The organism is Labrenzia sp. 5N (assembly GCF_012395805.1).
GTDB lineage: Bacteria > Pseudomonadota > Alphaproteobacteria > Rhizobiales > Stappiaceae > Roseibium > Roseibium algicola.
The window spans coordinates 170873-227575 of the sequence record NZ_JAAZTM010000016.1 but is presented as its reverse complement, the minus strand read 5'-3'; the positions used below and the strand labels follow the sequence as shown (position 1 = coordinate 227575).

The 56703-nt window shown below is 59.4% G+C and carries 55 protein-coding genes and 1 other RNA gene (2 of these 56 only partly in view); 29 read left to right on the top strand and 27 right to left on the bottom strand.

The window, feature by feature from the left end; genetic code table 11:
* From gatA to mdoH, 5 genes are all read left to right on the top strand, one after another.
* Nucleotides 1–266, top strand: the 3' portion of a protein-coding gene (gene gatA / locus HEP89_RS16885) for an Asp-tRNA(Asn)/Glu-tRNA(Gln) amidotransferase subunit GatA (protein ID WP_168692570.1). It extends 1219 nt beyond the left edge of the window; the window shows 266 of its 1485 coding nt (coding positions 1220–1485); its start codon lies off the left edge, out of view; it ends in the stop codon at nt 264–266.
* Between the two features lie 444 nt (nt 267–710).
* Nucleotides 711–1820, top strand: a complete 1110-nt coding sequence (locus HEP89_RS16880) for an NAD(P)/FAD-dependent oxidoreductase (protein WP_168692569.1) — start codon at nt 711–713, stop codon at nt 1818–1820.
* Between the two features lie 199 nt (nt 1821–2019).
* Entirely contained in the window at nt 2020–3612 is a 1593-nt protein-coding gene (locus HEP89_RS16875; protein WP_286201055.1) for a glucan biosynthesis protein, read from the top strand.
* A complete protein-coding gene (locus HEP89_RS16870) occupies nt 3609–3977 on the top strand; it encodes a hypothetical protein (protein WP_077292386.1) in 369 nt (122 codons plus the stop codon). Before HEP89_RS16875 ends, HEP89_RS16870 begins: the two co-directional genes overlap by 4 nt.
* 1 nt (nt 3978) lies before the next feature.
* The gene (mdoH, locus tag HEP89_RS16865; protein ID WP_077292385.1) at nt 3979–5733 is read left to right on the top strand and encodes a glucans biosynthesis glucosyltransferase MdoH; all 1755 of its coding nucleotides are present in this window, start codon (nt 3979–3981) and stop codon (nt 5731–5733) included.
* Between the two features lie 99 nt (nt 5734–5832).
* Here mdoH and HEP89_RS16860 read toward each other — a convergent pair whose 3' ends face one another.
* The 4 genes from HEP89_RS16860 to HEP89_RS16845 form a co-directional block, all read right to left on the bottom strand.
* Nucleotides 5833–6183: a ribbon-helix-helix domain-containing protein gene (locus tag HEP89_RS16860; protein WP_023000563.1), complete on the bottom strand. Its 351-nt coding sequence runs from the start codon at nt 6181–6183 to the stop codon at nt 5833–5835.
* 235 nt (nt 6184–6418) lie between these two features.
* Complete coding sequence (locus HEP89_RS16855; RefSeq protein WP_075283535.1) at nt 6419–7012, bottom strand: DJ-1/PfpI family protein; 594 nt, start codon at nt 7010–7012, stop codon at nt 6419–6421.
* 425 nt (nt 7013–7437) lie between these two features.
* Nucleotides 7438–8208 carry a class II aldolase/adducin family protein gene (locus HEP89_RS16850; RefSeq protein WP_168692568.1) on the bottom strand — a complete coding sequence of 257 codons (771 nt, stop codon included), beginning with the start codon at nt 8206–8208 and terminating at the stop codon, nt 7438–7440.
* Nucleotides 8205–9335 (bottom strand): TauD/TfdA family dioxygenase, encoded by a 1131-nt coding sequence (locus HEP89_RS16845; RefSeq protein WP_168692567.1) that lies wholly within the window; start codon nt 9333–9335, stop codon nt 8205–8207. Before HEP89_RS16845 ends, HEP89_RS16850 begins: the two co-directional genes overlap by 4 nt.
* Nucleotides 9336–9502: 167 nt before the next feature.
* Between HEP89_RS16845 and HEP89_RS16840 the strand changes: the two genes are divergently transcribed.
* Nucleotides 9503–10402: a LysR substrate-binding domain-containing protein gene (locus tag HEP89_RS16840; RefSeq protein WP_075283538.1), complete on the top strand. Its 900-nt coding sequence runs from the start codon at nt 9503–9505 to the stop codon at nt 10400–10402.
* A 10-nt stretch (nt 10403–10412) separates the two neighbouring features.
* Here the strand turns inward: HEP89_RS16840 and HEP89_RS16835 are convergent, their stop codons facing one another.
* Together HEP89_RS16835 and HEP89_RS16830 are read right to left on the bottom strand one after the other, a co-directional pair.
* On the bottom strand, nt 10413–11540 hold the full coding sequence (locus HEP89_RS16835) for a transporter substrate-binding domain-containing protein (RefSeq protein ID WP_209014741.1): 1128 nt from the start codon (nt 11538–11540) through the stop codon (nt 10413–10415).
* Nucleotides 11541–11682: 142 nt separating this feature from the next.
* On the bottom strand, nt 11683–12123 hold the full coding sequence (locus HEP89_RS16830) for a L,D-transpeptidase (RefSeq protein ID WP_168692566.1): 441 nt from the start codon (nt 12121–12123) through the stop codon (nt 11683–11685).
* Between the two features lie 270 nt (nt 12124–12393).
* Between HEP89_RS16830 and HEP89_RS16825 the strand changes: the two genes are divergently transcribed.
* The 3 genes from HEP89_RS16825 (at nt 12394) to HEP89_RS16815 (ending at nt 15669) form a co-directional block, all read left to right on the top strand.
* On the top strand, nt 12394–13044 hold the full coding sequence (locus HEP89_RS16825) for a TetR/AcrR family transcriptional regulator (RefSeq protein ID WP_055655398.1): 651 nt from the start codon (nt 12394–12396) through the stop codon (nt 13042–13044).
* A 98-nt stretch (nt 13045–13142) separates the two neighbouring features.
* Entirely contained in the window at nt 13143–14162 is a 1020-nt protein-coding gene (gene ilvC / locus HEP89_RS16820) for a ketol-acid reductoisomerase (protein ID WP_006935853.1), read from the top strand.
* Between the two features lie 319 nt (nt 14163–14481).
* Nucleotides 14482–15669, top strand: coding sequence for a GGDEF domain-containing protein (locus HEP89_RS16815; RefSeq protein ID WP_168692565.1), 1188 nt, complete (start codon nt 14482–14484; stop codon nt 15667–15669).
* Here the strand turns inward: HEP89_RS16815 and HEP89_RS16810 are convergent.
* Genes HEP89_RS16810 through HEP89_RS16795 form a run of 4 tightly spaced genes read right to left on the bottom strand, consistent with a single transcriptional unit; the run spans nt 15660 to nt 18764 of the window.
* Nucleotides 15660–16547: a D-alanyl-D-alanine carboxypeptidase family protein gene (locus HEP89_RS16810; RefSeq protein WP_168692564.1), complete on the bottom strand. Its 888-nt coding sequence runs from the start codon at nt 16545–16547 to the stop codon at nt 15660–15662. The two genes, HEP89_RS16815 and HEP89_RS16810, sit on opposite strands and share 10 nt — an antisense overlap.
* Nucleotides 16548–16583: 36 nt before the next feature.
* Nucleotides 16584–17345 (bottom strand): ABC transporter permease, encoded by a 762-nt coding sequence (locus HEP89_RS16805; protein WP_023000553.1) that lies wholly within the window; start codon nt 17343–17345, stop codon nt 16584–16586.
* The gene (locus HEP89_RS16800; RefSeq protein WP_168692563.1) at nt 17342–17833 is read right to left on the bottom strand and encodes a GNAT family N-acetyltransferase; all 492 of its coding nucleotides are present in this window, start codon (nt 17831–17833) and stop codon (nt 17342–17344) included. Before HEP89_RS16800 ends, HEP89_RS16805 begins: the two co-directional genes overlap by 4 nt.
* A 7-nt stretch (nt 17834–17840) precedes the next feature.
* Nucleotides 17841–18764, bottom strand: coding sequence for an ABC transporter ATP-binding protein (locus HEP89_RS16795; protein WP_168692562.1), 924 nt, complete (start codon nt 18762–18764; stop codon nt 17841–17843).
* Between the two features lie 245 nt (nt 18765–19009).
* Here HEP89_RS16795 and HEP89_RS16790 point away from each other — a divergent pair, with 245 nt between their 5' ends.
* From HEP89_RS16790 to HEP89_RS16780, 3 genes are all read left to right on the top strand, one after another.
* Nucleotides 19010–19912, top strand: coding sequence for a pirin family protein (locus HEP89_RS16790; protein WP_023000550.1), 903 nt, complete (start codon nt 19010–19012; stop codon nt 19910–19912).
* Between the two features lie 80 nt (nt 19913–19992).
* On the top strand, nt 19993–21144 hold the full coding sequence (locus HEP89_RS16785) for a GNAT family N-acetyltransferase (protein ID WP_168692561.1): 1152 nt from the start codon (nt 19993–19995) through the stop codon (nt 21142–21144).
* A gap of 227 nt (nt 21145–21371) precedes the next feature.
* The gene (locus HEP89_RS16780) at nt 21372–22283 is read left to right on the top strand and encodes a PhzF family phenazine biosynthesis protein (protein ID WP_023000548.1); all 912 of its coding nucleotides are present in this window, start codon (nt 21372–21374) and stop codon (nt 22281–22283) included.
* A gap of 24 nt (nt 22284–22307) precedes the next feature.
* On the opposite strand, the gene HEP89_RS16775 is transcribed toward HEP89_RS16780, so the two are convergent.
* Entirely contained in the window at nt 22308–23204 is an 897-nt protein-coding gene (locus HEP89_RS16775) for an AraC family transcriptional regulator (RefSeq protein ID WP_168692560.1), read from the bottom strand.
* Between the two features lie 175 nt (nt 23205–23379).
* On the opposite strand from HEP89_RS16775, the gene HEP89_RS16770 reads away from it, so the two are divergent.
* Complete coding sequence (locus tag HEP89_RS16770; RefSeq protein ID WP_077293517.1) at nt 23380–24144, top strand: SDR family oxidoreductase; 765 nt, start codon at nt 23380–23382, stop codon at nt 24142–24144.
* Nucleotides 24145–24200: 56 nt separating this feature from the next.
* On the opposite strand, the gene HEP89_RS16765 is transcribed toward HEP89_RS16770, so the two are convergent.
* Nucleotides 24201–24458 carry a glutathione binding-like protein gene (locus HEP89_RS16765; protein WP_077292375.1) on the bottom strand — a complete coding sequence of 86 codons (258 nt, stop codon included), beginning with the start codon at nt 24456–24458 and terminating at the stop codon, nt 24201–24203.
* A 416-nt stretch (nt 24459–24874) separates the two neighbouring features.
* Between HEP89_RS16765 and HEP89_RS16760 the strand changes: the two genes are divergently transcribed.
* The 5 genes from HEP89_RS16760 (at nt 24875) to HEP89_RS16740 (ending at nt 31586) form a co-directional block, all read left to right on the top strand.
* Nucleotides 24875–25378 (top strand): molybdopterin-dependent oxidoreductase, encoded by a 504-nt coding sequence (locus tag HEP89_RS16760; RefSeq protein ID WP_168692559.1) that lies wholly within the window; start codon nt 24875–24877, stop codon nt 25376–25378.
* Nucleotides 25375–27696: an ATP-binding protein gene (locus HEP89_RS16755; protein WP_168692558.1), complete on the top strand. Its 2322-nt coding sequence runs from the start codon at nt 25375–25377 to the stop codon at nt 27694–27696. The genes HEP89_RS16760 and HEP89_RS16755 overlap by 4 nt, the downstream gene beginning before the upstream one ends.
* A complete protein-coding gene (locus HEP89_RS16750; RefSeq protein ID WP_077292372.1) occupies nt 27693–28781 on the top strand; it encodes an HD domain-containing phosphohydrolase in 1089 nt (362 codons plus the stop codon). The genes HEP89_RS16755 and HEP89_RS16750 overlap by 4 nt, the downstream gene beginning before the upstream one ends.
* A gap of 566 nt (nt 28782–29347) precedes the next feature.
* Entirely contained in the window at nt 29348–30904 is a 1557-nt protein-coding gene (locus HEP89_RS16745; RefSeq protein ID WP_023000539.1) for a 2-isopropylmalate synthase, read from the top strand.
* Nucleotides 30905–31040: 136 nt separating this feature from the next.
* Complete coding sequence (locus tag HEP89_RS16740; protein WP_286201054.1) at nt 31041–31586, top strand: adenylate kinase; 546 nt, start codon at nt 31041–31043, stop codon at nt 31584–31586.
* Between the two features lie 86 nt (nt 31587–31672).
* On the opposite strand, the gene HEP89_RS16735 is transcribed toward HEP89_RS16740, so the two are convergent.
* Nucleotides 31673–32089: a hypothetical protein gene (locus tag HEP89_RS16735; protein ID WP_023000537.1), complete on the bottom strand. Its 417-nt coding sequence runs from the start codon at nt 32087–32089 to the stop codon at nt 31673–31675.
* Between the two features lie 119 nt (nt 32090–32208).
* Here HEP89_RS16735 and HEP89_RS16730 point away from each other — a divergent pair, with 119 nt between their 5' ends.
* Nucleotides 32209–32787, top strand: coding sequence for a TetR/AcrR family transcriptional regulator (locus HEP89_RS16730; protein ID WP_168692557.1), 579 nt, complete (start codon nt 32209–32211; stop codon nt 32785–32787).
* Nucleotides 32788–32809: 22 nt separating this feature from the next.
* Here HEP89_RS16730 and HEP89_RS16725 read toward each other — a convergent pair whose 3' ends face one another.
* The 3 genes from HEP89_RS16725 to miaA form a co-directional block, all read right to left on the bottom strand.
* The gene (locus HEP89_RS16725) at nt 32810–33355 is read right to left on the bottom strand and encodes a GNAT family N-acetyltransferase (RefSeq protein ID WP_168692556.1); all 546 of its coding nucleotides are present in this window, start codon (nt 33353–33355) and stop codon (nt 32810–32812) included.
* 80 nt (nt 33356–33435) lie between these two features.
* Nucleotides 33436–33975: a GNAT family N-acetyltransferase gene (locus tag HEP89_RS16720; RefSeq protein ID WP_023000534.1), complete on the bottom strand. Its 540-nt coding sequence runs from the start codon at nt 33973–33975 to the stop codon at nt 33436–33438.
* Nucleotides 33976–34185: 210 nt separating this feature from the next.
* Entirely contained in the window at nt 34186–35139 is a 954-nt protein-coding gene (gene miaA / locus HEP89_RS16715) for a tRNA (adenosine(37)-N6)-dimethylallyltransferase MiaA (RefSeq protein ID WP_168692731.1), read from the bottom strand.
* Between miaA and serB the strand changes: the two genes are divergently transcribed.
* Nucleotides 35138–36028, top strand: coding sequence for a phosphoserine phosphatase SerB (gene serB, locus HEP89_RS16710; protein WP_168692555.1), 891 nt, complete (start codon nt 35138–35140; stop codon nt 36026–36028). The genes miaA and serB overlap by 2 nt on opposite strands.
* Before the next feature lie 461 nt (nt 36029–36489).
* On the opposite strand, the gene HEP89_RS16705 is transcribed toward serB, so the two are convergent.
* The 6 genes from HEP89_RS16705 to HEP89_RS16680 all read right to left on the bottom strand — a co-directional run bounded on the left by HEP89_RS16705 (nt 36490) and on the right by HEP89_RS16680 (nt 41668).
* Nucleotides 36490–37977 carry a DegQ family serine endoprotease gene (locus HEP89_RS16705; protein WP_168692554.1) on the bottom strand — a complete coding sequence of 496 codons (1488 nt, stop codon included), beginning with the start codon at nt 37975–37977 and terminating at the stop codon, nt 36490–36492.
* A 131-nt stretch (nt 37978–38108) separates the two neighbouring features.
* Complete coding sequence (locus HEP89_RS16700; protein WP_023000530.1) at nt 38109–38294, bottom strand: DUF2065 domain-containing protein; 186 nt, start codon at nt 38292–38294, stop codon at nt 38109–38111.
* On the bottom strand, nt 38291–39226 hold the full coding sequence (locus tag HEP89_RS16695; RefSeq protein WP_023000529.1) for a protease modulator HflC: 936 nt from the start codon (nt 39224–39226) through the stop codon (nt 38291–38293). Before HEP89_RS16695 ends, HEP89_RS16700 begins: the two co-directional genes overlap by 4 nt.
* Nucleotides 39227–39228: 2 nt before the next feature.
* Nucleotides 39229–40422 carry an FtsH protease activity modulator HflK gene (gene hflK / locus HEP89_RS16690; protein WP_168692553.1) on the bottom strand — a complete coding sequence of 398 codons (1194 nt, stop codon included), beginning with the start codon at nt 40420–40422 and terminating at the stop codon, nt 39229–39231.
* 232 nt (nt 40423–40654) lie between these two features.
* Nucleotides 40655–41128: a GNAT family N-acetyltransferase gene (locus tag HEP89_RS16685; RefSeq protein ID WP_168692552.1), complete on the bottom strand. Its 474-nt coding sequence runs from the start codon at nt 41126–41128 to the stop codon at nt 40655–40657.
* 21 nt (nt 41129–41149) lie between these two features.
* Entirely contained in the window at nt 41150–41668 is a 519-nt protein-coding gene (locus HEP89_RS16680) for a dihydrofolate reductase (protein WP_168692551.1), read from the bottom strand.
* A 150-nt stretch (nt 41669–41818) separates the two neighbouring features.
* On the opposite strand from HEP89_RS16680, the gene HEP89_RS16675 reads away from it, so the two are divergent.
* The 3 genes from HEP89_RS16675 to HEP89_RS16665 all read left to right on the top strand — a co-directional run bounded on the left by HEP89_RS16675 (nt 41819) and on the right by HEP89_RS16665 (nt 44339).
* Nucleotides 41819–42193, top strand: a complete 375-nt coding sequence (locus HEP89_RS16675; protein WP_168692550.1) for a TfoX/Sxy family protein — start codon at nt 41819–41821, stop codon at nt 42191–42193.
* A complete protein-coding gene (locus HEP89_RS16670) occupies nt 42190–42873 on the top strand; it encodes a DUF2461 domain-containing protein (protein WP_168692549.1) in 684 nt (227 codons plus the stop codon). Before HEP89_RS16675 ends, HEP89_RS16670 begins: the two co-directional genes overlap by 4 nt.
* A gap of 107 nt (nt 42874–42980) precedes the next feature.
* The gene (locus HEP89_RS16665; protein WP_168692548.1) at nt 42981–44339 is read left to right on the top strand and encodes a GH1 family beta-glucosidase; all 1359 of its coding nucleotides are present in this window, start codon (nt 42981–42983) and stop codon (nt 44337–44339) included.
* Nucleotides 44340–44560: 221 nt separating this feature from the next.
* Here HEP89_RS16665 and HEP89_RS16660 read toward each other — a convergent pair whose 3' ends face one another.
* Nucleotides 44561–45631, bottom strand: a complete 1071-nt coding sequence (locus tag HEP89_RS16660; protein WP_168692547.1) for a serine hydrolase — start codon at nt 45629–45631, stop codon at nt 44561–44563.
* Between the two features lie 162 nt (nt 45632–45793).
* On the opposite strand from HEP89_RS16660, the gene HEP89_RS16655 reads away from it, so the two are divergent.
* Nucleotides 45794–47179 (top strand): multicopper oxidase family protein, encoded by a 1386-nt coding sequence (locus HEP89_RS16655; RefSeq protein WP_209014740.1) that lies wholly within the window; start codon nt 45794–45796, stop codon nt 47177–47179.
* Nucleotides 47180–47191: 12 nt separating this feature from the next.
* Here the strand turns inward: HEP89_RS16655 and HEP89_RS16650 are convergent, their stop codons facing one another.
* Nucleotides 47192–47986: a thymidylate synthase gene (locus tag HEP89_RS16650; RefSeq protein ID WP_023000520.1), complete on the bottom strand. Its 795-nt coding sequence runs from the start codon at nt 47984–47986 to the stop codon at nt 47192–47194.
* A gap of 156 nt (nt 47987–48142) precedes the next feature.
* Here HEP89_RS16650 and ssrA point away from each other — a divergent pair.
* The 4 genes from ssrA to HEP89_RS16630 all read left to right on the top strand — a co-directional run bounded on the left by ssrA (nt 48143) and on the right by HEP89_RS16630 (nt 49798).
* Nucleotides 48143–48512: a transfer-messenger RNA gene (gene ssrA / locus HEP89_RS16645) on the top strand.
* A 174-nt stretch (nt 48513–48686) separates the two neighbouring features.
* Nucleotides 48687–49262, top strand: a complete 576-nt coding sequence (locus HEP89_RS16640; protein WP_023000519.1) for an SspB family protein — start codon at nt 48687–48689, stop codon at nt 49260–49262.
* A gap of 17 nt (nt 49263–49279) precedes the next feature.
* The gene (locus tag HEP89_RS16635; protein WP_168692545.1) at nt 49280–49558 is read left to right on the top strand and encodes a DUF4169 family protein; all 279 of its coding nucleotides are present in this window, start codon (nt 49280–49282) and stop codon (nt 49556–49558) included.
* A 6-nt stretch (nt 49559–49564) separates the two neighbouring features.
* A complete protein-coding gene (locus HEP89_RS16630) occupies nt 49565–49798 on the top strand; it encodes a ribbon-helix-helix domain-containing protein (protein WP_152506015.1) in 234 nt (77 codons plus the stop codon).
* Between the two features lie 340 nt (nt 49799–50138).
* Here HEP89_RS16630 and HEP89_RS16625 read toward each other — a convergent pair whose 3' ends face one another.
* Both HEP89_RS16625 and HEP89_RS16620 read right to left on the bottom strand, forming a co-directional pair.
* Entirely contained in the window at nt 50139–53987 is a 3849-nt protein-coding gene (locus HEP89_RS16625) for an AsmA-like C-terminal region-containing protein (RefSeq protein ID WP_168692544.1), read from the bottom strand.
* Nucleotides 53988–54168: 181 nt separating this feature from the next.
* Nucleotides 54169–55593: an FAD-linked oxidase C-terminal domain-containing protein gene (locus HEP89_RS16620; protein WP_023000515.1), complete on the bottom strand. Its 1425-nt coding sequence runs from the start codon at nt 55591–55593 to the stop codon at nt 54169–54171.
* Between the two features lie 169 nt (nt 55594–55762).
* Here HEP89_RS16620 and HEP89_RS16615 point away from each other — a divergent pair, with 169 nt between their 5' ends.
* Nucleotides 55763–56215, top strand: a complete 453-nt coding sequence (locus tag HEP89_RS16615; protein WP_197923246.1) for a thioesterase family protein — start codon at nt 55763–55765, stop codon at nt 56213–56215.
* Between the two features lie 75 nt (nt 56216–56290).
* Here HEP89_RS16615 and HEP89_RS16610 read toward each other — a convergent pair whose 3' ends face one another.
* A protein-coding gene (locus tag HEP89_RS16610) for a chloride channel protein (protein WP_168692543.1) crosses the window boundary here: on the bottom strand, nt 56291–56703 show its end. The gene runs 1402 nt beyond the window's last position; 413 of the gene's 1815 nt are visible here — the last part of the coding sequence; its start codon lies beyond the right edge, outside the window; its stop codon occupies nt 56291–56293.

Here is a 56703-nt window from a genome sequence, read left to right as displayed (position 1 = left end):
CGGCAACCCCTTCGGCAGCCTTCGGCGTTGCCGACCAGGACCTTCATTCCGACCCGGTGAAAATGTACCTCAACGACATCTTCACCGTGACCGTCAACATGGCCGGCCTTCCGGGCATTTCCGTCCCTGCCGGCCTCGACAACAATGGCCTGCCGCTCGGTCTTCAGCTGATCGGCAAACCCTTTGAGGAAAGCACCCTGTTCCAGGTCGGTCAGGTCATCGAAGATGCCGCCGGCTCGTTCTCGCCGGAAGCCTGGTGGAGCTGATCCCGTTTGTTGATATGCGCCCCGGACCGTTCATCGGCCCGGGGCTGCACACCCGATTTTCTCCGGTCCGTCCAGCCTGACCATAACATTGCCGTCGCTTTGAGCCGGCAGTCCCCTCAAGAGCATGTTCCTGGCGTGAACTGGGTTGGAGCAAACATCCCTCCACCGTCATGCCATGGCTCAGACGTGGCATTGAAGCCGCGCCCTTTCATCGTTATTCGCTGATGCTTGCGGCTCCTCATACGAACGGGACGGATTGCCGGGTCGAGCCTGGCAATAACGGAGCGTGGATTATGGGTTTCAATCCAAGGCAGAGCGAAGTTCGTTGATTTGACTTCCAGGCCCGTGTGTCCATCCGCAATTCCAGCATCGACGTCTGGAGCAAGCCGTGGCATGACGGGCTGACAAGGAAAAGAACGCGCAACCAGGATTGCCGGCAACACCATGCATGACATTGAAACCCTCGTTATCGGTGCCGGTGCCGTTGGACTTGCGATTGCGCGTGAACTGGCGCTGACCGGTCGCGAGGTCATGGTGCTGGAACAGCACGGCCTGATCGGATCGGAAACCAGCGCCCGCAATTCGGAAGTCATCCACGCGGGCATCTACTATCCCACGGGCAGCCTGAAGGCTCGGTTTTGTGTGGAGGGCAAAGAACGGCTTTACCGGTTTTGTGCCGAGAATGGCGTCGGTTTCGAGCAGATTGGAAAACTGATCGTTGCGTCCAATAACGATCAGTTGGAGCAACTGCAGTCAATCCGTCGCAAAGCGGCGGAAAACGGCGTTACAGATCTCGTATTCCTGGACCAGGACAGCCTGAACGAAGCCGAACCGGAGCTTGCCTGCACCGGCGCACTGCATTCCCCCTCCACAGGCATCGTCGACAGTCACGGTTTCATGCTGGCTCTACAGGGTGAGCTCGAGGCAAACCGCGGTCAGGTTGTGCTGAACACGAGAGTTGCGCGCCTCGAGCGCCTGGCTGATGGCGGTTACCGAGTGCATGCGGAAACGGAGGGAACGGAAACCTATGCCCTCACCTGCAAGGAGTTGATCCTGTCCGCAGGCCACGGCGCACCTGCCCTGGCGGCCGGGCTTGAGGGTGCCAATCCACCGGCCGCCTACCTCGCAAAAGGCAGTTATTTCAAGCTTCAGGGCAAGGCTCCTTTTTCCAAGCTCATCTACCCCGTGCCGGAACCCGGCGGGCTCGGTGTTCACCTGACACTCGACCTGCAGCACCAGGCACGCTTCGGTCCGGATGTCGAATGGGTGGAGGTTGCCGACTACAAGGTGGATCCCGCCCGGGGCGACAGGTTCTATGCCGCCATCCGCAGCTACTGGCCCGGCCTGCCGGACGATGCACTTTTGCCAGACTATTCCGGCATCCGGCCCAAGATCGCCGGTCCGGGTGAACCCGCGGCCGATTTCCGAATTGACGGGCCGTCAGATCATGGCCTTGCGGGCCTGGTCACGCTCTACGGAATCGAATCCCCCGGCCTCACATCGGCTATAGCAATCGGAAGTTACGTTTCCCAGCTGGTTACAATCGGTCTCTGAGCGGAACTTTTTTCAAAAAAATATGAAACCAACCGGCTGTTTGGACGTTTGAAAGTCGAACGAACAAGCGTACGATGTTGCATTGCACAGGAATGCCATTTTTTGGACCGGTTTTCTCCATAAAATTGCTGCAGTGCGCGTGCTCATTCAAAAGTGAACCAAAAAGAACACTTTAATTTCAACAAGGTGGCCAATCGTCGTGATCAATCGGCGCACGTTTTTATCGGCAACGGCCCTGGCGGCCGGTGCTCTGGCAGGCGCGGACATCCGCACTGCACTCGCAGCAGAGAATACCGCACCTGCACAAACAGGCGGAGCCTTTGCGGCAGGCGAAGAGTTTAACTTTTCCGCGCTCGTCGAGCGCATGAAAGAAAAGGCCGGGAACGCATTTGCGCCCGATGTACCGGCTCTTCCCGAAATCCTCGCCAATCTCGATTATGACCAGCATCGTGCAATCCGGTTCAATCCCGAAAAGTCCGTCTGGAAGGACACCGGCAGCAACTATCAGCTTCAGGCGTTCCACCCGGGCTGGCTCTACAAGGAGCCGGTGGAACTTTATGAGATCGTCGACGGCAATATCAGCGAACTGCACTTCACCGGCGCGGATTTTGAATATCGCGAGCCGCTGGATCCGGAAAAATTCAAGGATGTGGATCTGCCGGGCATCGCCGGCTTCCGCCTGCACCATCCGCTGAACACTCCGGAATATTTCGACGAGTTGGTGGTGTTCCTGGGGGCAAGCTATTTCCGTGCGCTCGGCAAGGGCAACGTCTACGGCCTGTCCGCACGCGGACTTGCGATCGATACGGCCATCGCCGGACCGGAAGAGTTTCCACGTTTCACGAAGTTCTATCTGGAGCGGCCGACGGACGGCGCTGCCGAAATGCGGCTCTATGCCGAACTGGAGAGCGAGCGCGTTGCCGGTGCCTACCAGTTCACGATCAAGCCGGGCATCAACACGGTTGTGGAAGTGGATGCGCACATTTTCCTGCGCGACGATGTCGAACGCCTCGGAATTGCGCCACTGACTTCGATGTATCTGTTCGGCGAGAACGACCGCACCAACTTCGACGACTATCGCCCGGAAGTTCATGACAATGACGGTCTCTTGATCCTGCGCCAGAATGGCCAGCGTCTGTGGCGGCCGGCCCGCAATCCGGAAAAGCTTGCTCTGTCCTTCTTCAAAGAGGAGAACCCGGCAGGCTTTGGCCTGTTGCAGCGCGACCGGAATTTCGATCATTACCAGGACACGGAAGCCAAGTATCAGCGCCGTCCGTCGCTGTGGATCGAGCCGATCAACGACTGGGGCAACGGCCAGGTCATGCTGGCGGAAATCCCGGCCGAAAAAGAGATCTACGACAACCTCGTTGCTTGCTGGGTGCCGGAAAACGGCGCCAAGGCAGGCTCCGAACATCGCTTTGCCTATCGGATGATCTGGGGCCGTGAACCGGAACCGGGAACCGAGCTGGCACAGGTAATCGCGACCAGCACAGGGCATGGTGGCACGGCTGCCTCAGATCCGGACCCGAAACTGCGCAAGTTCGTCGTGGAATTTGCCGGCGGAAATCTGGGTGACATGGGGGCGGGAGCTCCTCTGACACCGAGACTGACCCTGCAGAACGGCAAGGTGGAGCATCAGTTCGTCCAGCGGCTGGAAAGCGGCAGCTGGCGTGCCGTGCTCGATATCGCACGGGACGACGAGGAAATACCGGTCGAGTTCATTCTCGCCCTGCAACTCGACGGGACCGATGTAACGGAAACCTGGATGTATCAGTGGAGTGGGAACAGATGACATCGCATGTTAGTATCGATCAGACGACCAGTCCGACCCTTTTTGCCGACAGTAAGCTGCTTGAAGAAATCAGGACTGTCCTGAAGCGGCCTGACCTTGGCGACGACGTCCTCTTGTCCGTTCTGTCCGGTTCTGCCGCCACGCGCCGTGGTATCGACCATTGTGCCTGCACGCCGCAAGACCGGGCAGCCTTCATCAGGACATTGCCGGTGCCTGCACCCCGTCACGGGCTGGAAATGCCCCATCACGACCTCAACCCGCCACTGGCCGTGCGCTTTGCCCCGCTTGTCGCCCTGTGGCAACGGGCTGTGCAGCCACTTGCTCCGCAGTTGAAGCGCGTTCCGGTTCCAGCCAAGGACCGCTGACATGAAGAAGGCCAGCTCCGAAGCCTGGTCGACGGCCTTCCGGCGGCTGGCCATGGCAGTGATCGCCCTGTGCCTGACCACGGGCGCTTCGTACATGTTTGCCATTGTTGTCCAGTCGGACGGTTTCGACTGGCTGGACATCGTCCGCATCGCGCTGATGGCGGTAGCAAGCTTCTGGCTGGCCTGGGGCGGATGTATCGCACTCTTCGGCATCCTGTTTCCGCCTGAGGAAAGGGCAACGGCAGAAGCTCTGCCCGAAGGTCGCACCGCCGTTCTGCTGCCGATCTACAACGAAGCAACCGGTCCGGTGTTCGCCCGCCTGGAAGCCATCATGAAATCGGTTGCCGCCCTGCCCGCGGCGGACCGATTCGATTTCTTCGTCCTGTCCGACACCACCAAGTCGGATGTCGGCGAGGAAGAACAGCGTGCCTATGAGCGACTGCTTGTTCGCCAGAACGCCGGCGGACGCCTGTTCTATCGGCGGCGCGAACAGAACATTGGCCGCAAGGCAGGCAACATTGCCGACTTCCTGACCACATCAGGCGGTGCCTACGACTACATGCTGGTGCTTGATGCCGACAGCCTGATGGATGGCAAGACCATCCTGGAAATGGTCCGGCGCATGGAAGCCGATCCGCGCCTGGGGCTGCTGCAGTCGCTGCCGCAGATCATCGGGCTTTCCACCCTGTTCGGACGCCTCCTGCAGTTCGCGACCGGTCTCTACGGGCCTTACTTCGCGCGCGGCCTTGCCGCCGTTCAGGGCGAGGAAGGCACCTTCTGGGGACACAATGCGCTGATCCGCACCCGCGCATTTGCAGCTGCCTGCGGCATGGCTCCGCTTACCGGCAAACCGCCCTTTGGTGGCCATATCCTCAGCCATGATACCGTTGAAGCTGCGCTCCTGGCGCGCGACGGCTGGAAGGTACGTCTCGACCCGGACCTGACGGGCTCCTACGAGGAAGCCCCCGCCAACATGGTCGACTACGCCAAGCGTGACCGGCGCTGGTGCCAGGGCAATCTGCAGCACAGCCGCATTCTGGCGGCCCCACGCTTCCGCTTCTGGAGCAGGATTTCGATCCTGCAAGGCGTCTTTGCCTACCTGGCCTCGCCGATCTGGTGCATCTTCCTGCTGGCAAGCCTTGCGGCTCCGCTGGTCGCTCCGCCCCCGGTCTACTTCGACGGTCATTCGCCGTTCCCGGTCTTTCCGCATCCGGAAACGACCACGGCGCTCGCCCTGCTGTTCGGTCTGGTGGCTTTGTTGATCCTGCCCAAGCTGCTGCTTGTTGCCCGGGCGCTCTTTGGCGGCAACTCGGCGGACTTCGGCGGTCCGGTGCGGCTTCTGATCAGCTTTCTCCTTGAAATCCTGCTGACCTCGATCCTTGCACCTATCCACATGATGTTCCACTGCCGCTCGGTGTTTCAGGTGCTGACGGGCGCTGACAGCGGCTGGCCGACAGCCGATCGGGACGACGGTTCGCTGCCGATCACCGCGGCGTTTTCCGCCACCTGGTGGATGAGCATTGCAGGTGCCGGCGCAATCGCCTTCTCGCACACCTATGCGCCGGAGATGTTCTACTGGCTGCTGCCTGTTGCCCTGCCACTGGTTGTCGCTCCGCTCCTGGTCTGGATGACCGCGTCGGTGCTGCTGGGCAAGGTCACGAAGAAACTGGGGCTCTTCCAGGTCCCGACCGAGGCAGGCCCGGTTGCGGTCGCCGAAGACATGCGTCTGGCGCTTTCGCAAAAAGCGGCCGCCTGACACGGCGCTGTTTCACCAGCACATGATCAGTCATCCCGGCAGCGTGGTGCATGACCGGGATGACCAGGGAAAGCTCATGCACTCATTCCAGCGCATGTCTCAATGAATACGGCCGGTTTCGGCTTCCAGAATGCCGTCCGCATCCAAACCCGCGATGGGCAGGCGCTTGTCGGTCGGCACATCGCCAGACAGCTGCAAGGCCAGGTACCGGCCGCAGCAAACGCGCAGGAAGCTCGTGAAATTTCCGAGATCATGTCCCGCGTCGATGCTCTCGTGGTGAAGCTTGGTGATCAGTTGCACCACATTCATGCCGTCCCGTCCGGCGATCTCGTCCAGAACCTTCCAGAAGAAGGTTTCCAGCCGCACCGATGTCACCATGCCGTCAATGCGCAGCGACTTTGTCGTGCTTTCCCAAAGCGTGGAATCTGCCTCGATGAAGAGCTTGCACATGATGTTTCCTTCGTGACGGACTGGCGAGCTGAAATCGTGGAGCTGTCTCGGTATATCAACGCCCGTTATTTGAACTCAGCCTAGTCCGCTTCCCGCGTGCGGGAAAGAGGTCAGGTAGCGTGTAAGTGGCGGGCCCGGGACTTGTCGCCCCCTTCGGGGCACCACTCTTGCTTTTTCTCGGACCAGGCAAACGGAGATGATGGTGCGGGCAATTTGTTGGCCCGCACCGTTTGCCTCAGGCAGCCAGGGAACCCTCGGCCGCACCGCTTAGAACCGCATGGAACTGCGACAGCCATGCCGGATGCGCCGGCCATGCAGGGGCGGTAACAAGGTTGCCGTCGGTCACGGCGCCGTCGATTGCGATCTCGGCATAGGTGGCGCCTGCAAGCTCCACTTCCGGACGGCAGGCCGGATAAGCCGAGACGGTGCGGCCCTCGATCACCTTGGCAGCAGTCAGGATCTGAGCGCCGTGACAGATTGCGGCAACGGGCTTGGCCGCGTCCATGAAATGCTTCACGGCATCGATGACAGCCGCATCAAGACGCAGATATTCCGGAGCCCGTCCACCCGGGATTACCAGGGCATCGTAACCGACAACGTCGACATCGGCGAAGGTCGCGTTCAGCGTGAAGTTATGGCCGCGCTTTTCCGAATAGGTCTGGTCGCCTTCGAAATCGTGGATACAGGTGGCGACCGTCTCGCCGGCCTTCTTGCCGGGGCATACCGCATCGACCGTGTAACCCATGGCAAGCAACGTCTGAAACGGCACCATGGTCTCATAATCTTCGGTGAAATCGCCCGTGATCATCAGGATCTTCTTCGCGCTCATGCTCTGTCCTCCAGCTTGGCAAATTGCGATGGAGAAAGGCTAGCAGCCGGCGGGTTTGAACGGGTATTAGGTCGCTACTACAGCTTAGATTTCTGCAGTTTTGGGAGTTTTTCGCAGGAATATTTGCCCGCCCGTCATTCAAGACAAGTGAGGCGGAAGCCGAACGCCGGTCCGATCTCTGACCTATTTTGCGACAAAGGTGCTCCTGCTCAAGATTGAATGATGATCAATGATCAGAAGCTCGCTGAAGCTCACACTGACATCTGATTTCCAGCTCACGCGATGCCGCTATGTGCCTTGCGAAAAGGCCCCGGATCTGCGCTGCGCTTGTCCGGGGCGACACCAAGAAGGATTGCCATGCTTTGCCCAAATGCATTTCGCCTCCCCGCATTGGAGAGGCGAAGGCAAGTCGGCATCGATGGAACTCAGTCGCGGTAATCCGGCTCGCTCCGGTCAAGATCACGCTTCCAATAGTCGAAATGGGCATAGCCCATGCCGACATAGGGCTCCCATTCGGCAGCCGTCTTGGCGGCCAGGTTGTCCGACATGATAGCCAGCGGCTGACCGGTCCCATAGGCTTTCAATAGCGTTTCAGCAGCCCGTTCGAACAAATAGAGATGCTCGAAGGCTTCAGCGACAGTGACGGCGGAAATCGACACCCCGTGATTGCCCATTACAAGAACCGGCTTATCGCCGAGTGTTTCGGCAATCCGCCTGCCCTCCTCCGCCTCGTCAGCCATGCCGCCGAAGCCGAGATCAACCGCAACCTTGCCGAAGAAACGGGCGGTGTTCAGGTCGATCGGTTTCATCGACGGATCCTGTAGCGTCGCCAGCGCGGTCGCATTGGGCGGGTGACAGTGGAACAGCACTCGCGCCTTGGGATTTTCCCGGTGAACCGTGCCGTGGATGCACCAGGCGGATGGGTCCGGGGCATTTTCGCCCGCCATCACGGCGTCATCATTGGCATCGAGCAGCAACAGGTCGCTGGCCCTGATTTCCCCGAAATGTCGCCATTTGGGGTTCATCAGGAATTTCGAACCATCTTCGGAAACCGCGGCACTGAAATGATTGCCGACGGATTCGCTCCAGCCGAATTTTACCGCCAGACGAAAGGCAGCTGCGAGGTCTTCCCGCAGGGCCTGTTCGCTTTGCCGGTCCGGGTCAGCCCCGAAGCGTACATCCGTAACGACACTCATTTGAAACGTCCTTCCCCGGACAGGATCCGGTAAGCGGAGCGCAGCTCGCCCCTGTCGGTATAGCAACCACGCAGGTGCCGATTGCCGCTGGTTGCCGAATAGGCAGCCCGACCGTGCACGATGCGGTGATTGTCGAAGACAATACATTCGCCCGCATTCAGACGGAACCGCATCAGGTATTTGTCGTCCCGCATCATCCGTCCGAAGCGGCAGAAGGCCGGGTAGTAACGGTCGAGTTCATGCTGCGGCATATCGAAGATATCGGCATGGTGCTGGCTGATCGTGACACCCGAAATATTGCCGTGCTCATCCAGCTCGATTACCCGCTGGCGGGACCGCATGTCGAACGTGTCATGCTCGCAGAAATAAGGCACATCCACGGTGATCAGAAGTTCGAAGTCTTCCGGATAGGCCTTGCGGAAGTCTTCGGCGACAGCCAGTCCGTCCACAAAGATGCTGTTGCCGCCCTCGACCGAATTGGCCCGGCAATGCAGGAACTGCACGCCCGGTGCAAGATCTTCGTCCGGCAAATCCGTGTGAAGCGGCAGGGCCTTGGCAGTGAAGGCAAGGTTGGTCGGCTTGATGTGGGTTTTTACTTCAAACGTCAGGCCGAAGTAGCTCGGACGCACATAGCCGATCAGGCCGGCCGTGTCGGTGAGCGCTTCATCCGTATCCGGCAAGCCGGTCAAGAGCGCGACACCATCCGTCAGCATCGCCTTGGCCCAGTCGCGCCGACGCGCGGTGTCGTTGGTAACCTCGTCATAGGAAAAACGGGCCATCTTCGGATAGTGGTCAGCGTACCAGGGCACTCTTTGAAGGTTGGCGATATCGGGGCGCTTTTCGCCATTGGAATAGGCATTGAGCAGGGACAGCGGCAGCCGGGAGACGTCGTTTGTGCCGGCCCAGGCGATTTCCAGATCGCCTCCCACGATGGCGGCGGAGGCTGCTTTTGGCGCTTCGTCCAGGGCAAAGATGTCGTTGACGCGTTCGCGGGTTTCCGGGTCGAAGGAACTCGGGCAATTGTCGCGCAGCCAGTAGTAATTGAAATAGGCGGTTTGCCCGTTGCTCAGCGGCACATCGAGTCCTTTTTCCTGCAGCAACACACCCGCATCACCAGTTCCAAGCATCAGATCCGTCCTTAAGTTTAGCTCATCAGCCTTGCAGACACTTCACACAAGTCACTGCAAAGCGCTGCGTTCCAGTTACTTTCTGTGAAGTTGCTCTTGCACTGGCGATTTGGAAAGGTGATAAAATCGAAACTTAACTTAAGCATTCACTTAACTTGGACAGACAAATGCTCCGCTTCCCCCCGCTCAGGCTGCTCACCGTCTTCGAGACGGTTCAACGCGCGGGAGGCACCAAGGCGGCGGCGGGCGAATTGAATGTATCCATGTCGGCGATCAGCCAGTCCCTGCGACAGTTGGAAGAGCACGTCGGCACCGCCCTGATCGATCGCAGCACAAGGCCGGCCGGCCTCACTGCCGCTGGTGAGATCCTGCTGAAAGCAGTGATCGAAAACCGCGAACGGCTGAGCGAAGCCCTGAACGACATCCAGACACTTGCCGATCCCGCCAGTGCCTCTGTCACTGTTGCCTGCACCGTCGGCTTCGCCACCTACTGGCTCATGCCCCGGCTTGAGGCGTTTTATCTGGACCACCCGGAAATCCCGGTGAACGTTCACACCACGCAGCAGGAGGTCCCCCGGCTTGGCCAGGGGACCGATATCGCCATGCGCTATGGGGACGGCCGCTGGGACGACGGCACGGTCGAACAAATGTTCCGCGAGCTGGTTGAGCCCGTGTGCGCCCCTTCCCTTGCCGAGCGTATCCGCGCCGATGGCGGCAGCCTGGGGTCAGCCTTTCTGATCCATGTGGACACCAGCGATCGCCGCTGGATTTCCTGGCAGGAGTATCTTGCCCGCACGGGGCAGAAGGCTGCCGGTTCGGCCAAAGGCCTCCGGTTTTCCAACTATGTCCAGGCCACCCAGGCGGCCTTGTCGGGTCACGGGGTCATGCTCGGCTGGCGCTCGATCACCGGTGACCACGTACAAAACGGCCTGCTGGTCCCTGCCGGCCTGCCGCCGCTGCAGCCAAACAACGCCTATCATGCCGTGCTGTCGCACCGCAGTCGGAACCGGGAAACGGCCGCCATTGTCGTTGACTGGTTAAGGGCTGCCGCGCAGCCACAGCTTTAGGGAAAGACTCCTAGCGCTCGTCGCCGAAGTAGCGCACGCGCAGTTGCTCGATCATGTCCGTCTCATGCGCCGTCAGCAATTCCAGCGTCAACGGCCGTGTCCACGGACTGCCGTGCGCAAGGGCAAAGCCGTATTTGTCCGGTTCGAAGATAGGGCCGATCACCTCGACATTCGCCCGCGGGTGACTGTGAGCGTAATACTCAAGGACAGGCGCATCGCCCACAACGGCATCAATCTCATCATTGCGCAAAGCAGCGACAGCTCCTTCGATGTCGTCAAATGACCGGCGCGACCAACCGGATGCTTCTGCAAACTCCTCGGCCACGCTGCCGGCAAAGACGCCGATACTCTTGCCCGGCAGATCGGCAACACTGTTGATCTGGTTGGTGAGTGAAAGGGTTGTCATGACGCTGGTCACCGACGAGGTCACATAGGCCATCACCGCAATGCCGCAGACCAGCCAGAGCGCCTGCCAGATGCGGCCTGGCCAACCAAACAGGTTCTTGCGCGAAGGTGCCTTGCCGGATGTCACCACGGACATGACCGCATAGAAGCTCTCCGACACACCTTCCGGCCAGCCCCGGGGAAAGTTCTTGTCGAAACGCCGGTCGAACACCGTCATCAGCGCCGTGGCAAACACGATCACAAGCGCCAACCAGCCATAGGCTCTCAGGTAACCGGATTCCTGCAGGCCCGTTATCACCTCGCTGAAACTCGCTCCCTGACTGTCAGGCACGAGAATGCGCAGGCCCGCATCGAACCAGGGCTGGGTAAAGTCGATCCTGTCGGCGCGCTTGCGGGTGATCGTCAGGTTGGTGACGGCAATACCGATGGATTTGTCCGCTGCTGCATCCACCAGCTCCCGGATGGTCGGGAAGATCCGATATTCGTAGAGAATTCCGTTTTTCTGCGCCAGTGCTTCCCAAAGGTCCACCGCCATGCCGGAATAGACACCCGGCTCTTCCTCCATGACAAAAGGGGGGCTGATGTAGAGGCCGACGCTGACCGGCGAGCCCGGCAGCGGTGGATTGTCGTCCCCCTCCGCCGTCTGCCCCAATGCCGGCAGCGCGAGAAAAATCGACAGGCAGAGCACAAGGGCAGCTGACAGGCATCGACAGAAATTCGAGCAGGCGGTCACGACGGCCTCCGCTTGGCAGAAGGGGAATCACCCAGAAGGTTCCTGAAGGGTAAGCCGCCACGCCAAAACCATGCAACCTGTGCCCCCACAGGCTGCTCATGAATACGGCCGGTGGTAGCAACGGATGAATTGCTCCCTCAACTCACCGCGTGATCACGATTCTCGTGTCGGCGCGGCCGACCTTTCGCACTAGATTGAAAAGCTGAGCGGCATTCTTGGGATGGAGCCGGATGCATCCGTGCGAGGCAGGACGGCCCAGCCGCTTGAGGTCGTTGGTGCCGTGTATGGCGTATCCGCCGAGAAAGAAGACCGAATAGGGCATGGGTGCCCAGTTGTACTTGCGCGAGTTCCAGTTGCGTTCCAGCCGGGTCGGGCGCCAGCTTCCCGTTGGTGTGCGATATCCCTTGCGCGCAGTCGAAACTGGCCATTTGTTTCGCAAACGCCCGTCGACGTACAAATAAAGCCGCTGTTCGGAAAGATCGATCTTTGCGGTTACCCGAGGTGCAGCGCTTGCGCTGGTAGCAGCCAAGACAAGAAAGGCCAGCAACAACGGCCCGGCAATGAGTTTTTTGATGGTAAACATCTCAAAGACACCCAAGAAAAAACAAGACAACAAAATTGAATACGAAAATCTAATCCGCACTTTCTTCGAGACGCAAGCCAAACTTGAAGTAAGCGTAAACGTCTACTCCGATCACGCCTTGAAGCGCACGATCCAGAGTGCTTGCCCAGATGCGCACGTTCGCCAAATAGGTGCAAAATTACCCTTGACCTGCCCAGCCGCCGGTGCCATAACCACACCCGAACCGTACCGTACGGTTCCCTACTGACAATCAACGATCCGACCTGAGACATGACAGCGACCGCTTACGATATTGCCACCTCCCGCCCGGATGCAGCGCCCGAATTTTCGCCGCGCCAGCAGGTGGTGTTGCAACATGCGCTGACGCTGCTGGTCGAAGGTGGAGAGAAGGCGCTGACGACGGCAGGCTTAGCCCGCACGGCAAGCTGCTCGAAGGAAAGCCTCTACAAGTGGTTCGGCGATCGTGACGGCCTGCTGGCCGCGGTTGTCGCCTTCCAGGCCAGCCAGGTTCAGTTTCCTTCCGAGGCCGGTGCCACTGCCGATGCGGCGACGTTCCGGGCACATGTGACCGCCTTTGTCGAAGCCCTGCTGGGTGTCCTGTTTTCAGAAACCTCGCTGGCGTTGAACCGACTGTCGATCGGCCAGTCCAACACCAATTCGAACCGCCTCGGCCAGCTTCTACTGGTGCGCGGCAAACACATGATTTCCGCCCGCGCGCGCGCCATGCTGGACAGCGGCCGCCGCCACGGCCTTCTGAAATTCGACGAATCCGAAGACGCCTACCAGGTGCTTTACGGCCTTGCCATTCGGGACGTCCATATCCGCCTCCTTCTGGGTGAGACCGCCGGTCCTGCCGAGAAGGATCTGAAATCGCAGGCCGAAGTGGCCGTCGATCGCTTTTACCGTCTGTTCGGGGCCTGATCGCCGCGAACCTTCGGAACCACTGGGAAACACCAGAACCAATCAAGACCGGAAAACCGGCCTTCAAACGACAGAATGCAGACGGGAGAAAGGAACCCATGCGCGTTTATTACGATCGTGATGCTGATCTTAACCTGATCAAGTCCAAAAAAGTCGCCATCATCGGCTACGGCTCGCAGGGCCGCGCCCATGCCATGAACCTCAAGGACAGCGGCTGCACGGAGATCGCCGTTGCCCTGCGCGAGGGCTCCACGACTGCTCTGAAGGCAGAAGCTGACGGCTTCAAGGTCATGAACGTGGCTGACGCTGCTGCCTGGGCCGACCTGATGATGATGGCAACCCCGGACGAACTGCAGGCCGACATCTACAAGGACCACATCGCAGCCAACATCCGTGACGGCGCTGCAATCGCCTTCGCACATGGCCTCAACGTTCACTTCGGCCTGATCGAGGCAAAGTCGACCGTTGACGTTCTGATGGTTGCACCGAAGGGCCCGGGCCACACCGTGCGCGGCGAATACATGAAGGGTGGCGGCGTGCCGTGCCTGATCGCTGTTCACCAGGACGCTTCCGGCAATGCCCATGACCTCGGCCTGTCCTACGCCTGTGGCGTTGGCGGCGGCCGTTCGGGCATCATCGAAACCACCTTCAAGGAAGAGTGCGAAACCGACCTCTTCGGCGAACAGGCTGTTCTTTGCGGCGGTCTCGTCGAACTGATCCGCGCCGGTTTCGAAACCCTGGTTGAAGCCGGTTACGCTCCGGAAATGGCCTACTTCGAGTGCCTGCACGAAGTGAAGCTGATCGTCGACCTGATCTACGAAGGCGGCATCGCCAACATGAACTACTCCATCTCCAACACTGCAGAGTGGGGTGAGTACGTGACTGGTCCGCGCATCGTGACGCCGGAAACCAAGGCGGAAATGAAGCGCGTCCTGACAGACATCCAGACCGGCAAGTTCACTTCCGATTGGATGCAGGAATACCGTGCAGGCGCTGCCAAGTTCAAGGCAACCCGCCGCCTGAACGACGCACACCAGATCGAGGAAGTTGGCGAAAAGCTCCGCGGCATGATGCCGTGGATCAAGTCCAACGCGCTCGTCGACAAGACCAAGAACTAACAAGGTTCGCCCCATCGACCCGAAACGAGACCCCGCTGGCAACAGCGGGGTTTCTTTTTGCCGGTTCCTGCAGGTCGTCAAATAGAAATCCGGATGCGGGCGTTATAAATAAGCGGCCCGCGACCACATCCGCCCTGCCGCCCCAAAGATGCCGCATTGCCTCCGCAAATTTCACAGGTATCGTAAACGGGACCAAAGCGTTGAATTCCCTATTTGATAAAAGTTTTTTTATCGCGGCTAACCGGATTGCAAGACCCTATCCCGTAACGTAATCACTATCCTTTGTGAGATTGAGGGACCGGTTCCGGAGACTGCCTTGATGGATCTATCGACACTCTTTTCGGCAAATGTGCTTCTGCTGTCGATTTTTGCCATCTGCTTCCTGGCCATTTCCCTGCAGACCAGTCCGCGTGCTCACTGGTTGAGCTGGGCCGCTGCAAATACCCTGTTGGCGTCGTCTCTGGTCTGCTTTGCGCTCAGCAGCATGCTGCCGCCCCTGGTCGCCTATCTGCTCCCCAACACCCTGTTGCTGCTCGGTTTTGGCTGTCACTGGCACGCGGCACGCCTTCTGGCGGATATGCCGAGCAAGCTCAGCAATGTTGTCGCGCCCGCCTTTGCCTACGGCATCGTCGCAGGCTGCGCGTATCTGCTTTCCAACTACGCCCTTGCGTACATGGCCTCCAACGTGGTGTTCACGCTGCTGTCCGTCGCAACCATTACCGCCTACGCTTCAAGGCCGTTCCGGGGTCTGATTTCCAATATCGGCCTCATCCTGGCGTTCTTCTTTCTGGCTGCCGAAGGTGTCCTGCGCACAGTGCACGGACTTGTTTCCGGCGGCCCGCAAGGGCCAGGCATGATCGACGACCTGATTGTCGACATTCACCTGATGTGCGCACTCGTCTTCGTCAGTCTGACCGGCGCTTTCTCCCTTGCGCTGTCGTTCGAGCTCGTGGCGAACCGGAACCGGGAAGCGGCAAGGCGCGATCCCCTGACCGGCGCGTTCAACCGCAGGGAGTTTCAGACACGTCTGGAAAGCCTCCTGCAGGAAACGCAGAAAGACGACTTCGGTCTTGTCCACTTCGACCTCGATCACTTCAAGCAGGTGAACGACAGGTTCGGACATGTTGCAGGCGACGAAGCGCTTGTGAAGGTCTGTTCGGAAGTGAAGGCGCATCTGCGCCAGAACGACTGCTTTGCCCGCCTCGGCGGCGAGGAATTCGCGGTGCTTCTGCCGTCCATCTCGCGCGAGAACGCCTTCCGGGTTGCCGATCGCCTGCGCGAGCGCATTTCCCACCTGCGGTTCGAATTCGCACCGCAGGACTTCAACCTGACGGCATCGGCAGGTGTTTATCACGGCGACGGCAGCCAGCTGCCGTCAGCCGAATTGCTCAAGACAGTCGATGAGAGCCTCTACCTGTCCAAACGGACCGGACGCAATCGGGTGTCAGTTGTCGAGAAGGTTTCCGGTGCAATACCAGCCGAACCTTTGCGGGCCGCTCAGGAATAGGCTTCGATCAGCCGCGTCACTTCCTTGTCCCGCGCCGCCTCGCTCGCCCCACCCATGACGACGACGATCAGTCGCTTGCCGCCCCGGTTGGCGGTCGCGACCAGATTGTAGCCGGACATGCGGATATAGCCCGTCTTCAGACCATCCACACCGTCAACCTTGCCGACCAGGTTGTTGGTGGCCCGGAAGGTGCGGCCGTTGTAGTCGAACGACTTCGCCCGGTAATAGCTGCCGTATTGCGGGAACCGCCGCTTCAGGGCGAGACCAAGCACTGCCATGTCACGCGCCGACGAAACCTGCGCGGGATCGGGCAAGCCCGTGGCATTGACGAAACGGGTACGCGACAGGCCAAGAGCCCGCGCCTGGGACGTCATCTGCCGGGCGAAGGCCGCTTCGCTTCCGGCCAGATTTTCGGCAACGGCGATGGCGACGTCATTGGCCGACTTGACCGCAAGCGCCCTTGCCGCCTGCTCGACCGTGATGGTCGACCCTGCCTTGATGCCGATCTTTGCCGGCGGCTGCGATGCTGCCTTGGCCGAAACGCTCAAAGGGGTGGAAAGCGTGTAACGCCCTTGCGAAACCGCATCAAAGAGCAGGTAGAGCGTCATCATCTTGCTCAGCGAAGCGGGATACCGCGCTGCATCCGCATCGACCGCATAAAGCTCTTCGCCGGTAGACGCATTCAGCACCAGCGCGGAGAACCCGCGCTCAACTGCCGTTTCCGGCGCATAGGCAACGGCAGGAAGAGGCGCCGTCTGAACGGCAGGCGCTGCACTTGTAACGGGCGTCGGGGCTGGCCCCTGCCCCGTCTGACAGGCGGCCAGAAACCCGGCCAGAACGAAGATCGAAGCCTTCTTCAAAAGGACAGACGCACGCATTCCCGCTCTCTTAAACTCGCGTTTCGGCCGGATACCTCAAGCCTTCAGGCGGTATCCGGTCTTGAAAATCCAATGTATGACGGCCAGTGAACCGCCGAGGAAGATCATCGTTGCCAGCAGCGACAGCCAAAGGCTGACGTCCGCCTGACCATAGAAGCTCCAGCGGAACCCGGAAATCAGGTAGACTACCGGGTTGATCAGCGTGATCTTCTGCCAGATATCCGGCAACATGTTGATGGAATAGAAGCTGCCGCCCAGAAAAGCCAGAGGCGTGACAATTAACAGCGGTACAAACTGCAGTTTTTCGAAATTGTCGGCCCAGATGCCGATGATGAAGCCGAGCAGGGCGAATGTAACGGCCGTCAGGAGAAAGAACGCGGCCATCCAGACCGGATGCTGGATTTCCAGCGGAACGAAGAAACTCGCCGTGATCAGGATGATCAACCCGACCAGGATCGACTTCGTTGCCGCCGCCCCGACATAGGCAACGGTGATTTCCAGGAACGACACGGGCGCCGACAGCACCTCGAAGATCGTGCCCGTAAACCGCGGGAAATAGATGCCGAACGAGGCGTTGGAGAGGCTCTGCGTCATCAGGGACAGCATGATCAGCCCGGGCACGATGAAGGCGCCGTAGCTGACACCGTCCACCTCGGAGATCCGAGAGCCGATGGCTGCCCCGAAGACAACGAAATAAAGCACCGTGGAAATCACCGGCGAGATGATGCTTTGCATGATCGTGCGGCGGGTGCGGGCCATTTCGGCCAGATAGATGACTTTGATCGCTTCGAAATTCATGTGCCCTGCTGCCCCGAAATCAGAATGAGTTCCATTCGGGGCAACGTGCGCCCCGGGATCGAGCCGGATGGAGACCGGCCAATGGTCTTGAAGCCCATGCGGGCATAGAAAGGTTCTGCAAAAGGATCCGCATCGAGACCGATCCTCACCAGACCAAGGCTCCGCGCTCTTTCGTGAAGCGCATCGAACAGCGCCCGGCCGACGCGGCGTCCCTGCCAGGCAGGGTCGACAAAACAGGTCTCCAGTTCCCCTGTTTCGCCGTCGTCTTCCATGGACAGCCGGATACAGCCGACCGGCTCACCGCCTGCGTCCTGGGCCAGCCAGAAATCGTGCTCCTCGATCCAGCTGTCGCGAACCTTGAGTTCTTCGGCGCACATGGCCATGAAAGCATCGTCATAGCCGTTCGACTGCTTGGAGCGCATGCACAGGTCCGTCAGTGCCGTGCAGTCGTCCAGTGTCGCCTTGCGAATAGTGAAACCGGTGTCCATCGCCGCCTCATCCCTGACTGACCAGACCGACGAAGATGTCCTCGAGCGACGACTGGTCCGTCTGCAGATCGTGAAAACGCACGCCGGCCTGGGAGAGATCGGTCAGAAGCGACGTGATGCCAGTCCGGTCAGCCTGGGTATCGTAGGTATAGACCAGGCTGCGGCCGTCATCCTCGAGCTTCAGATCGTAGCGGGCAAGACTGCCCGGGATCTCGACGAGCGGCTCCGTCAAGCTGAGCGACAGCAACTTGCGCCCGAGCTTGCGCATGAGCTCTGCCTTCTCTTCCACGAGAATGATCTCACCCTTGTTGATCACCCCGACACGATCGGCCATTTCCTCGGCCTCCTCGATATAGTGGGTGGTCAGGATGATGGTGACGCCCTTCTGCTTCAGCTCCCCAACGATGCGCCACATGTCGTGCCGGAGTTCCACATCCACGCCGGCTGTCGGCTCGTCCAGGAACAGGATCTTCGGCTCGTGCGCCAGCGCCTTGGCGACCAGCAGGCGGCGCTTCATGCCTCCGGACAAAGCCATGATGGGGTTGTTGCGCTTTTCCCAGAGCGTCAGGTCCTTGAGGATGCTCTCGATCCGCGCCGGATCGGGTTTCATGCCGAACAGGCCGCGGCTGAAGGCGACCGTATCACCGACCATTTCGAAGGGAGCCGTGGGCATCTCCTGAGGCACCAGACCGATCATCTGCCGGGCAGCGCGGTACTCGCTCAAGGCGTCATGGCCGCACACGTGAATACTGCCGGAGGTCGGCCGGACCAGGCCGCAAATCGTGCTGATCAATGTCGTCTTGCCGGCGCCATTCGGCCCGAGCAACGCAAACACCTCTCCTTGCTGGATATCCAGAGACACGGATTTGAGAGCCTGGAAGCCACCTTCATAGGTTTTTTCCAGGTCGCGTACGGAAAGTATCGGGGCCATCGTTTCAACCGGTTCGGAATTGGGGATTTGACCAGACGGCCAAACAGGCGTGCACACTTGCATGTGGGCGGACCGTCCGCAAGATGCAACCCTTTGGCCGTAAGCCACCGTCCGGTCGGGCCTTATCCGGATGACGACATCACTGTTTCGTCTTTCGAAACACTGCGTCTGCAGAGCCAAGACTAGGTTTTGCCCTGCGAGCCGCTATCTTTCCCTCAAAGTCAATCCGCATCAGGAACCAAGTCATGTCCATCCGCCCCGTAACCCACATCGGCAGCACACAATCAACCATGGAAGGCGCCGGCGTCCGGCTGGAGCGAGCGTTCGGATTTCAGGATCCGGAAATGCTGGATCCTTTCCTGCTGCTGGACGATTTCCGCAACGAACGTCCCGAGGACTATCTGAAGGGCTTTCCCTGGCATCCCCATCGCGGCATTGAAACCATTACCTACGTGCTGGCCGGCACCGTTGAACACGGCGACAGTCTGGGCAACAGTGGCAACCTGGGTGCGGGCGACGTCCAGTGGATGACAGCCGGGCGCGGGATCATGCATCAGGAGATGCCAAAGGGCGACGCCAATGGCCGCATGCACGGTTTCCAGCTCTGGGCGAACCTGCCGTCCTCGCTGAAGATGACCGCTCCGCGCTACCAGGATGTCGCGTCGAAAGAGATCCCGGTTGTGACCGATGACGACGGCACTTCCGCGCGGATCATCTGTGGCGAGTTCTGGGGCAAGCGCGGCCCGGTCGACGGCATCGCCGCCGATCCGCAATATCTCGACATCCATGTGCCGGCTGGTCACAAGAAACGCTTCAAGGTCGACACCTACAAGCAGACCTTTGCCTACATTTTCGAAGGCTCCGGCACGTTCGAAGGAGCATCCGACCCGTTCGGGGTTCTGACGGAAAAGGAATTCGGCGGCGAGGAACTAAAGATCCGTGACGAGACCGGCAACCGTTCTCTGGTGATCTTCGGCTCCGGCGACGAGATCGTCGTTCACGCAGGCGAGGAAGGCATCCGTTTCCTTCTGGTCTCCGGCGCACCGATCAAGGAACCCGTGGCCTGGCACGGCCCCATCGTGATGAACACCCGTCAGGAGCTGATCCAGGCGGTAACCGAACTGCAGAACGGCACATTTATCCGGTAGGGCTGAAAAGAACCTGCTGCCTTGTAACTTTCACAAAGTCTGGCTAGGGCTGTCCGGGATACAATCGATCTGGACAGCCCATGCCATTGAAACTCCGCCCGGCCACAGAGGCCGACGCCCCTGCCCTCACCGATATCCTCCATCGCGCCAAGGCCTCCTGGGGCTATCCGGAGGAAAAAATGGCAGAGTTTCGCGACTACTGGCGAATATCCGAGGCAACCATCCAGTCCCTGACGCTCACCGTTGCAGAGCGGGACGGTCAGCCCATAGCCTTTTCCGGTCTCTCTCCCCAAAGCGAAGATACCCTGCTTGTCGATTTCCTGTTCGTTGCCCCTGAAGCCCAGCGTCAGGGCATTGGCGACCTTCTGCTGAAGCGCGCGGAGGATCATGCCCACCGACAGGGATTGAGCCGGCTTTATCTGGAAAGCGACGCCAACGCGGGCCCCTTTTACGAAAAACGCGGGTTTCGGACGATGGCGACTCGACCAAGCGAGATGTCGCCCGGCAAGGAAATCCCCCTGATGGAAAAACCGCTGGCACCTGCGGTCTACCGGGTGGAAGCGCTGAACATCGAGGTTTCGGACAAACCCTGGGCTTTTGAAACGAAGCATGCAGACGCCATCGATGCGTATTTCGAGGAAGCCAGGAAGCGCATTCCCATGCTTTGGAATGGCCGAACCATGAAGTTGACCGGGTTCGAGTTCAAGGACGGCACCTTTAACGGCACCTGCGCGGAATGTTCCTTTGCCGCTTTCCTGGCGTGGCGCGACTGGGGTGCGCCCGATGCAAGCTCGTTCAATCTCTTCGGCTCCGCCATCCTGAGGTCCGCCGAAGGCGCATTGCTCTATGGTGTCATGTCCCGAAAGACCGCCACAGCGGGCATGATCTACCCTCCCGGTGGCAATCTCGACCCGACCGACCTGACCGAAGATGGCAAGGTCGACGTTGTCGGGGCGATCTACCGGGAACTTGAAGAGGAAACAGGCCTCAAACGAGACGACGTCAAGCCTGCCGGGCTGCTGGTGACATTCGACGGCTGGCGAATTTCCATCGGCCAGCTGATGGATGTCCCCCGCCTCGCGGAAGAGTTGCGCACGGAAATCCTGCGTTTTTCAGAGGCGTCGGAAGAACAGGAGCTTGCCGATATGCGCATCATTCGCACGCGCGCGGACCTTGAGGACAGCGCCATCGTGCCTTACGCCCGTTCGCTCGGCAAATATCTGCTGCCATGAAGAGCACTCGGCGAGACGGCCGGGAACGGCAATATTTTGTTCACCAAGAATGCGCACTAAGCACTGGCAGGACTTGCCTGAAAATGCAAAAGTCCGCTCACCTTTGAAGCTGGCACCGTGGTTTGCACGGGCCGACCGATGCGGACAGGTTGGTTGTTTTACAACGTTTGAGCCCCTCGCCTGACTTTGTTTGAAGGTCGGCAGGCGGCGACAGGGAGAAGAGAAGTATGAGCCGCCGCTACGCGATCCTGGATGTCTTCACGAACACGAGCCTTGCCGGGAACCCCCTGGCGGTGGTTCTGGACTCCGAGGGGCTGAGCGACGAGCAGATGCAGAAGATCGCCGGTGAGTTCAATCTTTCCGAAACGGTCTTCGTCTTCCCGCCGGAAAAGCCCGGGCATTCTGCCACCATGCGGATCTTCACACCCAAGATGGAATTGCCGTTCGCCGGGCACCCGACCGTCGGTACCGCCATCCTTCTGGCAACGGAACGCTTTGGCGATATTTCGGGCGAGCAGGATGCCGTTGTTGTTCTGAAGCAGCAGATCGGCACTGTGCGCTGCGCGGTTATCCTGCGCGAGCACGCAGCCGCCTTTGCCGAGTTCGACGTTCCCAGCCTGCCGGAGCCCGCCGGACCGACCCACAACGTCGAGCTGATCGCAGCCGCGCTCAACCTGGAGCCGAGTGACATCGGGTTCGAGAACCATGGCCCCTCCCGCTTCCGCGTAGGCCCTCCCTTCACCTTCGTGCCGGTGCGCGATCTGGATGCCTTGGCGCGCGCCAAACCGGTGCCGGCCATGTGGAACGCAGGCTTCGGCAAGAACGGCAATACGGACGCTTATGTCTATTGCCGCGAAACCCGCTCCCACGACAGCGCTTTCCACGCCCGCCTGTTTGCGCCCGACATGGGCATTCCCGAAGATCCCGCGACAGGTTCTGCTGCGGCGGCTTTCGCAGGTGTGGTCGACTATTACGACGACCTTCCCAACGGCACCCACCATATCCGCATCGAACAGGGTTTCGAGATGGGACGGCCATCCCTGATCGACCTGGAAATCGACATCGAGGGCGGCAAGATGCATGCGGTCAGGATCGGCGGTCAGGCGACGCTTGTCGCTCGGGGCGAACTGTTCCTCTAATCAAATCAGACGCTGCCCGGACGGTCAGAAGGCCGCCTGGGCAGGTTCGTTCGCCTTGTCGGCGCGCGGCGGCAGACCGAAATGCCGGGCGTACTCTCGGCTGAACTGGGTCGCGCTTTCGTAACCCACCTGGAACGCCGCGCGCGAGACGGACAGTTTTTCCGCCTGCAGCAGCCGGCGCGCCTCCATCAGCCGCAATTGCTTTTGAAACTGCAGCGGACTGGTGCCGGTAATATCCTTGAAGTGCGCATGGAAGGCAGACACGCTCATGCCTGCCTCACCGGCAAGATCGTCCACCCGCAAGGACGCCGCAATGTCCCGCCGTATGCCGGCAATGACCTTGGCGATGCGGGCCGCGTGACTGTCCTGCTCTGAAATCTGACGCAGGATCGCGCCATGTTCGGCGGTCAGCAGCCAGTAGTGGATCTCTCGCAAGATCAACGGCAGCAACACCTTGCCGGCCTCCGGCATCTCCGCAAGCTCGAACAGGCGCCGCATGGCATCGACGATTGCTGCATCTGCCCTGCCGCTTGCCACGGCGCGTGCAGCCATAGATGTTTTACCCGGCCGATCCAGCTCCGGAGCAAGTTCGCGGATCAGAGCCGTGTCCAGTGGAATGGCGAGCGCAACATAGGGCTCAGCCTGGCTCGCACGCACAACCCGTGCCTGCGCGGGCAGATCCAGCCCGACAATCAGTGACTGCATGGCACCGAACCGGACAGTGTTCGATCCGAGATATGTCTGCTTCTCCCCTTGGAGAACCAGGCAGAAAATCGGTTGGTAGACGATCGGATAGATGAGGGTTGGCCGGCGCTGACGCACCAGCGTCATGCCACCAGCACCAACAGGAAAAGGATCGCCACCCGCGCCATGATCATCAGCAAATGCAACAACTTTCCGGATAAGCTCGTCTGCCTGCATGGTTCCCTCCGTCAAGAACCCAGCGATACGCCCGCCGGTTGGTGATGGCAAGCATGCAGGTTGCCTGATTTGTAGGATCAGGCAAGTCTTCTGGAGAAACCGGCACACAACACGTCTCGCTACGGACTATCTCATGGTCATCGACATCACGCCCCACAACACTGGAGCCAATAACATGACCACCTCCCCCAAGATCGCCCTCATCACCGGCGGCAGCCGCGGCCTTGGCCGCAACACTGTTCTTCATCTTGCCAAGAACGGTATCGACACGGTCTTGACATACAGGACCAGCAAGGAAGAGGCCGAACAGGTCGTTGCCGAAGTGGAAGCGCTGGGTGCCAGGGCTGTTGCCCTGCAGCTCGATACTGCCGACACATCCGGCTTCCCCGCATTCACGGACGCATTGAAAACCGTGTTACAGCAGACCTGGCAGCGCGACAGTTTCGATTTCCTGGTCAACAACGCCGGCACGGGCATTCACAAGCCATTCGCCGAGACGACTGAGACCGATTTCGACCAGTTGATGAATGTTCACGTGAAGGGAGTCTTTTTCCTGACCCAGCAGTTGCTACCGCTGATCGCGGATGGCGGCCGCATTCTGAACGTATCGTCCGGCCTTGCCCGGTTCTCCCTGCCCGGCTATTCCGCCTACGCGACCATGAAAGGCGCGATTGAAGTTCTGACCCGCTATCTGGCCAAGGAACTGGGATCTCGACACATCGCCGTCAACACGCTGGCGCCTGGCGCCATTGAAACGGATTTCGGTGGCGGTGCCGTGCGTGACAATCCGGAACTCAACAAGGTGGTCGCCTCCATGACAGCCATGGGCCGTGCCGGCCTTCCGGATGACATCGGCGGAGCCATCACCGCGCTTTTGAGCGGCAATACCGGCTGGATGACCGGCCAGCGCATTGAAGTCTCGGGCGGTCAGAACCTCTGACACCCTAAGTCAGCAGTGTGCCGCGGCGGCCGGATCCCGGCCGCCGCGTGCATGGCCTATTCGGCAGCTTCCATCAGGCGTGCAGGTGCCGTAATGGACCAGCTCGGCACTGCTTCCAGCCGCTGATACCAGGCAATGATGTTGGCATGGCCTTCCAACGGCATACGCGATTGCGGGTTCAACGCCAACGCCGACAAGGCACCGACCGCAAAATCGGTTACGGTCACCCTGTCCCCAAACATGTAGGCCCGCCCCTCCAGGTGGATATCGAAAAACGCGGACGTACCCGCCATTGCCGTCTGCGCGGCGCCCATGGGCGGCTGTTTGCCAACGGAAGCGTTTCGGCGCAATCCCGTTGAAACGCTGCCCGGATCGTCGCTTCTTGAGCGCCATTTCCGCGCATCCGAATGAGACCCAAACGCTTAAACGCGCATTGCCATTGAATAGTAATAAATCACAATACTCTACCTGCTTGCAGCGAGCCATCACTGTGTCATTTACTCGTGCTCGAATTAAATAAATTCATCACATCGCAACCTTTTAAAATATTGATTTAAAACACATAAATGACAAAAATATTTACTTTACTTGATGAAGTTAACCAGATGTTTGCCCATTTAATTTGCATTTGATTAAAGGCTCTTGGCGTATCCAAGTTCCGCAGAGGAACTAATGAAAACAAGTTTACTGTCAAAAATTACAGTAACGCACAAGTAAACAGGGAAACGCCATGAAAACCTTACTGAGCCTCCTGGCTGGGGCGCTGATGATCAGCTCTGCCGTTCAGGCTGCCAACCTTCCTGCACCAACAGGTGATGTCGTCCTCGTTGTGACCGGAAACATCAAGAACACCAACAAAGGTGACAGCGCCGAATTTGACATGGAGATGCTGGAAGGCCTTACAGAAATCTCCAAGACGCTCGAGACTCCCTGGACTGAAGGCACCACCGCATTTTCCGGCCCTCAGCTGCGCGCGGTGCTGGAGGAAGTTGGCGCACGCGGTTCCAAACTGATCGTCAGGGCTCTCAACGACTACAGTGCAGAAGTGCCGGTAGAAGATGCCGAGAACTTCGACACCATGCTGGCGACCAAAATGAACGGCGACTACATGTCCGTTCGCGACAAGGGCCCCCTGTTCCTGATCTACCCTTTCGACACGAACCCGGAACTCTTCAACGAGAAATACTTTTCCCGTTCGGTCTGGCAAATCCGTGAAGTTGAAGTGGTAGAGTGAAAAGTCAGCTCGAAATAGGCGGCAAGGCCGTTGAACAGGCAGCAAGGGCGACGAAATCCGTTCTCGTCGTCCAGATCTTTCTTGTCTGTACAGTCCTTGCCATCTTTACGATGCTGGTCAAACGCGAAGGCCAGTTGCATGACGCTATCCGTGAAGACGCAATCTGGGCTGTCTATCAGCTCGACCGCGAAACACGTGCCGTCTACGAGCTGGTACAACACGTCAAATATCGTATCGGCGAGGCCGGTATCGAAGCGGCGCAGGAAGCCGTAGCACCGCGAGATCTCGTAACGCGTTATGACATCCTCTATTCGCGTCTCTCGGTCCTCGCCAACTCCAAATACAACGTCTTCTTCGAGCAAAGTCCGAACTTCAGATCCAGGATCACGACCATTCAGACCAAGATCCTGGCCATCGAACCTGTCTTCAATGAAATCGCAGCGAAAAAGAATTACACCGACATCGACTTTGCGCCTGTCGAAGAAATGCTCGAAAAAATTCGCAGCGCCACGAACGAATTTCTTGTCCGCACGAACGCGACAATCTCAGAAGCACGCGCCGAAGCCCGCAACGACGTCTTCCAGGCACAAATGCTGGCCTTCCTCTTCATGTTTGCGATCGTCGTCGCCGCGCTCTTTCTCGCCCTTCACATGCTTCTGCAGGTCCGCATCGTGAAACAGACGCGGGAAGGCATGAACAAGGCGGCAGCGGAATTCGAGAAAGCCTATGAGGCAGCAGAAGCCGGCAACAAGGCCAAGTCGGAGTTTCTGGCCACGATCGGACACGAAATCCGCACCCCGCTGAACGGCATTCTCGGCATGGCCGAACTTCTGGCACAAAAGCAGCTTCCGGAAGAAGAAACCGGCTACGTCCGCACCATCACGAGTTCCGGCAATGCACTGCTGGAGATGATCAACGAGATCCTCGACTTTGCGAAGATCGAATACGGATCCGTTGAGACCGAACAGATTGTCTTCCGGCTCGACGAACTGGTGCAAGAGGCGGCAGCTGTCGTGGAAGGCAAGGCGCTCGAGCAGAATGACGAGCTCAAGCTAAATATCGACCCCACACTTGAAAAAGCTTTCATCAAGAGCGACCCCACCCGGCTGAAGCGCGTCCTGCTCAATCTGTTGTCCAATGCCGTGAAATTCACCGAAAACGGTTCAATCCACGTCGATGTGGTTGCCGGAAAAGTTGTCGCCGAGACCCTGGAACTGAAGATCAGCGTCAAGGATTCCGGTATCGGCATTGCCGAAGAGGCACAAAAGCAGCTCTTTACCGCATTCCACCAGGTCGATTCCTCGATCAGCCGGCGCTTTGGCGGCACGGGCCTCGGCCTTGCCATCTGCAAACAGATCGTCGAGGCGATGGGTGGATCGATAGGTGTGTTCAGTATTCCTGGCGAAGGCGCGACCTTCAGCTTCACCTTGCCGGTTCAACTGGCACACGCCCCTGCGGCGAATCTCACCGGTTTGGAGGGTGGTTTGCCCCCAACTGCATTGATCCCCCGTCTGCGTGTTCTGCTCGTGGAGGACAACGTCATAAACCAGCGTGTCGCAACCAAGTTGCTGGAGAGACTGGGTCAGGAAGTCATCGTTGCCAGCGACGGCAGGGAGGCGATCAAACGTGTGCAGGACGCCACTTTCGATCTCGTGTTGATGGACGTGCAGATGCCTGATCTCGACGGGATCGCGGCAACACGGCTGATACGGAACATCGGCGCTCCATTCGACATGCTGCCCATCATCGCAATGACGGCAAATGCTTCCGACCGGCACCGCCAGGACTGCCTGGACGCGGGCATGAATGCCTTCGAGTCCAAGCCCGTCACCTTCCAGAGGCTTGCGACCATCCTGCGTGAATATGGTCCTTCGGACACTTCAGCAGAAGGCACCACCGACCTGCCGACATCCCCAGGTTCTCCGGAACCGACGGAACAGAGGCATGCGGCTCAATCCGACGCAGCGACACCAAACGCCAACGTGGTTCGCCTTGCCGGAGAAGAGAAAGGGGATACCAGACGAGCTGAACTGCGGGGGGAACTTGGCGACGAGATCTTCCATTCTCTGGTGAACGACTTCTTTGAAAATGCCGACACTCTCGTTGTGCAAGTCACCGAGGCAGCAAGCTCGGGTGATGCGGAAAGCTACGACCGGCTGCTGCACACACTGAAAGGTGCGGCGGACAATCTCGGATTTACGACCCTCTCAAAAACTGCGGACGCACTTCGCACCAGCATCGAAACCTCCAACCAGGTGACACTCCTGACGGTGGAGCTGGAAAAAGCAAAAAACAGATACCGGAAGATTGCGATATGACCGACACACCGCTTGCCGACACCGATTTCCGCATCCTGCTGGTCGAAGACGATCCCACCAACCGCATGATCATGGAACGGCTTGTGGAGCGCATCCCCGGATGCCACGCAGTCAGCTTTTCCCATCCCATCGACCTGATCGCGGCACTCGACATGGTCGAATTCGATGTGGCGATCATCGACTATCAATTGCCGGGCCTCAACGGCATCGAGCTCATCAAGGAAATTCATCAGCACCCCGCCCATACTGACAAGCCGATGGTGATCGTGACGGCAGACAAGGACCGGGACACGCGCATCGAGGCCCTGACCTCCGGTGCTGTCGATTTTCTGAACAAGCCGCTCGAGGTGGTGGAATTCAAGGCCCGTGTCCGGAACCTGACCAAGCTGGCCGAGGCACAGCGCAAACTCGCCACCCGGGCGGAATGGCTGAAAGAGGAAGTCGACAGGGCAACGACCGAACTCCGGAAGCGCGGCGAGGAAATCGTTCACCGGCTGATCCTTGCTTCCGAATACAAGGACCTCGACACGGCCATGCATACCCTTCGCATGGCGAACTTCTGCGAGTTGATTGCCGAAGAACTCGGCATGAGCATGGAGTTCCGGCGAGACCTCAAGATGGCCGCACCGATGCACGACATCGGCAAGGTTGGCATTCCGGACCGTATCATGCTGAAACGCGGCCCCCTCACCCCGGAAGAACGCGAAGAAATCAACCGGCACACGGAAATCGGCGCCGGCATCCTCAAGGGCTCCAGTTGCCGACTGCTGCAGGTCGCGACCCAGATTGCCGCGACACACCACGAACGCTGGGACGGCAGCGGTTACCCCAATGGCCTGCGTGGAGAAGAAATTCCACTTGTCGGCCGGATAGCGGCCGTTGCCGACGTCTTCGACGCGTTGACGACGGAACGCCCCTACAAGTCCGCGTGGACCAACGAACGGGCCTTCAGCTTTCTGGAAGAAAAATCAGGCAGCGACTTCGACCCGGAGTGCATTGCCGCCTTCCTGAGCAAGAAGAAGGAAGTGGAGGAGATCCAGGCCAGGTTTGCCGACGAGCCCATTCCCCTGGCCAAAAACGGCTGAGGCGGTCAGTCCGCAAGGCGTCTACCACAGACACCGGCAATCGCCCTGGATTGGGTGCGATCAACGCGGCGGGAGAGGAACCGCTTTGGGCACAATGCCTTTGCCTCCTGCCTTTGCAGCGGCTCAGATCTTGTTTGCGCAAGCTATCGCCGATCCCTGAAACGCCAGGCCAAGGGGGCTCCAAATGTGCAAGCTTCGGAAAAGCTGGTTGCATCATGGTTCATCCTGACTTATGAACAGTCCCCATTAACCGTCAGGTCACGCTTTTGCGCCACGCTTGGCGGACCAGTTGAAAAGACGACCAAAGGCCAAGACAGACCCATGATCGCGGTTCGCGACATTTCTGGATCTTCTCGCAACGCGCTGGCTCAGCGCGGCGGCCTCATTCTACTTGGCGATCTCCTCCTTCTTAGATGCCCCTGAGCGTCGGCTGCTTCGCTTGTCTTTAGGCGGAACGGGCACTTAGGGGAGAGTTTTCAAAAAACCGCATCACGACCATCGGATCGCGCCACGCCTTTCCTTACCCGAGCGACCTAAGGCCCGATCCAAGCCAGGGACGAAACGACATGACTGCCACTTCCGAGAAGGACCAGGTCCGGATCTTCGACACCACATTGCGCGACGGCGAACAATCGCCCGGCGCCTCCATGACGTTGGAAGAAAAGCTGCAGATCGCGGAAATTCTCGACGACATGGGTGTCGACATCATCGAAGCCGGTTTCCCGATTGCCTCGAACGGCGATTTTGAAGCCGTCAGCGAAATTGCCAAGCGCTCGAAAAACTCGGTCATTGCCGGTCTGGCCCGCGCCATCCACGCTGATATCGACCGCTGCGGCGAAGCCGTGAAACACGCCGGCAAGGGCCGCATCCACACCTTCGTTTCCACTTCGCCGATCCATCTGAAATTCCAGATGAACAAGACCGAAGAACAGGTGCTGGAAATCATCACCGACACGGTGACACGGTCGCGCAACCTGATCGACGATGTCGAATGGTCCGCAATGGACGCAACGCGCACGCCGATCGAATACCTGTGCCGCTGCGTGGAAGCCGCAATCAAGTGCGGTGCCACCACCATCAACCTGCCGGATACGGTCGGCTACGCCACCCCGGACGAATACAAGTCCATGTTCGAGCAGATCCGTGAGCGCGTACCGAATGCCGACCAGGCGATCTTCTCGGTCCACTGCCACAACGACCTGGGCCTGGCGGTTGCCAACTCGCTGGCCGGTGTCGCCGGTGGTGCCCGCCAGATCGAATGCACCATCAACGGCCTGGGCGAACGCGCCGGCAATGCTGCCCTGGAAGAGATCGTCATGGCGATCCGCACTCGCAGCGACGTCCTGCCCTACATGACCCAGATCGACCCGAAATTCATGGTTCGCGCTTCCAAGATGGTGGCGGGCGCGTCCGGGTTCGCGGTTCAGTACAACAAGGCGATCGTCGGCAAGAACGCCTTTGCCCACGAGAGCGGCATCCACCAGGACGGCATGCTGAAAAACGCCGAAACCTATGAAATCATGCGCCCGGAAGATGTTGGTGTGAAAGCCACCTCGCTGGTCATGGGCAAGCATTCCGGCCGCCACGCCTTCCGCGACAAGCTGAAAGAACTGGGCTTCGAACTGGGTGACAATGCCCTGCAGGATGCCTTCCGCCGTTTCAAGGACCTCGCCGACCGCAAGAAACACGTCTACGACGAGGATATCGAAGCCCTGGTGGAGGACGAAATCAGCATCCTGGGCGAAAGCACCAAGGTGATTGCGCTGACGGTAATTGCCGGTACGGGTGGCCCGCAGAAGGCGATCCTGACCATGGACGTCAACGGCCAGCACGTCACCAAGGAAGCGACGGGCGACGGTCCTGTCGACGCCACGTTCAACGCCATCAAGGCAATCGTGCCGCATGAAGCCAAGCTGTCGCTGTACCAGGTGCATGCGGTGACCGAAGGCACCGACGCTCAGGCCGAAGTGTCCGTGCGCCTGGAGGCCGGCGGCCGCATTGCCACGGGCAAGGGAGCGGACACCGACACACTGGTCGCTTCCGCCCGTGCCTATGTTTCGGCCATGAACAAGCTGGCCCTGCGCCAGCAGACCGGCAACCCGGGCGCGCTTGCTGCCGTCTAACGCCGGAACCACCAAAAGCTCCGGATCAAGGTGACTGTATTGTCGCCCGATTTCGGACCTGACACGAAAAGCCTCCTGAACCACCGATTTTCCGGTAAGGTTCAGGAGGCTTTGTTTTGTCGGGGAGGACAAACGGGTGGAAAGCCTTGGCACAGACGGAGAGATGAAGCGCGTGGTGATCGCCGGATGCCCGGGGGCCGGCAAGTCCCGTGCGGCCCGAACCTTGAGCGACCTGACCGGCCTGCCCGTCATTCATCTTGACAGTCATTACTGGCAACCGGGTTGGCAGCGCCCTTCCCCCGAAGTCTGGCGCGCCACCATGAAAGAGCTGATCGCTCGCCCGCGCTGGATCATGGACGGCAATTACGGCAGCACCCTGGACCTTCGCCTCAAAGCGGCTGATACGCTCATCTATCTCGATTTTAAGACGTTTCTCTGTGCGACGAGAGTGCTGAAGCGCTCCATTCTCGGCCGCGGTGGCACCCGCAGCGGCGAATTGCCGGATGGCTGCCTGGAGCGCTTCGACTGGCCGTTTTTCAAGTTCGTTCTGAACTACAGGCGGACGCGGCGGGAACGTGATCTGGAAAGCATCAGGGTGTTCTCCGGAGTGAGCCATGTCTTCATCCGTCCCCGACAGCTGAAGCGTTTCCTCGTCTCAATAAAGAGCGGACAGGTTTCCTGAATTCTGCCGTGGCTTGCCGGTAAAGTGCCACTTCATCCCCCAAAAGGGGCCGCAGAAGCGGCCCCTTTTCAGTTCGTGTTGTGACGTCAACCCTGCGAAATCCGTTCGGAAAGCTGGCTGTTGGTCATGGCTTCGCCGTCCAGGTTCCAGGTCCCGTCCACAGTGTGCACCACGTTTGAATAGATGCGGTCCCGTGGCAAACGACCTTCTGCCGCCGCAGCGATGATATCTGTTGCTTCCTTGAAGAACCCGACCTGAACGTCCCGCGCGGCCAGGGCAAAACTTGGCGTCTTGCATTCCAGCCACGCCCCTTCCACCGGCTCGCCGCCGGACAGCGCCCCATTCTTCGGCAGTGCCTGTATCTGCATGGTCACGTTCGGAGTCATGACTTTGTTGCCGCCAAGCCCGTGCCATTTCAGGAAGGCTTCGGTGATTTTCCTGCCTGCTTTCAAACCGGCATCTTCGCTCATCACGCCCTGGGTGTAATTGAGTGCAAGTGGCATTTCCGTTCCTCTCAATTAAATATAACGTTCGTTATATTTTCTGACACACCCTATTTATGTAACGATCGTTATGAAGTCAACAGAATATATAACGACCGCTCTTTAATTGAGAGAACCGCATGGCAAAACAACAACTTCGCAAGGCAGAAACCCAAAAAGCCTTGCTCAACGCATCAAGCAGGGCCTTCCGAAGCGAAGGATATTCCGGGGTTGGTGTCGACGCGATCGCAAAGGCGGCGGGTGCTACTTCGGGTGCATTCTACGCGCACCTGGGATCAAAGGACGGGGCCTTTCACGCCGCGCTGGAACAGGGACTGGACGAAGTAATCACCAACATTCCTGACTACCGGGAACGTTTCGGCGACAAATGGGTCGAGGCATTTGCACGGTATTATCTCGGCACGGCGCATCGGCAGGACCGCGCCTGCGGCTGTGCGATGACCGCGCTATCGCCCGATGTCGCACGGGCCAAGCCTGAGACCCGCAAACTCTATGATGACAAAATGCAGGAAATAGCAGCACTCGTTGCCGAGGGGCTCAAGGAAGGCACCCCGTCTGAACGGCGGAACCGCGCCTGGGTTTTTCTCAGTCTCCTGATAGGAGGACTGACCACGGCACGGGCCATGTCTGATGAGGCCCTTGCCGAAACCGTGACAGCGGCCGCCCTGCCCGCCGCCCTGCAGGCCGCCGGCGTTTGATGGCGACCAATCACTCAAGCGATCAACCGCCCGTGCCAGGCTCCAGAGACTGAAGATATTGCCGGCGCGTGATCCGGTAGAACCGGCAATGCAATCCATGCTTCCTTATTTCCCGCCAGAAACGCAGTCCTGCCTTCTGCATCACCCGCTGCGAAGCCTTATGCTCCGCGACTGCATAGGCAAGCATGTGATCGTTCTGTGTGGTGTCGAAGAACCAACCGACAAGAGCCCGCGCGATCTCGCTCGCATAACCCTTCCCCCAGGCTGACCGTTTCAGGCTGTAGCCGAGTTCATAACCTTCCGGGTTCCTTTCGAACGAAAACCCCGCCCGGCCGATAAAGGCTCCCTCAACCGTCTCCAGTTTCCATTTGGACATCCCGGTGCCCCGGTGATCGCCGACGTAATTCGCCAGCCGCCGGCGCACTTCCTCCGGATCCATGATCGCCGGTCCCGGAGACAGATAGCGATTGACCTCCGGGTCTGAATGAAGGTCCTGCAACAATGGGAAGTCATCTTCGGAAAAAGGCAACAGGCGCAGCCTGCCTGTAGTCAGAATGGGTGTGTTCAAATGGGTTACTCTCAAAAAAAGGGACCGTGGCAGACACGGTCCCGACGCATTTCCCGAGGTCCCGTAAGCCCCGAAAATGCCTAAGCACTCATGAGATAGGATTGCATGGACGGGCTCAGGAGCTGAAACACGTCCGCCTGCATGCCTTCAATCACTTTGCTCTCGCGGTGATAGAAACCGTTGCCCTTGACCACTTCTCGCATGGTCCGGTTGTCGGTGCGCACCACAGCGACCAGATGGGAAAAATAGGTGTTTTCGAAGAACCAGTCTGACAAGGCGGCACAAAGGCGCTTGGGCAGATCCGGGTCCTGATCCAGTACGTCGAGACGCAGGCAATAGTTCAGACTGATCTCGGAAGTTTCGCTGACAGGCGTAAACCCGGCCCAGCCGAGAAATGCCCCGTCGGAAGACACCGCCTTCCACTTGGCAAACCCGAGGTCGTCCTGGTTCTGCTGAGCAGACCGCACCAGTTCTTCCGCATCAACGACGGTGCAATTGGTGGAATATTCTGTACATCGGTTGCCGTAAGGATCGGAGTGAAGATCTTTGACGAGATGAATATCGGTTGGCTTGAAAGGGACGAGCCGCACTGAACCGCATTCGAGTATGATCGTCTGCACCGTGACCTCCCAGTCTAGGATTTCTTCAGGCCTTACAAGCGGCGGCGAATCCCGCCACCGAACGCATGTTAGCCATGTAACCCTGAATTGTGCCATTGCCATGGCAGACAAAAGTATAAGATCAATTTTGACAAAAATATATTCGCAATACCAAAGAGTTACGCTCAAACCACTGCTGCACCGCACACATCAGAAGTTGACGCTGAGCCGTCAAACCGTTCGGAGAAAGGCCTCCATCTCAATTAGGTTTGAAGGATCAACCCGTTGCCAATCCGACATCTGGTTGCGAAACCAGGTTTCCTGACGCTTTGCGTATTGACGCGTTGCAACAGTCAGCCTGTGGATGGTTTCTGCATAATCGGCTTTTCCGGCAAGATAGGCGCCAAGTTCCGGCACGCCGATTGCCCTCATCGCTGGCAACTTATCCGATAGGCCTTGTTCAAGCAGGGCCCGCACTTCATTGAAGCCTTCTTCGCAAACCATCAACCTGGCCCGTTGCTCGATACGTTCATGCAGCCAGGGCCGCGGAGGTGCCAGAACGATCCGGTGACACGCCTGCGGCTTGAGAAGAGGCGATGACTGGGCGTGCTGTTGCCATGCCTTCAGAGGGCGGCCGGTTGCCAGCAGAACCTCCAATGCACGGGCAAGACGTTGCGGATCAACCAGCGCCTCGGCAGACTCAGGATCCCCCTCGGCAATCAGTTGCTGCCTCAAACCTTCCACACCTTGCGTGTCGGCAATGGATCTCGCCCTGGCACGGATCTCTTCCGGAATGCCAGGCATTTCCGCAAAGCCTTCCGTCAGCCCCTTGAAGTAGAGGCCGGTGCCACCGACGAGGATAGGCGTCTGGCCGTTTCCCCAGGCATCTTGCAGTTCCCGTTCCGCCAGGCGCAGCCAGTCGCCGGTCGAAAAGGCAGTCGATGCAGGCAACACGCCGTATAGCCTGTGAGGTGCTTCAGCCTCCTCCGCCACGCTGGGGCGTGCGCTCACCAGTCGCAAGTCTTCGTAAAGCTGCATGGAATCTGCATTCACGATGACACCATTCAGCCTTTTGGCCAGCGTCAACGCCAAAGCGGACTTGCCGCTGGCTGTCGGCCCGGCTATCAGAATGGCGCGCCTGGCAGTTGCGGGCGTGCCGTCATCGTCGTCCAGGGAACCGTCCATGTCTTTTGTTGCCACTTTGGTGTCCACTCCTGCTGCGCCGGCAGTCGACGAGGATCTGGTTCGGCAGGCATCCGATGCACTCGGCGTTACCGGAACCTCGACCCGTCTTTCTGCAGGTGTGGCAGCGGATATCCGCTTTGAGGGTCTGGATGCAAGTGCCGCGGACGGTCTCTTGCGCGAAGTGATTGGTCGTGCCCCCGTCGACGTCTTTGTGCAGAAGGAAGCCGGCCGCCGCAAGCACCTGCTGATCGCCGACATGGATTCCACCATGATCCGCCAGGAATGCATCGACGAACTGGCGGCTGAACTTGGCCTCAAGGATCGCATATCGGAAATTACCGAGCGGGCGATGCGCGGCGAGATCGATTTTGAACCGGCCCTGCGCGAACGTGTTGGCCTTCTCGCCGGATTGCCGGTGTCGGCTATCGAAACGGTGCTCAGCAAGCGGATCCAGCTGATGCCGGGCGGCCGTACGCTGGTACAGACGATGAAAGCGAACGGCGCTTACTGCGCCCTTGTTTCCGGTGGCTTCACCCATTTCACATCTGCTGTCGCGACGCTGATCGGTTTTGACGAGAACCAGGCCAACACGCTGCTGGAAGTGGACGGAAAACTGTCAGGCAAGGTCGGAGAACCGATTCTCGGACGCGAGGCCAAGCGCACCCGCCTGGAATATCTCGTCGCGGAGCACGGCCTTGATTTCGCAGATACGCTTGCGGTCGGAGATGGCGCAAACGACCTCGCCATGATCGAACGTGCCGGAGCCGGTGTCGCTTACAGGGCCAAACCGGCAGTCGCCGCCGCCGCCGACTTCCGCATCGACCACGGCGACCTCACGGCCCTGCTCTACCTGCAAGGCTACGCGGAAAGCGATTTCGTTCTGAGTTAAGGCGCGGGCCTGCGGCAATCCTGATTTGAGCGGTTTCGGTTCCTCGCCTCGCGCGGGCGGTCCTTCTTGTCTTTCAAGGAAAGAACCTTTCGACGGAGTATGCAGCCCATCCTTCGAGACAGGCCTCCGGCCTTCCTCAGGATGAGGGAGAGTGTGTGGGGATACCGAACACAAAACTCTTCGAAGTGGTTAGGCTACAAACCGTCAATTCGCCCTACGGCACATCCAACTCGCCAAATCCATCAACATCCTCCAAGCCCCCAACTCCGCCCCCCATCAGCCTCATCCTGAGGAAGCGCGGAGCGCTGTCTCGAAGGATGGGCCCCTTGTCCAAAGCATCCTCCCTTCCCTTTCCAGACAGACCTTCAGCCGTCTTCAGGAAGAGCGTGCAGGTGATTGAAAACAGAAAAAAGGGCGCCATTCGGCGCCCTTTAATGTTCAGGTCCTGACGGAGACTGCGATTACTCGTCTTCGATCCGCACCGGAACGAAGCGGACATCACCCGTTGGATTGGCCAGCAGAAGCAGGGCCGAGCGGCGGTTGTCTTTTTTCAGCTTGTCGATCTCGGCCATGACGTCTTCCGGCGTCTCGACCGTTTCCTGAGCGACTTCCTTGATGACATCGCCGGCCATCACGCGCTTTTCCTCCGCAGAGGTGCCTGGCTTCACTTCCGTGACCACAACACCACTGACGTCTTCATCGATGGAAAACTGCTTGCGCAAGGCGTCGTCCAGAACGGCAAGTGACATGCCGAGCACTTCGCTCTTTTCGACCGGCTTTTCCGAAGGCTCTTCTTCCTCGGTTGCGCTGGCTTCGGTCACCTCGGTTTCAACGAGCTGCTCGAGGATCACGCTGATGGCGACTTCCTCGCCCTTGCGCAGAACCGTGACTTCGACTTCCTTGCCGATTTCGGTTTCCGCCACCATGCGCGGAAGTTCGCGCATCGTGTCGACATCCTTGCCGTCGAACTTGATGATCACGTCACCCGGTTCGATTTTCGCCTTGGCCGCCGGACCATCGTCGGTCACACCGGCAACCAGCGCGCCCATGGCCTTGTCCATTGCCAGGCTGTCGGCAATCTCGTCCGTGACTTCCTGAATGCGAACACCCAGCCAGCCGCGGCGGGTTTCGCCGAACTTGCGCAGCTGATCGATCACGTTCATGGCGGTGTTGGCCGGGATCGCAAAGCCGATGCCGATGGAGCCGCCGGACGGCGAGATGATGGCCGTGTTGATGCCGATCACGTTGCCTTCCATGTCGAACAGCGGTCCGCCCGAGTTACCCCGGTTGATGGAGGCATCCGTCTGGATGAAGTTGTCGTAAGGACCGGAGTTGATGTCGCGGTTTCGTGCGGACACGATACCGACGGTCACGGTGCCGCCCAGACCAAACGGGTTGCCGATCGCCATCACCCAGTCGCCGACGCGAATGGCGTCGCTATCGCCGAAACTGACCGCCTTCAGAGGCGTGGTCGGCTCCACCTGCAGCACTGCGAGATCGGTTTTCTCGTCGGTACCGAGGAGCGTCGCCTTCAGCTTGGTGCCGTCGTTGAAGTTGGCGGTGATTTCGTCCGCGCCTTCGATAACGTGATTGTTGGTGATAATGATGCCGGCTTCCCCGTCAATGACGAAGCCCGAACCCAGCGACTGAACCCGCCGCGGCTGGTCGTCGTCCCGGTTCTGCCGGTTGAAGAATTCTTCAAAAAACTCCTGGAAGGGCGAACCTTCCGGAACCTGCGGCATCGGCACCGAACGGCGGCCCTGCACGGTTTGAGCGGTGGAAATATTCACCACTGCATCCGCGAGGCCTTCCGCCAGATCCGCGACGGACACAGGTCCTTGTGCGTATGCTGCCTGGATAGGCTGAAAAGCTGCCATTCCACCGATTACGATGCCCGCCGCGACTGCGGCGATCCTGGTCATCCGACGGCGAATACTTAGTGGAGCCATAGGGCTTTCTCCTCATCCCAGCCGGTTGGACTGCAGTCAGAATGCTGACAGTCGATGGGTTTGTTCCGGTCCTTGGTTCAGAATATAGAACGGGCGGGAAGATTTTGCGCCTCCCGCCCGAAAACTTTTCGTTATCCGCGAATGATCCACACAAGAAATACGCCGATAACCGCCACGATCAGGCCAGTTGCCCGCAAGGTCTGGTCCGGTGTCTCCAGCGCGCTGCGCATGATGGACTTCATGCCACCGGGCACAAGCGCGTAGAGAACACCTTCAAGCACCAGGACCAGGCCGAGCGCCGTTACCAGTTCGCTCATTGTGCAGCGAGCGACGGATTCCGGTCGGATACGCCCTGGCTACCGTTTCCATCGGCACCCGGAGCCGGCAAGATACCGGTCGGGTCCTTGAAGAAGCGGAAGAAGCTTGAATCAGGCGACAGCACCAGGCTGGTATCGCCGGACCGCAATCCCGCCTCATAGGCCTGCATGGACCGGTAGAAGGCGAAGAATTCCGGATCGGCACCGAATGCCTCGGCAAAGATCCTGTTTCTTTCAGCGTCACCGGTACCACGCATGATTTCCGAGTCACGGCGTGCTTCAGCAACAAGAACCGTCGCGTCGCGATCCGCACGGGACCGGATCCTGCGAGCAGCTTCTTCACCCTGCGCACGGATTTCCGTGGCTTCCTGCTGACGCTCGGTCTGCATACGGGCGTAAATCGCCTGCGAGTTGGCGTCCGGCAGATCCGCACGGCGGATCTTCACGTCGATCACCTCGATGCCGAGCTGTTCGGCATTGGCATCGATATCGCGGCGAATGTTTTCCATCACGCCGGTACGGTCGTCGCGAACAAGTGCCACGAAGCTGGTGCGGCCGACTTCCGAACGCAGCGAGGACTGCAGGAACGTCGACAGACGCCGGTTGGCGGTCTGGATGTTCTGGACACGCTGATAGAACAGCACCGGATTGGAGATCTGGTACCGCGCGAAGGCATCCACGATCAGACGCTTCTTGTCCGAGGTGATCGGCTCAAGCGGCGGCATGTTCAGGTTCAGGATGCGCTTGTCGAAGTAGACGACGTTCTGAACGAACGGGATCTTGAAGTAGAGACCCGGTTCCTTCTTCGGCTGTTCGACGATCTTACCGAACTGCAGGACAAGTGCCTGCTGGGTCGGATTGACGATGAAGACCGAAAGGTAAGCGACGACCGCTGCGATCAGCAGGACGATTGCAAGGATACCACTACGCATGATCAGTTGCCTCCCGCGCGCTGTGCAGGGGCGGTCTGACGCCCGTTCAGGTCATTCAGCGGCAAGTACGGCAACACGCCGGAGCCTGTCGCGTCGCTGTCGATGATGATCTTGTTGTTCGAGCCCAAAACTTTTTCCAGGGTTTCGAGATACAGACGCTCACGGGTCACGTCCGGTGCTTTCCTGTATTCTTCGTAGATCTTGGTGAAACGCTGGGACTGACCGGTTGCCTCGGCAATGGTCTGGTCCTTGTAGGCGTTTGCCGCTTCCAGAACGCGTGCTGCTTCACCGCGCGCTTCCGGAACCACCCGGTTGGCGTAGGCCTTGGCTTCGTTGCTGATACGCTCTTCGTCGGCGCGTGCGGCCTGCACGTCGCGGAAGGCGTCGATAACCTGCGCAGGCGGGTCAACGCGCTGCATCTGGACTTCGCCGATCTCGATACCCGACTGATAGCTGTCGAGTGTCTTCTGCATCAGGCTGGCAACGTCGTTCTGGATGGAAACACGATTTTCCGTCAGGATGGAGTCGATCTTCGATCCGCCGACAACCTCACGCATCGCGCTTTCGGCCACGGCTTTCACGGTCGCTTCCGGATCCTGGATATTGAACAGGAAGTCGGCAATACCCTCGTTGGTATTCCGGATACGCCACAGGACCTTGAAACCGACGTCGACGATGTTTTCGTCGCCGGTCAGCATCAGGCTTTCTTCCTGGACGTCGCGTGCGCGCACAACGCCGGAGCTGCTGACGTTTTCTTCGGTGCCAACAGTGGTTTCGCGCTGCAGTTCGACTTTCGGGGTGTAAACTTCACCGATCGGATAAGGCCAGTTGTAGTTCAGGCCAGGAGGGGTCTGATCCTCGACCTTGCCGAGTACCAACTCGACACCGACCTCGCCTTCATCGACAACATAGAAGCCGAAGGCCAGCCAGACGATAAGCGCGACGCCGACCACGATCCCGCCGCCGATGAAACCCAGGCCGCCGCCGCCACCGCCCGGAAGGACGTTGCGCATGCGGTCTTGGGTGCGTTTCAGGAGCTCTTCAAGATCGGGTGGGTTTCCGCCTCCACGGTTGGAGCCTCCACCCCACGGGCCGTTGCCGTTACCGCCGCCGCCACCGCCGCTGCCCCAAGGGCCGCCGTTGTTTCCGCCACCTTTCCAGGGGCCACCGCCACCTGACTGATTGCTCCAAGGCATCAAAACTTCCTTCTTTGTCGTCCGGCACGTTATCCCGGACAGGGATTTTCACCCGTTCTGACTCACCGTTGGTTATAGGGAGGTTACCGTATGCTTTCAACGGAAAGCCCCACGTAAAAACCTCCCAAAACCCGCGTGTTCCCGTGCCGCAGGTGGTGGTAAATGGAGAGACTGTCAAGACCGACGGAACATTTGGCCGCACCCCGCCGGAATTTGCCCCGAAAAGACGGGCTCAGTTCACGTTGGCGGAACGGATCATGTCGACATGCAGAATACCGTCCTCAATGTATTCTTCAGACACCGTCACAAAGCCCAGGGAGCCGTAGAAAGCCTCCAGGTAAGCCTGTGCGGAAACGTGGATCTCGCACCCCGGAACCAGGGCCTCCGCCTTGTCGATGCCGGCTTGCATCATGAGACGCCCGAGCCCGCTCCCCCTGCCTGCCTTGGCAATGACCACCCTGCCGATGCGGGCACGGCCATGCTGCGGCTCTGTGAACAGGCGGATTGCGCCCAGAAGCGCTCCTGCCTCCTCGTCTTTGATGAGGTAATGCAGCGCCGTCTGGTCCTTGCCGTCGATGTCGGCGTAAAAAGACGCCTGCTCCAGAATGAATATATCCTGGCGCAGTTTGAGCACTTGATAGAGGTCGTTGAGGCTTAGCTCATCGAAAGTGGCCCATCTGGCCGTTAGATTGGCGGGTAAACTCATGACAACGGATCCGATAGGTATTCAAGCCTTGCGGCGGTAGGAGACGAAGGTGAAATCTGCGCTGTCGCGTTCGGTGCGCTGGCCCGGCTCGCGACCGACTTCCTGCCACACCGCCGGATCGATGTCCGGAAAGCGGGTGTCTCCCGCCGGCTGCGCGTCCACCTCGGTGATCTCGAGACGGTCGGCTTTGCCGATCGCCTGGGCATAAAGCTGCCCCCCGCCGATGCACATGACCTGGTCGACGCCAAGATCCGCTGCCAGTTCCGCTCCCCGTCGCAGCGCCTCTTCAAGGGACGTCGCAGCTTCCGCACCTTCCGGCGCATATTCCGGATCCCTGGAAACAATCACATGCGGACGTCCCGGCAAAGGCTTGCCGCCGAACGATAGAAACGTCTTGCGCCCCATGATCACCGGCTTTCCAAGCGTCAGCCGCTTGAAATACTTCAGATCCGACGGCAACCGCCAGGGCATGTCGTTATCGGACCCGATAATCCCGTTTCGTGCCACCGCGGCAATCAAGACAAGTTCCGGCAAAGCCATCTCCGAATCCGGTTTTCAATTCCTCAAACGCCTCCTAGCATGGAAACGCGAGCCAGGAAAAACCGCAGACATTTTTCTTGCCAGGCTGTCGGATAAGCGCCCCTTGGCACGTCCTTGAAACTGGACCGCCACGACAAGGAGACTTTCGGAATGTCCGACCTGATGGAAACCGTCTTGATCGAACGCACCCGCGCGTTGATCCCGGATGACAATGTCGAGCAAAAGCGCATGTTCGGGTCCACCTGTTTCATGGTCGACGGCAACATGCTGGTCTGCGCCTCCAAACGCGGACTGATGGCACGTGTGGGAACCGCACAGCAGGAAGAGGCGGTAGCAAGGCCCTTTGCCTCGGTCTGCAAGATGGGGGGCCGGCCCATGCCCGGCTTTATCCGGGTCGAGCCGGACGGAATCGAAAGCGACGAAGACCTGAAGAGCTGGATCGATATGGCCAGATCCTATGTCAGCGCACTGCCGCCCAAGGCTGCCAAGCCTAAAAAACCGAAAACCGGAAAGACTGCAAAATGAACGGCTCCGGTTTTCAGCCAGAAACCTTCCGTTTTCTGGAAGAGCTTGCCGCCAACAACACCAGGGACTGGTTTGAAGCGCACAAGGCCGATTACCAGCGCTTCGTCAGGGATCCGGCCGACGAGCTTCGCGGCAGGCTTGCCGAAACGCTCTCGCGGCTTTGCGGACACAACCTCACCTCGAAGCAATTTCGCATCAACAGGGACCTGCGCTTTTCCAGGGACAAGACCCCCTATAACACCCACGTTCGCATGGCCTTCTGGCCGCAGGACACCGCTTTCCAGGGCAAGGACGCGCAACCGCCCAGCTTTTTCCTGTCCGTGGAAGCCGACCATGTGCGCACCGGCGCAGGGTGCATGCGGTTTTCAAAACCGGTGCTCGGATCGTTTCTCCAGACACTCGAGACGGACAACGGCGAGGACATCGGAGATCTGATCGCCCATATGACGGCTGCCGGGTTTGAAATGTCCGCCCCAGATCTTGCCAAGGTTCCTCGCGGCTTTCCCGCGGACCACCCGCGCAGTGGTCTTGCCCGGCACAAGGGCCTCGCCGTTTGGCGAGACGTCAGCGATATCGGGTCGCTTCAGGGGGCAAACGGCCACGAAGCGATTGCGAGGGTTATTGAACCTGCACTCCCTTTCTGGCGCTGGCTGATGACGCTTCACGCGCACCTGACCTGACACATTGGCTGCGGAGAATACCCAGAACGCAAGACGAAATCACTTGATCCAAAGCGCTTTGGAAACTATGACCATCGCATTCGCGTTTCCACTCCAGATGAGTTCCCATGGCACTTCCCAAAGACCTTGCGCTCCGTTTTCCCGGCGATTTTCTGTTCGGTGTTGCAACCGCGGCCTATCAGATCGAGGGCGCAACCAGCGAAGATGGCCGCAAACCCAGCATCTGGGATGCCTTTTCGAAGATGCCCGGTCGCGTTTACCAGAGGCATTCCGGAGATATGGCTTGCGACCATTATCATCTTTGGGAAAGCGATCTGGATCTGATCAAGTCACTCGGCGTCGACGCCTACCGATTTTCCATCGCCTGGCCGCGCATTCTTCCCGATGGCCGAGGCCCGGTGAACGAGAAGGGTCTCGACTTCTACGACCGGCTGATCGATGGCATGGTTGCCCGTGGTCTGAAGGTCTATCCGACGCTGTACCACTGGGATCTGCCGCTGACCCTGGCGGGCGATGGCGGCTGGACCGCCCGCAGCACGGCAGAAGCGTTTGCGGACTATGCGGAGATTGTCGTCAAACGGCTCGGCGACCGGATGGACGCACTGGCAACCATCAACGAACCCTGGTGCATCTGTCATCTCAGCCATCTCTACGGCATCCATGCTCCCGGTGAAAAAAGTATCGAGGCGTTCGCAGCCACTGTGCACACGCTGAACCTGGCACATGGCCTGGGCGTTCAGGCTGCCCGGTCCGTAAAGCCGGACCTGCCGATGGGCATCGTCATCAACGCCCATTCCGTCTATCCGGTCAGCGACACACCGCAGGACAGGCAAGCGGCAGACCGGGCCTTCCAGTTCAACAACGGCATTTTCTTCGAACCGATGTTCGAGGGCAGTTATCCGGCGGATGTGCTCAGCGCCTTTGGCGACCACATGGACATTCGCGACGGTGACCTTGAAACCATTCACCAGCCTCTCGACTGGTGGGGGCTGAACTACTACACGCCGCTACGCGTGAAAGCAGACACCAATGCCAGCGCGGTCTATCCAATGGCCGAGACGGTTCCCCCAACTCCGGGGCCGGAGCTGACCGATATCGGCTGGGAAGTCTATGAAAAGGGCCTGTCGGATCTCCTGAAGGATCTCGACACCCGTTACACGCTTCCGGACTGCTACATCACTGAAAACGGTGCCTGTTACAATGACGAGCCGCAGGACGGTGTCGTCAACGACCAGCGCCGGATCGACTATCTGGAAAAACATTTCGGTGCCATTGCCGATGCACGCGAGGCAGGTGTTCCGGTGAAGGGCTATTTCCTCTGGAGCCTGATGGACAATTTCGAGTGGGCCGAAGGCTACAAGATGCGCTTCGGTATCGTTCATGTGGATTATGGCACCCAGGTCCGTACGCTGAAGAACAGTGCCCTGTGGTACCGGGACTTCTTGGAAGCGCATCGGCAGGGGTGAAAACGCTTAGAGAATTCGCCCTGCATTGCGGATCAGTGGAACCAGCACGCACGCTTAACTTAACCTGGCCTCCTCTCCCCTCATCCTGAGGAGCGAGCCTGCTCGCGTCTCGAAGGATGGGCGGCATATTCAGCGTGTGGGGCCCATCCTTCGAGACAGCGCTGCGCGCTTCCTCAGGATGAGGATGTATTGGTGTCAGGATCAGGCGTTCAAAGGCGAGGCTACGCTTCCCGTAAATTCGCCAGAATGATCTCACTCCAGACCCGGGTCGGCGGGATCCAGGCGGACCAGTCGTTGTAATTGCCGGAATAGATGACGGCCGCAACATCTGCCTTGGGGCACAGCCAGAGCCGCTGGCCACCATTACCGAAGCCGGCAAACCAGGGTGTCGGGCCGCCAAGAGCCGGAACGGGAACCTGGCCGCAAAACCAGAAATAGCCGTATCCCGGCCCTTCGCTGGTTTCGATGATTGGCTGCAGTGAAGCCCGGATCCAGGCTTCGGGAACGATCTCCCTGCCCTGCCAGATACCGTTGTCAAGAACGAGACGTCCGATCTTGAGCAGGTCCGGTGCAGCCAACCTCAGCCCGGACGCCGGCGAATAGGCCCCATCCCGGCCGATAGACCAATCGAACTGATTTATGCCAAGTGGCGAAAACAGGCGTTCCCTTGCATAATCGGCCAGCTTCTGTCCCGTTCCCCGTTGCAGGATCTCGCCCACCAGCGCGGTGCCTCCGCCACTGTAGATCCATCGGGTGCCGGGGTCTCCCACCAGCGGACGCTCCAGAATGTAACGGTACCTGTCCGGGGCCATTTCCATGGCGATTTCGCTGTTTTCCGGATCGGTATAGGGACGGGTCTCGTCCCACTCCATGCCGAGCGACATGGTCAAGGCGTGCTCCACGGTCCGCTCCATGCGTTTCGGATCCGCGGCAAGGTCGGCATATTCGGGAAAAAGCTTCAGGACCGGCGTATCGAGCGTCGGCACCTCGCCCCGCTCCAGCGCAATGCCATAGAGCAAGCTGACGATGGATTTGGTGATAGAACGCAGGTCGTGAAGGGTCTCGGGGCCGAAGGTTACCTCACCGATCGGACGGCCCCAGTTTTCGTCCTCTCCCTTGCCATAACTTTCCAGAACCGTCTCACCACCGCGTTCTGCAATCACGACATGAAGATGCGGCAACAAACCTGCCTCGGCACCGGCGCAGAGCTTGCGGCCAAGGGACGTATCGAACCCGCGACGCTCGGCAGCTGCCGCGTGGGGTGAGAGCGAAAGACCGTCGGTTGACTTCATGAAGAGCTCCCTTGCGTGAAACCTGAAGGAAGTGTCGGCAGTTTCATCGCCAAATGCGAGCGTTATTTGAAAGGTTTATTGCCGTGCGAGGAGCTTGACCTTCCACCAACTGGAACCACCATAGTGACAGGGAGAAGCAACTTGCGTCAGGAAGGTGGGAGAGTGGATCGACGTTCGTTCTTGAAAGCATCGGTGGCAGGAGGTCTTGCTGCCTTGTCACCAGCCTTTGCTCTGGCAAAAACGGAAGAAGGTTTCTTCGACCTTGCGGCGGTCAAGGGACAGGCCCGACTTTATGGCAAGGACGGCGGCCTCTCGGATCTCTGGCTCTACAACGACCGGCTGCCCGGTCCGCAGATACGGGTCAAGCGCGGCGAACGCGTCAGAGTGCGCTTCACCAACAACCTCGACGAACCCACCTCGGTCCATTGGCACGGCATCCGCATCGACAATGCCATGGATGGTGTTGCCGGCCTCACTCAGCCCCCCGTCGCCCCCGGTGAAAGCTTCGACTACGACTTTGTCGTGCCGGACGCAGGCACCTTCTGGTACCACGCCCACAACATGAGCTGGAACCAGGTGCCGCGCGGCCTCGCGGGCGCACTGATTGTCGAGGACGACGAGCAGTCCTTCGACCCCGATTGCGACATCACGCTGATCCTCAACGATTGGCGTCTGGACGAAAACGGTATCCTGGAAACCGCAAGCTTCGGCGCCATGCACGACTTTGCCCATGCCGGACGTCTGGGCAACTGGCTGACCATCAACGGTGCTTCGATGCCCGACATTGCGTTGAAGAAGGACCGCTGGCACCGGCTGCGCCTTATCAACGCCTCCACGGCGCGTATCCTTGATCTGGCTCCGGCGCGGTTTGGTGCGAAGACAGTCGGGCTTGATGGGCAGGCCTTTGACACCGCGCGGGAGGTCGAGGGCACTGTGCAACTGGCGCCGGCACAGCGCATGGATCTTGTGCTGCGACCTCAGGAAACCGGCAAGCTGCCATTCGAGATGATGACCGGCAAGCCTTTCACCTTCGCCAACTTCGTCGTCTCGGAAACCGAAAGCGAAGACCTGCCACTCGTGCTGCCACCGCCGAACCGGTTGCCTGAACCCGATCTGAGCTCTCCCCGGGAACTGCCATTAGTGATGGCGGGTGGAGCCATGGGCGGCATGCAGTCGATGATGAGACACGGCGTCGAGATGGACATGCGCCAGATGATGTCCGAGGGGCTCTTCTGGGCTTTCAACGGTGTGGCCGGTATGGAAGACGATCCGATGTTTTCCGCCAAGCGCGGCGACACGATCCTTCTGGAAAGCCGGAACGACACGGCTTTCCCGCATGCGATCCACCTGCATGGCCATCATTTCCGCGTCATCGAGCGCGATGGCACGAAACTGGAGAACCCCGACTGGCGCGACACCTTCACAAGTCAGCCGCGCGAGACGGTCAAGATCGCCTTTGTTGCGGACAATCCCGGGAAATGGCTGATCCACTGCCACATGCTCGGTCATGCGGCATCGGGCATGATGACCTGGTTCGAAGTGAGCTGAAACAGCCGGTGGCTAGACTGCGATCGGTGCGGCAATGTGCGGGAGCGGATCGTAGCCGGTCAGTTCGAAGTCTTCGAACTTGAACGCAAAGAGATCCGTGACATCCGGATTGATTTTCATTTCCGGCAAGGGCCGCGGCGAACGTGTGAGCTGCTCACGGGCCTGATCGAAGTGGTTGGCATAAAGATGCGCATCACCGAACGTGTGCACAAAGTCTCCGGGCTTCAGGCCGGTCACCTGGGCCACCATCATGGTCAGCAGCGCATAGGAGGCGATGTTGAAGGGCACGCCCAGGAAGACATCCGCCGACCGCTGGTAAAGCTGGCAGGAGAGCTTGCCGTCAGCCACGTAGAACTGGAACAGCGAATGGCACGGCGGCAGCGCCATCTCGTCGACCAGAGCCGGGTTCCACGCCGAGACGATCAGCCGCCGGCTTTCCGGGTTGGTCCGGATCATCTTCAGCAGATTGGCGATCTGGTCGATGGATCTGCCGTCCGGTGCAGGCCATGACCGCCACTGGTAGCCATAGACCGGCCCGAGATTGCCGTTCTCGTCCGCCCAGTCGTCCCAGATCTTCACCCCGTTTTCTTTCAGATACCGAATGTTGGTATCGCCCGCGAGGAACCACAGCAGCTCGTGAATGATCGACTTCAGGTGCAACTTCTTTGTCGTGACACAGGGAAAGCCTTGCGAGAGATCGAAGCGCATCTGGTGGCCGAAGATCGAGCGCGTGCCCGTTCCGGTCCTGTCGCCCCGATCAACGCCTTCGTCCAGGATTTTCGACAAGAGATCGAGATATTGCTGCACGGCGGAAGCCTTCGCGGTCAGGAGATCTGGAGTTTGTGGTTAACTTGGCAGATTTTTCCGAAAAGACAGCCCCTCCCCCGCACTTTCCCCAACTTGGCACGTGCTGTGGAAGAATGGCCATGAACCAAGCCGGCAAACGACATGCTTTGCCAGAAGCCTCTTTCATTTCAGGGCCGAAGACCTTATATCAGGGCTGCTGGTTCGCCAGCTATGGCAATAAATGGTCAGTGCAATAAACCTATCGGACCCGGGGGCGGTACCCGGCGCCTCCACCCAAGCCCATGGGGCTAAGCTATGGAAACTCCATGGGTTTCGGCGGGGGCGAAATAGGATCGACGAGGGCGTAAAGACTGTGCTTTTGCTCGGCATTGTACCACCGTTATCGGGCTTTCTTAATAGTTGCAAATGACAACTATGCTATGGACAACGCTGTCGCAGCGTAACGCTGCGCCGGTAGTCCACTAAGTCCTTTGAGGTAGCACTCACGGGCGGGGTTCGGAGGCACCTGGCAACAGAAGCCTCCACTTGATCTTCCCATGTATTTGCAGCGTCCTACATAGGTTGCATGACCAATGAGCGATGATTGCCGGGTTGCACACATTAATCTGGGTTCACTTGGAAAAGAGCCTTTTCTTTTTGATCTCGGCCCGTCAATGTGCTCCTGATAGTGGACTTTTCCAGCGAGATTCGACGAAAACCGATGTCTGAAGACCTTCTGCGATACGATATTCTGATCCAGGACGCGCTGCGTGGAGCGGTGAAGAAAATACTTGCCGAAGTCGGTCGTACCGGGCTGCCCGGAGACCATCACTTCTACATCGCGTTCGACACCAATGCCCCTGGCGTGCGCATTTCCCAGCGACTCAAGGAGCGCTATCCGCAGGAAATGACCATCGTGCTGCAGCACCAGTTCTGGGATCTTGCCATCGGCGAACATGCGTTCGAGGTTGGCCTGTCCTTTGGCGGCGTGCCGGAAAAGCTGCTGGTGCCTTTTTCTGCCATCAAGGGTTTCTTCGATCCGTCCGTACAGTTCGCGCTGGAGTTCGATCCCGGCAAGACGGCGGAAGAACTGCCGGAAGAGCTGCTGGAAGCCGTGGAAGAACTTGCCAGGGCCGAGCAGGAACATGCCGATAACGAAGCCAGGCAGGACGACGGCGCAGGCGACAAGGAAGCTGCAACTGCAGACACCAAGGCGAAACCTGCCGTGCAAGCTGCCGAAAGCAGTGACGGTGGCGGCGAAGTCGTTTCCCTGGATGCATTCCGCAAGAAGACCTGAGATCGGGAGCCTTTCCCATGAGCGCGGAGATCATCAATCTGCGCATGGTGCGCAAGCAGAAGAACCGTCAGGACAAGGAAAAGACGGCCGAGGACAACCGGCGCAAGTATGGCCGGTCCAAAGCCGAACGTGAGGCGGCCCGCCAACGCCGGGAAACGCTGGAAATCCACGTCGACGGGCATCTTCTGGAAAAACCTGACGGCCCGGATGCCGAACCATCCGATAAAGCAACAACAGATGCGGACAAAACCGAAGCCGAACCTTCTGGCCCGAGCTCTTCCGGCGATCGCGGCTGACCGCCAATGGCTCTGTTAAAGCGCTCCCTCTCCCTTCACGGCCACCGCACCAGCCTGGCGCTGGAACCGGAATTCTGGGACGTCGTCGACGCCTACGCCGACGCCGCGAACAAGTCCCTCGCCGGACTGATTGCCGAAATCGACGACAACCGCGACCCCGATGATCCGCTCTCTTCCGCTGTCAGGATCTGGGCCTTGAAACGGGTCCAAATGGAAGCTGGTCTGATTTCGGAGGGATGAACGGCTGACAATCTGATTTCCGGTCCCCTGCTTTTCGCCTGCCCACAGCGCAGCTAGAAGTGCCCGGACTGCCTCTGAGCTTCAGCCCTCTTGCCGCCTCTGCAACATACATCTCCCTCATCCTGAGGAGCGCGCTTGCGCGCGTCTCGAAGGATGGGCCACTTGCTCAAGAGTGTGCCGCCCATCCTTCGAGACAGCGCTGCGCGCTTCCTCAGGATGAGGAGAGATTGCTGAAACTTTGAGTGAAAAGGACTGGCGGCTTCTTTTCCGATCGCCGTTCAATGGGCTTCAGGCAACACCTGCCCAATATCGACGAGCGAAGGCCCGTCGTACCAGCCTGTTACTGCGCGCCGGGCAGGACCAGCGGCGAGCCGACGTCGCGTGTCAGAAGGTCTTCGATGGAGACCGGCGGGTCCAGGGGTGGCAGGCTGTTCGAAGGATTGGTGACCGGGGCAGTATCTGGCGCTGCGGTCAGGTCTTCCAGGTCCGGCGTCTCCAACACGGCCCGAATGCGCTCGGCAAAGGGAGCCGCGGCAACAGCCGGGGCCGGTGCCGGGGCTGGCGCAGGCACTGGCGGCGGCGCGGCGCGGGTTTCCCTGCGCGGCGCTTCGTTGGTCTGTTGCGGAAGGGCTGAATTTTCCTGCTTGTCCGGATCCGGCTGAGGCTGAATGTCTTCGCCGGACTGCTCTTGCTCAAGACGAAGCTGCTCCTCTTCGGCCGCCCGGGCTGCCTGACGGTCCCGGCGGGCTTCGCCTTCCCGCTGGTTCTTCAGTTCCCGCACAAGCCGGTCACGTTCCAGAATTTCCGCCTGTAGCTTCTCGACGCGTTCAACCTCCCGCTCAAAGGCACGCAGGGTGAGATAGGCGGTAAACGGCGCGATGTCGATGCGGCGTTCCGGAGCCTCGACCGCCCCCTCGAACAACAGCCCGACCTGCGGTTCAGCACCGGTGACCGCGTCCTCGCCCGGATCAACTTTCAACGAGAAATCCGCATCGAGATCGTAACTGGCGAGATTGACCTCGGCACTGCCGAAGATCTCCGCCTTTTCAGCATCAACAACAACGTTACGAGCACTCAGTCGTCCGCCCACCATTGTCAGCGTGCCGTCAACGCGCTTGAACGGAAGACTTCCCGCCGCCATGTGGCTGACGAAAACGTCACGGATCTTGTTCTCCTGAAGGTCCAGTCCCGCATCCACAGCGCGTGTCACCAGCGGGAAGGCCTGCGGATTGAGACCCCGGAAGTCGCCGTTTTCCATCGAGAACGTGCCGCCGCCGTTGAGGCCTGACACGATTGCCGAGATCGAGCGACCCGCCCCTTCGAATTCCAGATAAAGGTCGAGCGTGCCGGAAGCGACCGCCCTGTTGTCCGGCCGCCAGGACACCTGCCTCAGATCGGCATTGTCCAGTTTCACCCGTCCGGAAGCCGCGGCCTCCGCCTCGGTCCGGCGTATCGAGAGGCTGCCGTCAAGCTGACCACCGGCGAAGGCTCCCTGCAGTCCATCGAGGCGGAACAGGCTGGGAGACAGACGAATTTCGGCACTCGGACCGGTAATGGCGGTGTCCTCGTCCAGCAGCATTCTGTCTGCCTTGAACTGCATGGTCAGGTCGAGGCCATCCAGAAGCGGCGACCCGAACGGGGTTGTCGGCCAGATGCTTGAACCGTCCCCCGCCGAAAACCACTGATCGGGACCAAGGACCAGTTCCGTCATTGTGCGCAGATCTGCCTCGGACACCGTTATCTCACCGGAAAAACGTCTGTTACGTTCGCCCGGCGCCGGTTCAAGGTCGCCTTCCAGACGACCTTCGAACGTCGTCGTTCCGAGCGAGCCTTCAGCCCTGCTGACAGCCATCGAGCTGCCAATCCCTTCGACATCGACCGAAAGCGCTGCAGGGATCGTGCCGCTCATGACCGGCAGGACCCGGCCGGCCATCAACGCCAGCGGGCCAAGGTCCGCTGTCTCTGCGGTCACCGAAACAAGGTATTCCGGCGCCTCATCCTTTTTCAGGGTCAAGGTTCCGTTGGCTTCAACGCTGGATCCGCCGATCTCCGTGGAAAGGTCGGTGGCCAGCCCCTTTGCCGGGATGCCGGAAACATTCAGCGCCAGATGGCCTGTTCCGGCAGCTTCCAAAGGAATGACATCAAAGCCGAGCTGCTGCAGAAGCCGGCCGCCATCCGGGCCCTTCAGTTCAACACCGACGGCAACTTCGGCATCGTGCCACTGGTCGACACGGCCCTTGAGCTCGGCATTGATCGCAGCATCGGCGCCGCCCGCGCTCCCATCCAGGCGCAATGTCATGTCCGTTGCTTCGCCAACCGCAGCCGCCTTCAACTCGGCATCGAACTTGGCAGGCACCAGGCTTGCAGCTGCGCGTTCCAACCGTTCAACAAAGACGGTTTCGGGAAACAACCCGCCTGCCAGCGCAACAAGACCGGACAGGTCCCGGGCGTCGAGCGTTCCGGACACAGCTCCCTCGGGCGCCGAAAAGAGATTGCGGATATCGCCGGAGACATCGAGCCGGGCGCCTGCAAGGTCATTTGCAAACAGCCTGTCGATCCTGACACCTCCGTCGGAATACTCTGCCTCCAGCGCCAGACCTTCGCCCTCGACATCGCGTGCCACCACCTGTTTGGCACGAAGGCGCAAGGAAACATCGAGGCCTTTGGGATCTGCCGGTTCTCCCGCTTCGACAGCCTGAGGGTGAAGCAGCGCAGCCAGGTTTTCGATCTGGTCCAGATCGAGCCGGTCAGCTTCCAGAGAGAGCGAGAATTCCGAATTGCCGCTGCGTGGAATGCGGTAAGCCAGGCCGCCGCGGGCTTTGGAACCGGCAATGGTCAGACGCAGATTGTCCAGCGCCGCTCCTTCGGGCACCAGGTTCAATCGTCCTTCCAGGGAAACTGGTTCGATAGTACCGACGCCGGCTTCCTTCTGCCGCCACCAGCTGAGAAGCGACCCCGGCTGGTCCGAGCTGATAGACACCGCACCGCGATAGGTCAAAGACGGCTCCAGGCCGAGGTCGCCCTGGGTGGCAACCGTCGTGCGGCCCGGCAGGCGTCCGGCAAGGCGCGCGACGCGCCAGCCACCCAGCATGGTTTCAAGATCCAGGCGAACATTCTGGATGATGCCGCCACCGGCCACCAGCGCCGGAACATCCATGGATACAGCACCGTCGATGGACGGCAGCGGCACGACGCGCAGGGCAGCAATTAGCCGTGTCGCCGCCTCGTTGATGTCGACGGGGGATTGCGGTCCACCGCCCAGCAACCTGTCCAGATCGACCTGCTTCGACTTCGCACGGATTTCAAAACGCTTTTCGCCGGCATAGATCAGATCCGCATTGCCGGTCATGCTCAGGCGCCGGTCTTCGGGACCATAGCGGAACTCGAACTCAGGAACCGCCACCTCGGCGATATCGGCAGTGAACTGCCCTTCCGCCTGCCAGATATTCGGATCGTTTTCTTCCAGCGCAACAGAGGCGATGGTGAAGCGGCCGTCGAATTCGGGCGCGGCGTCGGCCACCTGAAGCTGACCGTCGAAAGCAAAGTTCACCGGCCTGTCGGTGGGCGTGACTTCGCCTTTGACGCGCAGTCCCGCGTTTTCCTGTGCGCGACCCGTCGCAAGACTGACCGTATAGGGCGCACCATTCAGCGTGAGACTGCCGGCGCCCCGGAACGGGCCTTCTAGCGAGCGTGCGGACACGACCAGATTTCCGTCATCAATCCGGTTGATTTCGCCGGACCGCGCATCGACGATCGTCAATGCGCCGTCACGGATCGTCACCTTTTCGAAGGACAGGTCATCCGGTGCCAGTTTGGCAATGGCGCCGCTCGACGTCATGGCCGTCAGCCAGTCCAGTCGACCAGCCTCATCAAGTGAAAGTGACAGGTGCGGACGATCGAGTTCCATGTCGAGAACCCGAATCTCGCCCTTCAGCAGCGACGGAAGCTCGATGCGCATGTCGAAGCGCGACACCACCAGCAGCGGATCTTCGGCACCACCGACACGCACGTCGGAAAAACTGATGGAGGGCGCAGGCAGAAGCCGCAGGTCCGCCTCCCCCAGCACAGTCACCCTGTGCCCGAGCGCGCGCTCCGCATAGCTTTCGAAAGTCGACCGATAGACGGTCCAGTCGATAAAGAACGGCCCGACCAGCGCTGCCACCAGCACCAGAATGACTGTTACACCCAACGTGATGTAGACGGAGTTCAGGCCTTGTCTCCTTTTTCTCCAAAGTCACCGGATATCGTACCGGATAGATGTAGCCGATCCGTGCTGCAGTGCAAACACAGGATTTCCGGCGCCGGCCGGATCGCCGCCCTGCGGCGTCCGGCGGAGCAAAACGAGCTTATTGAACTGATTCGATACAATATCATGACTGCGGCAGGATCTTGCCGGGATTCATCAAATTGTGAGGATCGAGCGCCAGTTTGACAGCGCGCATCACATCAAGCGCTTCGCCATGTTCCTTGGCCATGTATTTCTGCTTGCCCTGGCCGACACCGTGTTCGCCGGTGCAGGTACCCCCCATGGCGATGGCCCTGAGCGCAAGCCGTCCGACAAAGTCCTCCGTCCGCTGCTTTTCTTCCGGATCGTCCAGGTTGACCAGGATCTGAACGTGGAAATTACCGTCACCCACGTGACCGACGATTGGCGCCAGGAAACCTTCGTTGCGGATATCCTCGGCCGTGGCGGCAACGCAGTCCGCAAGCCGCGAGATCGGCACGCACACGTCCGTCACCATGATGCTGGCTTCAGGCTTCAGCGACTTGCCCGCCCAATAGGCGTCATGCCGGGCTGCCCAAAGTTTCGTCCGGTCTTCGGCCGCTGTCGCCCATTTGAATGGCCCGCCGCCAAACTCCTCGGCAATCGCCGAAAAAGTTTCCGACTGCTCTTGCACCCCGGCTTCAGATCCGTGAAACTCAAGGAAAAGCGTCGGAGTTTCAGGCAGATCCAGCTTGGAATAGATGTTGCAGCCGCGCACCTGAACTTCATCCAGAAGCTCGATACGCGCGACAGGCAGACCCATCTGGATGGTGGTGATGACAGCATTGCAGGCGGATGCAACATCCGGGAACGGGCAGACGCCACCGGAAATGGCTTCCGGTTGACCGTTCAGGCGCAAGGTCAACTCGGTGATGATGCCGAGCGTGCCTTCAGAGCCGACAAAAAGCCGAGTCAGATCATAACCCGCCGAGGACTTCTTCGCCCGGCCACCCGTCTTGATGATCCGTCCGTCCGCGGTCACCACGGTGAGGCCGAGGACTGCGTCTTTCATCGTGCCGTATCGAACAGCGTTGGTGCCCGATGCACGGGTCGCCGCCATGCCGCCGATGCTGGCATCCGCCCCCGGGTCGATCGGAAAGAACAGGCCGGTGTCGCGAATAAAGCTGTTGAGCTGCTTGCGCGTTACCCCGGCCTCGACCCTGCAATCCAGATCCTGCGCATTGACCTCCAGAATGTTGTTCATGCGGGACAGGTCTATGGAAACGCCGCCGAACGGTGCATTCACATGCCCTTCAAGCGAGGACCCCGTGCCGAACGCGATCACGGGAACCTTGTGAGCTGCGCAAATCTTGACGGCTTCGGCGACTTCCTCGGTCGTCTCCGCAAAGACAACTGCATCGGGCGGCTGATTCTTCAACCAGGTGGTGGTGTGGCCATGCTGTTCCCGCAGAGCCATGGACGTGGAGCAACGGTCCTTGAACAGGCCCGTCAGCTTTTCGATGGCAGCGCCGATCGCGCCATTCTTTTCAAGGACTTGCGCTCCGTCGGACGCGGTTGCCAATTCCGGCATTCTCATTCCTCCTGGGGCCGCGACTTTGTCTGCGCGGTAAAAAACCGAATATGTTAGCCCCGGCCCGAAAGGTCAAAGCCTAATGGGCATTTCCCGCAAGGTTGGACACAATGGCGCAAGGAGGATTGTGAAGGTGACTTGGGACGCAAAGCCGGTGGAAAGCGAAATCATGACGGTCAGGGACGACTGGATCGATTACAACGGCCATCTGAACATGGCCTATTACAACGTCCTGTTCGATACGGCTGTCGATGAGGTCTTTCACCGTCTCGGCATGGGTCCCGACTATGTGAAGACCCGTGGCGGCTCGTTCTTCACCGCAGAGGTACATGTGTGCTACCTGCGCGAACTCAGCGCCGGCATGAAGGTGATCGCGACGCTTCAGCTTGTCGATTTCGACGCCAAGCGTGCGCATTTCTATCAGGAACTGCGCCACGCCGAGGAAGGCTGGCTGTCGGCGACATCAGAACAACTGAGCCTTCATGTCGACATGAACGCCCGCAAGGTCGCTCCCTGGCCGGAGGACATTGCGGCCAACCTGACGGCCCTGTCGCAAGCTCATGCCAGTCTGCCGCGCCCGGAACGGGCTGGACGCCATATCGAGATCCGCAAGAAACCCTGAGCAACTGATCGACGCGAAAACAAAAGCCCGTGGATCGGCAAACCACTCCACGGGCTGACATCCGAACCGATGGCCTCAGCCGTAGTGGTTGGAGACGACGACGCCGGCGATTTCCTTGGAATCGACCACCCCGACCACATCATCCGGACGCGGAATACGGCCATCGCCCGACACAATGATCGCGCAACTGCGATTGCGGTTGTTCATGCGGGTGATCACCGAATTCATGATGTTGGTTGCCGGTGCAATCACGAAATCGCTTGAGAGGATCGCGCGCAGCGTTTGCCCGGCGAAGCGGTCGGCCTGGTAAGGAATGGTGCCGAGGCGCACAAAGCCGGCAATCCGGGGCCCGTCGGACGCGATGATGTGGGATCCGCCATCGGCACTCACGGCGGAAATCGCTTCCTGGACAGGTGTATCAAGCGGCAGGATCACGAAGTTCTTTGCCATCACTTCCTTGATCGGCTGCACCAGATACATGTTGGTGT

Excerpts from the sequence above, each read along its gene's own strand:
- HEP89_RS16850 (WP_168692568.1), bottom strand. The coding sequence starts at position 8,208 with ATGAGTGTCGTTACGGATGTACGCTTCGGGGCTGACCCGGACCGGCAA.
- HEP89_RS16800 (WP_168692563.1), bottom strand. The coding sequence starts at position 17,833 with ATGGACACCGGTTTCACTATTCGCAAGGCGACACTGGACGACTGCACG.
- HEP89_RS16840 (WP_075283538.1), top strand. The coding sequence starts at position 9,503 with ATGCTCCGCTTCCCCCCGCTCAGGCTGCTCACCGTCTTCGAGACGGTT.
- HEP89_RS16870 (WP_077292386.1), top strand. The coding sequence starts at position 3,609 with ATGACATCGCATGTTAGTATCGATCAGACGACCAGTCCGACCCTTTTT.
- HEP89_RS16770 (WP_077293517.1), top strand. The coding sequence starts at position 23,380 with ATGACCACCTCCCCCAAGATCGCCCTCATCACCGGCGGCAGCCGCGGC.
- HEP89_RS16880 (WP_168692569.1), top strand. The coding sequence starts at position 711 with ATGCATGACATTGAAACCCTCGTTATCGGTGCCGGTGCCGTTGGACTT.
- HEP89_RS16685 (WP_168692552.1), bottom strand. The coding sequence starts at position 41,128 with ATGAGTTTACCCGCCAATCTAACGGCCAGATGGGCCACTTTCGATGAG.
- HEP89_RS16790 (WP_023000550.1), top strand. The coding sequence starts at position 19,010 with ATGTCCATCCGCCCCGTAACCCACATCGGCAGCACACAATCAACCATG.
- serB (WP_168692555.1), top strand. The coding sequence starts at position 35,138 with ATGTCTTTTGTTGCCACTTTGGTGTCCACTCCTGCTGCGCCGGCAGTC.
- HEP89_RS16730 (WP_168692557.1), top strand. The coding sequence starts at position 32,209 with ATGGCAAAACAACAACTTCGCAAGGCAGAAACCCAAAAAGCCTTGCTC.
- HEP89_RS16670 (WP_168692549.1), top strand. The coding sequence starts at position 42,190 with ATGAACGGCTCCGGTTTTCAGCCAGAAACCTTCCGTTTTCTGGAAGAG.
- hflK (WP_168692553.1), bottom strand. The coding sequence starts at position 40,422 with ATGCCTTGGAGCAATCAGTCAGGTGGCGGTGGCCCCTGGAAAGGTGGC.
- HEP89_RS16830 (WP_168692566.1), bottom strand. The coding sequence starts at position 12,123 with ATGTTTACCATCAAAAAACTCATTGCCGGGCCGTTGTTGCTGGCCTTT.
- mdoH (WP_077292385.1), top strand. The coding sequence starts at position 3,979 with ATGAAGAAGGCCAGCTCCGAAGCCTGGTCGACGGCCTTCCGGCGGCTG.
- HEP89_RS16785 (WP_168692561.1), top strand. The coding sequence starts at position 19,993 with ATGCCATTGAAACTCCGCCCGGCCACAGAGGCCGACGCCCCTGCCCTC.
- HEP89_RS16855 (WP_075283535.1), bottom strand. The coding sequence starts at position 7,012 with ATGAGCGCGAAGAAGATCCTGATGATCACGGGCGATTTCACCGAAGAT.
- HEP89_RS16765 (WP_077292375.1), bottom strand. The coding sequence starts at position 24,458 with ATGGGCGCCGCGCAGACGGCAATGGCGGGTACGTCCGCGTTTTTCGAT.
- HEP89_RS16825 (WP_055655398.1), top strand. The coding sequence starts at position 12,394 with ATGACAGCGACCGCTTACGATATTGCCACCTCCCGCCCGGATGCAGCG.
- HEP89_RS16630 (WP_152506015.1), top strand. The coding sequence starts at position 49,565 with ATGGCTCTGTTAAAGCGCTCCCTCTCCCTTCACGGCCACCGCACCAGC.
- HEP89_RS16810 (WP_168692564.1), bottom strand. The coding sequence starts at position 16,547 with ATGCGTGCGTCTGTCCTTTTGAAGAAGGCTTCGATCTTCGTTCTGGCC.
- HEP89_RS16775 (WP_168692560.1), bottom strand. The coding sequence starts at position 23,204 with ATGCAGGCAGACGAGCTTATCCGGAAAGTTGTTGCATTTGCTGATGAT.
- HEP89_RS16640 (WP_023000519.1), top strand. The coding sequence starts at position 48,687 with ATGTCTGAAGACCTTCTGCGATACGATATTCTGATCCAGGACGCGCTG.
- HEP89_RS16780 (WP_023000548.1), top strand. The coding sequence starts at position 21,372 with ATGAGCCGCCGCTACGCGATCCTGGATGTCTTCACGAACACGAGCCTT.
- HEP89_RS16665 (WP_168692548.1), top strand. The coding sequence starts at position 42,981 with ATGGCACTTCCCAAAGACCTTGCGCTCCGTTTTCCCGGCGATTTTCTG.
- ilvC (WP_006935853.1), top strand. The coding sequence starts at position 13,143 with ATGCGCGTTTATTACGATCGTGATGCTGATCTTAACCTGATCAAGTCC.
- HEP89_RS16760 (WP_168692559.1), top strand. The coding sequence starts at position 24,875 with ATGAAAACCTTACTGAGCCTCCTGGCTGGGGCGCTGATGATCAGCTCT.
- HEP89_RS16620 (WP_023000515.1), bottom strand. The coding sequence starts at position 55,593 with ATGCCGGAATTGGCAACCGCGTCCGACGGAGCGCAAGTCCTTGAAAAG.
- HEP89_RS16675 (WP_168692550.1), top strand. The coding sequence starts at position 41,819 with ATGTCCGACCTGATGGAAACCGTCTTGATCGAACGCACCCGCGCGTTG.
- HEP89_RS16745 (WP_023000539.1), top strand. The coding sequence starts at position 29,348 with ATGACTGCCACTTCCGAGAAGGACCAGGTCCGGATCTTCGACACCACA.
- HEP89_RS16635 (WP_168692545.1), top strand. The coding sequence starts at position 49,280 with ATGAGCGCGGAGATCATCAATCTGCGCATGGTGCGCAAGCAGAAGAAC.
- miaA (WP_168692731.1), bottom strand. The coding sequence starts at position 35,139 with ATGGACGGTTCCCTGGACGACGATGACGGCACGCCCGCAACTGCCAGG.
- HEP89_RS16750 (WP_077292372.1), top strand. The coding sequence starts at position 27,693 with ATGACCGACACACCGCTTGCCGACACCGATTTCCGCATCCTGCTGGTC.
- HEP89_RS16805 (WP_023000553.1), bottom strand. The coding sequence starts at position 17,345 with ATGAATTTCGAAGCGATCAAAGTCATCTATCTGGCCGAAATGGCCCGC.
- HEP89_RS16705 (WP_168692554.1), bottom strand. The coding sequence starts at position 37,977 with ATGGCTCCACTAAGTATTCGCCGTCGGATGACCAGGATCGCCGCAGTC.
- HEP89_RS16815 (WP_168692565.1), top strand. The coding sequence starts at position 14,482 with ATGGATCTATCGACACTCTTTTCGGCAAATGTGCTTCTGCTGTCGATT.
- HEP89_RS16615 (WP_197923246.1), top strand. The coding sequence starts at position 55,763 with ATGACGGTCAGGGACGACTGGATCGATTACAACGGCCATCTGAACATG.
- HEP89_RS16695 (WP_023000529.1), bottom strand. The coding sequence starts at position 39,226 with ATGCGTAGTGGTATCCTTGCAATCGTCCTGCTGATCGCAGCGGTCGTC.
- HEP89_RS16860 (WP_023000563.1), bottom strand. The coding sequence starts at position 6,183 with ATGTGCAAGCTCTTCATCGAGGCAGATTCCACGCTTTGGGAAAGCACG.
- HEP89_RS16700 (WP_023000530.1), bottom strand. The coding sequence starts at position 38,294 with ATGAGCGAACTGGTAACGGCGCTCGGCCTGGTCCTGGTGCTTGAAGGT.
- HEP89_RS16845 (WP_168692567.1), bottom strand. The coding sequence starts at position 9,335 with ATGCTTGGAACTGGTGATGCGGGTGTGTTGCTGCAGGAAAAAGGACTC.
- HEP89_RS16735 (WP_023000537.1), bottom strand. The coding sequence starts at position 32,089 with ATGCCACTTGCACTCAATTACACCCAGGGCGTGATGAGCGAAGATGCC.
- HEP89_RS16660 (WP_168692547.1), bottom strand. The coding sequence starts at position 45,631 with ATGAAGTCAACCGACGGTCTTTCGCTCTCACCCCACGCGGCAGCTGCC.
- HEP89_RS16795 (WP_168692562.1), bottom strand. The coding sequence starts at position 18,764 with ATGGCCCCGATACTTTCCGTACGCGACCTGGAAAAAACCTATGAAGGT.
- HEP89_RS16680 (WP_168692551.1), bottom strand. The coding sequence starts at position 41,668 with ATGGCTTTGCCGGAACTTGTCTTGATTGCCGCGGTGGCACGAAACGGG.